Consider the following 57671-nt stretch of genomic DNA (forward strand, 5'->3'; position numbering starts at 1 on the left):
CCCCGCGATAGCTATCGCGGGGCAAGCCCGCTCCCACGCAATCCGTTTTCCACGCAGCCTTCTCCCACGCAATCGCTGGTTTCGCTTTATATTAAAAATGGAATAAACAAATGAAAAAATATGATTTATAGATATATGTGATGTGCTGTTAATGTCACTCCATCAGCGGGGCGTACAACTGCAAAGCCCCGGCAACGAATCCAAGGAAGCGCGTCAATGCTGGTTGTTTCGGTCGGTGGAAGCCCAAGTACCCGTTCACGCTCCGGCGTGCTGCTAGAGCGTTCACGCCAGTGGCTGCAGGATCGCGGGGTCGAGGTGGTGACCTTCCAGGTACGTGAGTTCCCCGCCGAAGACCTGCTGCATGCCCGCTTCGACAGCCCGCAGGTGCGCCACTTCCAGGACCTGGTCGCCCAGGCCGATGGCCTGGTGGTTTCCACCCCGGTGTACAAGGCATCGTTTGCTGGCGCCCTGAAGACCTTGCTCGACCTGCTGCCGGAGCGCGCGCTGGAACACAAGGTGGTCCTGCCGATTGCAACCGGCGGCAGCATCGCCCACATGCTGGCGGTGGATTACGCACTCAAACCCGTGCTGTCGGCACTCAAGGCGCAGGAGACCCTGCAAGGGATCTTCGCCGACGACAGCCAGATCGCCTACGGCGAAGGCAACAACCCGGCGCAGTTGGCCGACGCGCTGCAAGCGCGACTGCTCGATTCGCTGGAAACGTTTCACAGCGCCTTGGCCCGCCGGCCGAAACCGGTGGCTCCTGGCGAGCTCAACGAACGCCTGATCAGTGCTCGCTGGAGTATCTGAACTCGCCCAACCGCTTCACTGTTTTTCCACCTTACTCGCCCGTCAACGAGGCAAGCAGGTGCAACCCGAACCTCATTCGCACAGGAGAGCGCCATGCGCACAGTCTTCTTGCGTCGCGGTCTGGTCGCCCTGTTTGCGGCGGCTGTGTCCTTCGGCGCCATCACCCAAGCCCAGGCCCAGAGCCTGCGCATCGGTTACCAGAAATACGGCACCCTGGTGCTGCTCAAGGCCAAGGGTACGCTTGAGAAGCGCCTGGCCGAACAGGGCATCCAGGTGCAATGGACCGAGTTTCCTGGTGGCCCGCAGCTGCTCGAAGGCTTGAACGTCGGCTCGATCGACTTCGGCGTCACCGGCGAAACCCCGCCAGTGTTCGCTCAGGCCGCTGGCGCCGATCTGCTGTATGTGGCCTACGAGCCGCCAGCCCCGCACAGCGAAGCGATCCTGGTGCCCAAGGGCTCGACGATCCAGTCGGTAAAAGAGCTCAAGGGCAAGAAGGTTGCGCTGAACAAAGGCTCCAACGTGCATTACCTGCTGGTCCGCGCGCTGCAAGACGCTGGCCTGAAATACGCCGACATCCAACCGGTGTACCTGCCGCCAGCCGATGCCCGCGCCGCGTTCGAGCGTGGCAGCGTCGATGCCTGGGTAATCTGGGACCCGTACCAGGCCGCCGCCGAACAGCAACTGCAAGCGCGCACCTTGCGTGATGGCAAGGATCTGGTCGACAACCACCAGTTCTACCTGGCAACCCGCAATTACGCCACCCAACATCCGGCGGTGATCAACACCCTGATCGAAGAAGTCCGCGCCGTTGGCGAGTGGTCGCAGGCCAACCCGCAGCAAGTCACCGACCAGGTTGCACCCCTGCTCGGCCTGCCCGCCGACATCACCCTGACCTCGGTCAAGCGCCAAGGCTACGGTGCCGCGCCGCTGACCCCTGAAGTGGTGGCCGCCCAGCAGAAGATCGCCGACACCTTCCAGGCGCTCAAGCTGATTCCCAAGCCGCTGAGCATCAAGGACGTGATCTGGACACCCCCGGCCAAGGTCGCTAGCGCGCCTTGATTGATTCGCCTGTGCCGGGGCGTCGCTCCGGCTGAGCCCCACTTGAGGAGACAACTCCAATGAGCCTTAATATTTTCTGGTTCCTTCCCACCCACGGTGACGGCAAGTACCTGGGCACCTCCGACGGCGCCCGCGCGGTCGACCACGGTTACCTGCAACAGATCGCCCAGGCCGCCGACCGCCTTGGCTTTGGCGGGGTGCTGATCCCGACCGGACGTTCTTGCGAGGACTCCTGGCTGGTCGCTGCGTCGCTGATCCCGGTGACGCAGAACCTGAAATTCCTGGTCGCCCTGCGCCCAGGCATCATCTCGCCGACCGTGGCCGCTCGCCAGGCTGCGACCCTCGATCGCCTGTCCAATGGCCGCGCGCTGTTCAACCTGGTGACCGGCGGTGACCCGGACGAGTTGGCGGGCGACGGCCTGCACTTGAACCATCAGGAGCGCTACGAAGCGTCGGTCGAATTCACCCGCATCTGGCGCAAGGTGCTCGAAGGCGAAAACGTCGACTATGACGGCAAGCACATCCAGGTGAAGGGCGCCAAGCTGCTCTATCCGCCGATCCAGCAACCGCGCCCGCCGCTGTACTTCGGTGGGTCGTCAGAAGCGGCCCAGGACCTGGCCGCCGAGCAGGTCGAGCTGTACCTGACCTGGGGCGAGCCGCCATCGGCCGTGGCCGAAAAGATCGCCCAGGTGCGTGAGAAAGCCGCCGCCCAAGGCCGCGAAGTACGCTTCGGTATTCGTCTGCACGTGATCGTGCGGGAAACCAACGAAGAGGCCTGGGCCGCTGCCGATCGCCTGATCTCGCACCTGGACGATGACACCATCGCCCGTGCCCAGGCTTCGCTGGCGCGCTTCGACTCGGTTGGCCAGCAACGCATGGCTGCCCTGCACGGCGGCAAGCGCGACAACCTCGAAGTCAGCCCCAACCTGTGGGCCGGTGTTGGCCTGGTGCGCGGTGGCGCCGGCACTGCGCTGGTGGGCGATGGCCCGACCGTTGCGGCGCGGGTCAAGGAATACGCAGACCTGGGTATCGATACCTTCATCTTCTCTGGTTATCCACACCTGGAAGAGTCCTACCGGGTGGCTGAACTGCTGTTCCCGCACCTGGACGTGCAGCGCCCAGAGCAGCCGAAGTCCGGCGGCTACGTGAGCCCGTTCGGCGAGATGGTGGCCAACGACATCCTGCCCAAGTCCGTGTCGCAGAGCTGAGGACGTAGGCCATGAGTCGTGCAACCTCCTCCAACCTGTCGCAACGCCTGGCGCCGTGGGCCTTGCCCGTGCTGCTGTTGGCGGTGTGGCAACTGGCAGTCAGCGCAGGCTGGCTGTCGACCCGCATCCTGCCGGCGCCGAGTGCGGTGATCAGTGCAGGCGTCGAGCTGGTGCGCAGCGGCGAGATCTGGAGCCACCTGGCGATCAGTGGCTGGCGCGCAGGCGTCGGCTTCCTGATCGGCGGCAGCATCGGTCTGTTGCTGGGCTTCATCACTGGCCTGTCGAACTGGGGCGAACGTCTGCTCGACAGCTCGGTGCAGATGATCCGCAACGTACCGCACCTGGCGCTGATCCCGCTGGTGATCCTGTGGTTCGGCATCGATGAGTCGGCCAAGATCTTCCTGGTCGCGCTGGGCACGCTGTTCCCGATCTACCTGAACACCTACCACGGCATTCGTAATGTGGACCCGGCGTTGGTGGAAATGGCGCGCAGCTACGGCCTGTCAGGCTTTGGCCTGTTCCGCCAGGTGATCCTGCCCGGTGCGCTGCCGTCGATCCTGGTCGGTGTGCGTTTCGCCCTGGGCTTCATGTGGCTGACCTTGATCGTCGCCGAGACCATTTCGGCCAACGCCGGTATCGGTTACCTGGCAATGAATGCGCGTGAGTTCCTGCAGACCGACGTGGTGGTGCTGGCCATCGTCATGTATGCCGTGCTCGGCAAGCTCGCCGACCTCGCCGCCCGTGGCCTGGAGCGTGTCTGGCTGCGCTGGCACCCGGCCTACCAACCGGCGAAGAAGGAGGGCGCATGACCGTGCTCAAGGAACAACCGCCGCGCTTGTTGCGTGGCATCCCCCTGGCATCCCAAGGCCTGCGCAAGACGTTCGGTCAGCGCGAAGTGCTGCGCGGGATCGACCTGCACATCCCGGCCGGTCAGTTCGTCGCCATCGTAGGGCGCAGCGGCTGCGGCAAGAGCACCTTGCTGCGCTTGCTGGCCGGGCTCGACAAGCCCAGTGCCGGAGAACTGCTGGCCGGTGCTGCGCCGTTGGCCGAGGCTCGTGAGGAAACCCGCTTGATGTTCCAGGACGCGCGATTGCTGCCCTGGAAAAAAGTGATCGACAACGTCGGCCTGGGGTTGTCCGGCGACTGGCGGCCAAAGGCGCTGCAAGCCTTGGAAGCGGTCGGCCTGGCCGATCGCGCCAATGAGTGGCCGGCGGCCTTGTCCGGTGGCCAGAAGCAACGTGTGGCCTTGGCCCGTGCGCTGATTCACCAGCCGCGCCTGCTGCTGTTGGATGAACCGCTCGGTGCTCTGGATGCGCTGACCCGGATCGAGATGCAGCAACTGATCGAACGCCTGTGGCGTCAGCATGGTTTCACCGTGCTGTTGGTCACCCATGACGTCAGCGAGGCAGTTGCGGTGGCCGACCGGGTGATCCTGATCGAGGACGGCGAAGTCGGCCTGGACCTGAACGTCGACCTGGCCAGGCCCCGTGCGCGTGGTTCGCACCGCCTGGCGGCGCTGGAAAGCGAAGTGCTCAACCGTGTTCTTTCCGTCCCGGGCACACCGCCCGAGCCGGACCCTGTAGCCCCTTTGCCCACGCAACTGCGTTGGGCCCACTGAACCCCAGAAGCCAGAAAGAAGGAATCAAGCCATGACTATCAAAGCCATCAACGTCCGTAACCAGTTCAAAGGCACCGTGAAAGAAATCCTCGAAGGTCCGGTACTGTCGGAAATCGACGTGCAGACCGCTTCCGGCGTCGTCACCTCGGTGATTACCACCCGCTCCGTGCGTGAGCTGGAGCTGCAGGTCGGCAGCGAAGTGATTGCCTTCGTCAAATCGACCGAGGTGTCCATCGCCAAGCTGTGATGACCTGAGCATGCCCAGCCATGCCATGTGGTGAGCGTGATACGTGGGAGCGGGCTTGCCCCGCGATAGTGTCAGGCCGGACGACGAGGGTGTCGCGACGGTCGCTATCGCGGGGCAAGCCCGCTCCCACGTTGCGCGTTCTTCAAATGCGTTTTGGCAGGAACGGCGGCAGGTATAACCCCAGGTACGCCTCGAACACCCGCTTGCCTTCCTCGGCCATGCGCGGGGTGATCTGCTCATGCAACTGCACCGAGCGGGCATACACCCGGTCGCTCAGTTCCATGGCCAGGGCGAACACATCGACGTCGCTCGGCACCGCCGGCAACTGGAAGTGTTGGTCGAACAGCTTGTGCATCAGCTCGCCCAATTCCATGTCGTGCTGCCGGTCGGCTTGCACCACTTCGCTCAGACCATGTTGCGCCAGGATCAACTGACGCGCCGCGGCATCGCCGTTGTAGATGTCGAGCATGCGTTGCTCGATCAGTCGCGACAGGTCATGCCAGGTCACCAGCGTGGCGGGGTCAATCGGCGCCCGCAATGCTTCGCGAAACGCCCGGTGCACATCGGCGGTGAGCGCTTCAAGCAGCGCCGGAACGCTGGCGAAGAAGTGATACACCGAAGACGGCGGAATCTGCGCCCGCTCGGCAACGCTGTACACCGACAGCCCAGCCACACCTTGCTCAGCCAATAGTTCGCGCGCCGCCGCCAGGATCGCTTCGATCCTGGCCTGGCTGCTCGCGCGTGGCTTGCGTGGCGTGGCTGTGCGGGTCATCAGTTGCTGATCGCCAGGATGCTCGCCTGGTAGGCGCCGACGAACACATCGAAATCGCCGACTTCTTCCTGCTCAAGCTTGGCTTGCTCGGCAAGCGAGTTGCGCGCCAGGGTCTCGAAGGCCTGTTGGCGCTCCGGGCTCAGCGGCTGCTCGCGGAACGTTGCGGCGTGCAGCTGGCTCTGGCGCAGGGAGAACTGCACGAAGGTTTCGTCGTGTTCGGTCATGCGTGCCAGGACCTGGGCCGATGGCGTCAGCTCAGGATCATCGATCTTGGCCTGCTGCGCGCGTAGCGCCCGAACGTGCTCCTCACCGCCGTTGGCCTGGTCGAGCAGCTCGGCCAGTGGCGTGATGCGTTCGATCAACTCAGAGGCCCAGGTCTTGAGCGCGATCGGCTGACCGCCCCGCTGCAGCTCCAGCCCTGGGCGGCGGCCTTCCTTGACCACGGTCAGGAAGTTGTTGGTGCATTGGCCACATTCGCCGTTGTCCAGCTGCGGGCTGTCGTCGAGCGCGCAGAGCAGCAGGAAGGCATCGAGGAAGCGCGCCTGCGCCAGGTCGATACCCACCGGCAGGAACGGGTTGATGTCCAGGCAGCGCACTTCGACGTACTGCACGCCACGGGCCATCAGCGCCTGGATCGGCCGCTCGCCGGTGTAGGTGACGCGCTTGGGGCGAATGTTCGAGTAATACTCGTTTTCGATCTGCAGGATGTTGGTGTTCAGCTGCACCCACTCGCCATCCTTGTGCGTGCCGACCTCGACGTAGGGCGGGTAGGGCGTGCCCACCGCCTTGCGCAGGCTGTCGGTGTAGCTGGCGAGGTTGTTGTAGCACGGCGTCAGGCCGGCCTGGGCGCTGCTCTGGTAACCCAGGTCGCTCATGCGCAGGCTAGTGGCGTAGGGCAGGTACAGGGTTTCGGCGTCGAGGTGCTCGAGCTGATGCGCACGGCCGCGCAGGAAGCCGGCGTCCAGCGCCGGCGAGGCGCCGAACAGGTACATCAGCAGCCAGCTGTAACGGCGGAAGTTACGGATCAGGGCGATGTACGCCGACGACTGGTAGTCGCGGTCGCTCTCGGTGCCGCCTTCGGTTTGGCGCAGCAGCGGCCAAAGCGCTTCAGGCAGCGAGAAGTTGTAATGAATACCGGCAATGCACTGCATGGTGCGGCCATAGCGCAGGGCCAGGCCCTTGCGGTAGACGTACTTGAGCTGGCCGATATTGGAGGTGCCGTAGTAGGCGATCGGAATCTCTTCTTCGGCCGGCAATGCGCAGGGCATCGACGGGCTCCACAGGTATTCGTTGCCAAGCTTGGACTGAACGAAGCGGTGGACCTCCTCGAGGTTCTCCAGCACTTGCGCAGGATCGGCCAGGGCTGGGGTGATGAACTCCAGCAGCGACTCGGAATAATCGGTGGTGATCTGCTCGTTGGTCAGCGCCGATCCCAGGGCTTGCGGGTGCGGGGTCTGGGCCAGGCGACCTTCGTCGGTCACGCGCAAGCATTCGCGCTCAATACCGTGCAGGCACTGCTTGAGCAAGGGGAGATTGGCACTGAGCAGGCTCAGGCGGCTTTTGAGGAGGTCGCTCAAGATGTATTCCTTCACGCGTCAGTCGCCCCAATATGGGGGTAGATATGACGGTCTACAAGGGTAGGGACAAAGGAACTGGCGTTGTCGCCTGGTTTAGCTGGGTTTTCGGTAATGCCAACGCCGATTCAGGGCCGCTACATAGCCCATCGCAGGCTGCGCCAGCTCCCCCAGATACGGCATGAAACCTGTGGGAGCTGATGCAGCTTGCGATGGGGCACGTAGCGGCCCCACCGTTCAGTACTGCCGAAAATACCGCAGATACCTGTTTGGGAGCTAGAGAACCGCGAAGGTTCCTTGCGCTTTCGCCACCAGTTTGTCGCCTTGGACTACGTCGGCGTCGACAACCAGGGTGCGCCGCCCAGCGTGCAGCACGCGGGCGGTGCACAGCACTTCACCGTCGCTGACGGCGCGCATGTAGTTGATCTTGCACTCGATGGTCACGCTCTGCTGGTCAAAGCCATGGCTGGCCGAGCAGGCCAGGCCCATGGCGATGTCGACCAGGCTGAAGATCGCCCCGCCATGCAGCTTCTGGCCACGGTTGCGCAGGTGCGGTTCGAGCGCCAGGGCGACCGTGGCAACACCTTGTTCAAGGTGTTGCAGTCGGCAGCCCAGCAGCTGGCTGAAGGCGCTCTCGACGTACTCCTTGGGCACGTCCATCACTTTTTCTTCAACTGCTTGGCGTTAGCGAACAGCGCCGCCATGGCGTTATTGGCTGGGGCGGCAGGCGTGGTTTCGCGTTGGCGTGGCGCTTGCTGCGCACGGTTGCCGCCATTGCCACGGCCACCGCCACGGTTGCCTTCGACCTTCTCGCCAGGGGTATCGCCCATGCGCATGGACAGGCCGATGCGCTTGCGCGGGATATCCACTTCCATGACCTTGACCTTGACCACGTCGCCGGCCTTGACCGCCTCACGCGGATCCTTGATGAACTTCTCCGACAGCGAGGAGATGTGCACCAGGCCGTCCTGGTGCACGCCGATGTCGACGAAGGCACCGAAGTTGGTGACGTTGGTCACCACGCCTTCGAGGATCATCCCCGGCTCAAGGTCCTTGAGGTCTTCAACGCCGTCCTGGAACGAGGCGGTCTTGAACTCGGGGCGCGGGTCGCGGCCAGGCTTGTCCAGCTCCTGGAGGATGTCGGTGACGGTCGGCAGGCCGAAGGTCTCGTCGGTGAACTTCTTCGGGTCCAGGCGCTTGAGAAAACCGCTGTCGCCGATCAGCGAGCGGATGTCACGGTCGGTGTCGGCGGCGATGCGCTGCACCAGCGGGTAGGCTTCCGGGTGCACCGCCGAGGCGTCCAGCGGGTTGTCCCCGTTCATTACCCGCAGGAAGCCTGCGGCCTGCTCGAAAGTCTTCTCGCCGAGGCGGCTGACCTTTTTCAGCGCGGCACGGGTGGCGAACGGGCCGTTGGCGTCGCGGTGGGCAACGATGTTCTGCGCCAGGGTCGCGTTGAGGCCGGAGATGCGCGTCAGCAGCGCCACCGAGGCGGTGTTGACGTCGACGCCGACGGCGTTCACGCAGTCCTCGACTACGGCGTCCAGGCCACGCGCCAGTTTCAGCTGCGAGACGTCGTGCTGGTACTGGCCGACGCCGATCGATTTCGGATCGATCTTCACCAGCTCGGCCAGCGGATCCTGCAGGCGGCGGGCGATGGAGACGGCGCCACGGATCGACACGTCCAGGTCAGGGAATTCGCGTGCGGCCAGTTCCGAGGCGGAGTACACCGACGCGCCGGCTTCTGAGACCATGATCTTGGTGATCTTCAGGGCGGGGTACTTTTTCACCAGCTCAGCTATCAGCTTGTCGCTCTCGCGGCTGGCGGTACCGTTGCCGATGGCGATCAGCTCCACCGAGTGCTTGGCGCACAGCGCGGCGAGCACGGCAATGGTGCGGTCCCAGTCGTTTTTCGGCGCGTGCGGGTAAACCGTGGTGTAGTCGAGCAGCTTGCCGGTGGCGTCGACCACCGCGACCTTGCAGCCGGTACGCAGGCCCGGGTCGAAGCCCAGGGTCGCCCGCGGGCCAGCCGGGGCAGCCAGCAGCAGGTCGTGCAGGTTGTGGGCGAAGACGTTGATCGCCTCGCCTTCGGCATTGTCGCGCAGCTCGCCGAACAGATCGGTTTCCAGGTGGGTGTAGAGCTTGACCTTCCAGGTCCAGCGCACCACCTCGCCCAGCCACTTGTCAGCCGGGCGGTCACGGTTTTCGATGCCGACATGGCTGGCGATCATCAGCTCGCACGGATGCAGGGTGCCCGGCAGCTCTTCGCCAACCTTCAGCGAGGCGCTGAGAATGCCTTCGTTACGGCCGCGGAAGATCGCCAGGGCGCGGTGCGAAGGCGCGGTGCGCAGCAGTTCGTCATGGGCGAAGTAGTCGCGGAATTTGGCGCCTTCCTCTTCCTTGCCGGCCACCAGGCGGGCACTGAGCACGGCCTCCTGCTTAAGGAAGTTACGCAGTTTTTCCAGCAAGCCTGCGTCTTCGGCGAAACGCTCCATGAGGATGTACTTGGCGCCTTCGAGCGCAGCCTTGACGTCGGCCACGCCTTTATCGGCATCGACAAAGCGTGCAGCCTCGGTTTCCGGGCTCAGTTGCGGGTCGTCGTACAGACCGTCGGCCAGCTCGCCAAGGCCGGCCTCCAGGGCAATCTGGCCCTTGGTGCGGCGCTTTTGCTTGTACGGCAGGTAAAGGTCTTCGAGGCGGGTCTTGGTGTCGGCCAGCTTGATGTCGCGGGCCAGTTCCGGGGTCAGTTTGCCCTGCTCCTCGATACTGGCCAGGATGCTTGCACGACGGTCGTCCAACTCGCGCAGGTAGCGCAGGCGCTCATCCAGGTGGCGCAGTTGGGTGTCGTCCAGGCTGCCGGTCACTTCCTTACGGTAGCGGGCGATGAAGGGCACCGTCGAGCCTTCGTCCAACAGGGCCACGGCCGCCTCGACCTGTTGCGGGCGAACGCCCAGTTCCTGGGCGATACGGCTGTTGATGCTGTCCATGAGAACCACCTGACAATATGTGAATACTGGAGGCCGCAGGTGGGCATTCGAGCCCGGCGGCGCTGGGTGAAAGCCGCGCATTATACTCATCACGCCAGGCTTGCGGTGATGGCGCTGAGCCAGCCGGGATCTGCACGGAAGTGGCGCCCCGGGAAAAATCTGCTAACAATGCACACGGCACGCGCCGCAATGGCTACGCCATAATACGCGGCGATATCAGAGGAGTTATTGATGACCAGCACCGCAAATACCGCTGAAGGCGACAAGATTCTCATCGTCGACGACGATCCAGGGCTCAGCAGCCTGCTGGAACGTTTCTTCACCAGCAAGGGCTTTCGCGCCCGTGCGGTGCCCAACGTCGAACAGATGGACCGGCTGCTGGCGCGTGAAGTGTTCAACCTGGTGGTGCTCGACCTGATGCTGCCTGGCGAGGACGGCCTGTCCGCCTGCCGCCGGCTGCGTGCGGCGAACAACCAGATCCCGATCATCATGCTCACCGCCAAAGGCGACGAGCTGAGCCGTATCAAGGGCCTCGAACTGGGCGCCGACGATTACCTGGCCAAGCCATTCAACCCCGACGAGCTGGTAGCCCGAGTCAAGGCAGTACTGCGTCGGCAGGCGCCAAGCGTACCGGGTGCTCCGGGTAGCGAAGACGAGACCGTCACCTTTGGCGACTACGAGCTGTCGCTGGCTACCCGCGAGCTCAAGCGTGGCGAAGAAGTGCACATGCTCACCACCGGTGAGTTCGCCGTGCTCAAGGCGCTGGTCATGCACGCCCGTGAGCCGCTGACCCGCGACAAGCTGATGAACCTGGCCCGTGGCCGTGAGTGGGACGCCCTGGAGCGCTCCATCGACGTGCAGATTTCGCGCTTGCGGCGCATGATTGAGCCGGATCCGTCCAAGCCGCGCTACATCCAGACCGTCTGGGGCGTGGGCTACGTGTTCGTGCCGGATGGAAACGCCGGCAAATGAGCCTGCAGGCTTGCCATGACGCGGCAGGGCGACCCGAACGGGCCGCCCTGTTTTCGTCTGTGGCCGGCCGGCAACCCTGGCGAGCCCTGCTCGCGGCTGTCTTGCAATAGTTGTCTTCGATGAAAACGCCCCTGTGGTTCCCGCAAAGCTTCTTCGCCCGCACGCTGTGGCTGGTGCTGATCGTCGTCCTGTTCTCCAAGGCGCTGACCTTGGTGTACCTGTTGATGAACGAGGACGTACTGGTCGACCGCCAGTACAGCCATGGTGTGGCACTGACCTTGCGCGCCTACTGGGCGGCCGACGAGGAGAATCGCGACAAGATCGCCGAGGCTGCTGGCTTGATCCGAGTCACCGGCTCCGGTGTGCCGGAAGGCGAGCAGCACTGGCCGTACAGCGAGATCTACCAGCGCCAGATGCAGGCCGAGCTGGGCGAAGACACTGAAGTGCGCCTGCGCGTGCACGCCCCGCCGGCGCTGTGGGTCAATGCCCCGAGCCTGGGGCCGGGCTGGCTCAAGGTGCCGCTGTATCCGCACCCGCTGCGTGGCCAGAAAATCTGGAACGTGCTGGGCTGGTTCCTGGCGATCGGCCTGTTGTCCACAGCCTCTGCCTGGATCTTCGTCCGCCAGCTCAACCAACCGCTCAAGCGCCTGGTGTTTGCCGCGCGCCAGCTGGGGCAGGGGCGTAGCGTACGCTTGCCGATCAGCGACACGCCGAGCGAGATGGCCGAGGTGTACCGCTCGTTCAACCAGATGGCCGAAGACGTCGAACAGGCCGCGCGTGAGCGTGAGTTGATGCTGGCCGGGGTGTCGCATGACCTGCGCACGCCGCTGACACGCCTGCGCTTGTCGCTGTCGCTGATGGCCAACGACAACGACCTGACCGATGACATGGTGCGGGATATCGAGGATATGGACGCCATCCTTGACCAGTTCCTGGCCTTCATTCGCGATGGCCGTGATGAGCCGGTGGAGGAGGTCGACCTGGGTGATCTGGTGCGTGAAGTGGTGGCGCCGTACAACCAGCCACAGGAGCGTGTGCGCCTGTGCCTGGAGCCGATCCCGCCATTCCCGCTGCGCCGGGTTTCACTCAAGCGCATGCTGGGTAACTTGATTGGCAACGCGCTGCATCACGCCGGCAAAGGCGTCGAGGTGGCGGCCTATGTGTCGGGCGACGAGAGTGCGCCGTATGTGGTGCTCAGCGTGCTCGACCGCGGGGCGGGGATCGATGAGTCGGAGCTGGAGACGATCTTCAACCCGTTCATTCGCGGAGACCGGGCGCGTGGCGGCAAGGGCACCGGGCTGGGGCTGGCGATCGTCAAGCGGATCGCGGCCCAGCATGGCGGCAATGTTGAATTGCGCAATCGATCTGGCGGTGGGATCGAGGCGCGGGTGCGTTTGCCGTTGGGGCTGTTGTTGCCGCGTAATGCTGTCTGATCGTTAGCGTCTGTACCGGCCTTATCGCGGGGCAAGCCCGCTCCCACGCCGAAATTTCGTCATGCTGGAAGTTGGCATGGGAGCGGGCTTGCCCCGCGATGAGGCCAGGATCAACAGCATCAGCCTTTGCCTTTGGTCCGGGTTTGATTCGGCCCGCCATTCTTTTCCAGATGCTCGATGATCATCCCAGCCACATCCTTGCTGGTGGTCACCTCGATGCCTTCCAGCCCAGGCGATGAATTCACCTCCATCACCAACGGCCCGTGATTGGAGCGCAGGATATCCACCCCGGCCACGCTCAAGCCCATGACCTTGGCCGCACGGATAGCGGTGATCCGCTCTTCCGGGGTGATCTTGATCAGGCTGGCGACCCCGCCGCGATGCAGGTTGGAGCGAAACTCGCCTGGCTTGGCCTGGCGCTTCATCGAGGCGATCACCTTGTCACCCACCACGAAGCAGCGGATGTCGGCGCCGCCAGCCTCCTTGATGTACTCCTGGACCATGATGTTCTGCTTCAGGCCCATGAACGCCTCGATCACCGATTCTGCCGCCTGGGTCGTCTCGCACAGCACCACGCCGATGCCTTGCGTGCCTTCCAGTACTTTGATCACCAAGGGTGCGCCATTGACCATCTGGATCAGGTCTGGGATGTCGTCCGGAGAATGGGCAAAGCCGGTGATCGGCAGGCCGATACCCCGGCGCGACAGCAGCTGCAGCGAGCGCAGCTTGTCGCGCGAGCGGGCGATGGCCACCGACTCGTTGAGAGGATACACGCCCATCATCTCGAACTGGCGCAGCACCGCGCAGCCATAGAAGGTCACCGATGCGCCGATGCGAGGGATCACTGCATCGAAACCTTCCAGCGGCTTGCCGCGATAGTGGATCTGCGGCTTGTGGCTGGCGATGTTCATGTAGGCGCGCAGGGTATCGATCACAACCATCTCATGGCCGCGCTGGGTACCGGCTTCGACCAGGCGGCGGGTGGAATACAGACGCGGATTGCGCGACAGCACAGCGATCTTCATGCAGCACCTGTGACAGGGGAAAGGGTGGCCAGGAAGGCCGGTTTGTCTTGCACGTATTTCAAACCTGGGTTGACCACCAGTTGGCCGTGGATCAACGCCTTGGAACCGAGCAGCAAGCGGTAGCGCATGGCCTTGCGACAGGCCAGGGTGAATTCGACCTCCCAGACCCGGTCGCCCAGGGCCAGCGCGGTGCGGATCACATAGCGTACCTGGGCCTGGCCATTGGAGCTCTTGATGGTCTTCATGGTCACCAGCGGCGCTTCGCAGCGACGATGGCGCAACTGCACCACGGTACCCAGGTGCGCAGTGAAGCGCACCCATGGCTCACCGTCACGCTCGAATGTTTCCACATCGGTGGCGTGCAGGCTGGAGGTGCTGGCACCGGTGTCGATCTTGGCGCGCAGCCCCGCGACACCGAGGTCGGGCAGGGCGACCCACTCACGCAGGCCGATCACACTCAGATGGTCAAATGTCTTCACTAATCACACCCTGCGGATAAGGTGGTGAACTGTAAGCATCGCGCAGTTTTTTTGCATCCGTCAGTCACGGTAGTACAGTTCCGTGAAAGACAGAATTCGAGGAAATGAGATGGCACAAAAGCCTGAAGACGACGACAAGGTGCGCCTGGACAAATGGCTGTGGGCGGCGCGTTTCTACAAGACCCGTGCCTTGGCCAAGGCCGCCATCGAAAGTGGCAAGGTGCATTGCCGGGGCGAGCGCTGCAAGCCGGGCAAGGAGCCGCGCGTGGGCGATGAGTTCGTTTTGCGCACCGGGTTTGACGAGCGCACTGTGGTGGTCAAGGCACTGTCAGTGGTACGCCGCGGTGCGCCGGAGGCGCAGCTGTTGTATGCCGAGACCGAAGAGAGCATTCGTCGTCGTGAGCAAGCGGCGCAGCAGCGCAAGGATGGGGCGCTGGGCATGACCACCGATGGGCGGCCGAACAAGAAGCAGCGGCGGCAGATTCATCAGCTGCATGGCAGTTTTGATTGAGAAGTGGCTGCTGGGGCTGCTTTGCAGCCCTTCGCGGGCAAGCCCGCTCCCACAGGGACCGCGCCGCTATTGGGCTCAGCGCTGTCATTGTGGGAGCGGGCTTGCCCGCGAAGGGCCGCAAAGCGGCCCCACAATCGATCAGGCGCCGCGCACCACAGCCAACCTGCCGACCCACGGCAATCGCTCAACCACACCGAACAATGGCGCAGTCCAGCGCAGCAGCGCCGCGCTGCCTTTAGCCGCCAACGGCGTATAACAGCTCCAGCCCAACGCCAGCACCGCCATCAGCAATCCGCCGATGTAGTCGTCCTGCCCCCAATGCGCACCGGCCACCAGGCGCGGCAGCATGAACACGCCCGCCAGCCCCCAGATCACCAGTCGTTGCAGCAAACGGCGACTGAACAGGTTCATGAACAGCGCCCAGACCAGCAACACCGAGGCATGGTCACCGGGGAAACTCTTGCTGGAACGGTCTTTAAGCTCCCAATGAGCTTCAAGGTGTGGGTAGAAATCGCTCAGGCGTATGGCATCGCCAAACACCATCGATGGACTATCGTGTTGCCATCCCGATGCATCCACCCACTTGGAAAACAGCGCGCGAATCACCACTAAGAGGATAAGCGTGATCAAAAAGCCAAAAAATGCCTCGCGCACTTGGCTGGCCTTGAACACCCATTCGCCACGGATCAGCAGCGTCAGTAGGATCAGGCCGACGACGATGTCGAACGGTCGCAGGCTGCCGAGGGTCCAGATGTAACGCCAGGCGCTATTGTCAGCCAGCGGCCCATTGAGGCTGTGGAACAGCCACTCGTCGAAAGTCAGGCACAGGATCTGGCCAAATGGCCATAACCAGAAACACAGTAGAGCGATGGGCAGCAGCGTGCAGGCTGCCAAGGGTCCCCAGGACCACTTCGCTTGGAACAGTGGTCGATTGTCCATAAGATACCTCTATTACCAACAGGATATGGAGCGCCTCGTGAGCGCCCTGCATCGGGCCTTTTGTAAGGCCTGTAAACATTTTGACATCATTTTCAGATAGCCAGAACCTATGAGCGATTTTCCAGATACCGATTTCACCCAACGTTTCATCTTCGACGACCGCGACGTGCGCGGCGAAATGGTCGGGCTGGAGCGCAGCTATGCCGAGGTGCTGGCCAAGCATCCCTACCCACGGCCGGTCGCGCAGTTGCTTGGCGAGCTGATGGCCGCCGCTGCCCTGCTGGTCGGCACGCTCAAGTTCGATGGCTTGCTGATTCTTCAGGCGCGCTCCGAAGGGCCGGTGCCGCTGCTGATGATCGAATGCTCCAGCGAGCACGAGATCCGTGGCCTGGCGCGCTATGAGGCGAGCCAAATCGCAGATGATGCGACCCTGGCAGACTTGATGCCCGAAGGCGTGCTCGCCCTGACCATCGACCCGATCAACGGCCAGCGTTACCAGGGCATGGTCGACCTGCATGGCAAGGACCTGTCGGAGTGCTTCACCAATTACTTCGTCATGTCCCAGCAGATCAACACCTGCATTTCCCTTACCGCCGACGGCACTCGCGCCCGTGGCTTGCTGGTGCAGCAACTGCCGGCTGATCGCCACAAAGACAGCGACGAGCGTGACGAGAGCTGGAACCACGTCAAGGCCTTGGCCAACACCGTAAAAGCTGATGAGCTGCTGGGCCTGGACAACGAAACCGTGCTGCACCGTCTGTATCACGAAGACGCTGTGCGCCTGTTCGATATCCAGCGGCTACAGTTCCGTTGCAGCTGCTCTCGGGAACGTTCCGGCAATGCTCTGGTCAGTCTTGGCCAGGACGACGCCCAGCAGCTGGTGGCCGAACATGGCGGGCAGATCGAGGTGGATTGCCAGTTCTGCAATCAGCGTTATCTGTTCGACGCCGCCGATGTGGCGCAATTGTTTGCCGGTGGCGGCACAGGCGGGGCAGCAGAAACACGTCACTAAAACGTTTAATCGTAGTGAATTCTCCTGTCTAAATGCGATAAACCGCAGTTCTGACAGGAGGGGCCTACTTTTTTTGGGCGTTTCTGGCATAATCCGGCCACTTTTTTCGCTGTAGTAGTTTGAAACAGACAACTACAAAACGTTTGGAGCACTCGGCCTCGGGCCGGATGGGGTATCTCATGACGCAAGCCAACAACACCGTGTACACCGACCTGAGCGTCGATGAGCTGGTAAAAGAAGCGCTGTCCCGCGGTGAAGGCGTGCTGGCCGATACTGGCGCACTGGTCGTGGAAACCGGTCACCGTACCGGCCGTTCGCCAGCTGACCGTTTCATCGTCGACGAACCCAGCACCACTGCGGCAATTGCGTGGGGCCCGATCAACCGCAAGTTCCCGGCCGACAAGTTCGATGCCCTGTGGGCTCGCGTCGAGGCGTTCAACAACGCTCAGGAACACTTCGTTTCCCACGTTCACGTAGGGGCTGCCGAAGATCACTACCTGCCGGTCAAGATGACCACCCAGACTGCCTGGCAGAACTTGTTCGGCCGTTGCCTGTTCATCAACCCTGGCCAATACAACCCAGCGGGTCGTGATGAGTGGCAGGTGCTGAACGTGGCCAACTTCGAGTGCGTGCCTGAGCGTGACGGCACCAACTCCGACGGCTGCGTGATCATCAACTTCGCCCAGAAGAAGGTGCTGATCGCTGGCATGCGTTACGCCGGTGAAATGAAGAAAGCCATGTTCTCGGTGCAGAACTTCTTGCTGCCGGCCGCCGACGTGCTGCCGATGCACTGCGCTGCCAACATCGGCGAAGCAGGCGATGTCACCCTGTTCTTCGGTCTGTCCGGTACTGGCAAGACCACCCTGTCGGCCGACGAAAGCCGTTACCTGATCGGTGACGACGAGCACGGTTGGGGCGAAGGCGTTGTCTTCAACATCGAAGGCGGCTGCTACGCCAAGTGCATCGACCTGTCCGAGAAGAACGAGCCGGTCATCTGGAAAGCCATCAAGCACGGCGCCGTGCTGGAAAACGTCGTTATCGACGATGCCAAGCACGCCGACTACACCGATGTCAGCCTGACCCAGAACAGCCGCGCCGCCTACCCGCTGGAGCACGTTGCCAAGCGCTCCGAGCACAACCTGGGCGGCGAGCCGAATGCGGTCATCTTCCTGACCTGCGACCTGACCGGCGTACTGCCGCCAGTGTCGATCCTGAACAACGAGCAGGCGGCCTACCACTTCCTGTCCGGTTACACCGCGCTGGTCGGTTCGACCGAAATGGGTTCGGGCGGCGGCATCAAGTCGACCTTCTCCACCTGCTTCGGCGCACCGTTCTTCCCGCGTCCGGCTGGCGAATACGCTGAGCTGCTGATCAAGCGCATCAAGGGCTTCAACTCCAAGGTCTACCTGGTCAACACCGGCTGGACCGGCGGTGGCTACGGCGTTGGCAAGCGTTTCAGCATCCCGACCACCCGTGCAGTGATCGCAGCGATCCAGAGCGGCGCGTTGGTAGGTACCGAGACCGAGCACCTGGACATCATCAACCTGGACGTGCCTAAGGCTGTTCCAGGCGTCGAGACCAACCTGCTCAACCCACGCACCAACTGGGAAGACAAGGCGGCCTACGACGAAGCAGCTAAAGGCCTGGCCAAGCTGTTCATCGAGAACTTCAAGAAGTTCGAGGTTTCCGACGCCATCAAGGCGGCTGGCCCACAGCTGTAAGCTGTAGCTAGCTTGGAATGAAAAAGCCGCCCTTTGGGGCGGTTTTTTCGTTCATGGGACATGGTTTATGGCCACAGCCGTCGCGCATGAATGATGCGTAAGATCTCTACGCTGTCCTGCAAGATGCGGTAGACCATCACGTAGTTTGGCCGAATCACGATTTCCCGGGTGCCTGGATACCGACCTTGTTTATAAATGCGGGGGTTCTGGGCTGCTCTTCTTGCCTTGTCTCTGAAGTCTTCGTCTAACGCAATGGCGGCGTCAGGGTTATCGTCAGCGATGGCATCCATGATTCGCAAGCGGTCTTTCTGAGCGTTGGTGTGCCAAAGCAAATGCATCAACGGGTTTTACCCTTCAACGCGAGGCGGCGCGCGGCGAATTCTTTTTCTATTTGTTCATCATCCATCGCAGGGGTTGGGTCGTTCAGGCTTGCCTCGACTTGTTCGATAAACCAGGCGTCATATGCGGCGGCCTGATGTGCACGCTTCAGGGCCGATGCACGATCAGGTCGTTGATAGGTGCTCATTTGAAGTGGGTCGTAGGTCGAGCTATCCACCTGGAAGTGGTCGATGCCTAGTTCGTGCAGGTAGCTGACCAAGGTTTCAAGCTTCTTGAACAGCCGGGTGTTGCCGCTTCGTTGCGCCGTCAGGACATGTTCGTCATGGTTGATATTGACCTGTATGGCCCAGCCGCCAGGCTGCCCCACAATGTGGGTTCCATTGATACGTCCGGTTTCAGCCATGCGCCTAAGGTCGGCGTGATCGAGTTGATGGGTCGGCACGGGTGTATGTCTCGGTTTCATCGGGATGCACCATGCTATGCAATCTACAGTTGATTGCGACTATATGACTTCCTAACTCTTTGTGGGAAGCTTCTCTCTCATGTAACCAACATTTGTGGTATTCCATGACCGAATCTCCCCAGCGCACCGACTTCAGCCATTTCCACCCCATCCTCACCCGCCCGCAAGACAACGACCTCAACGGTCATATCGCCGGTGCCACGGTGCACGGCTTCTTCGAAACCGCGATCCAGGCATTTCTCGTCGAACAGGCCGAGCTTGACCTGCGCGAAGGTGCGCTGGCCGGCTTTGTGATCAGCTCGGCGGCAGAATTCTACGCATTGCCTGCCTTCCCCGACGTACTCGAAGTGGGCCTGGGCGTCACCCGCCTGGGTGGCAGCACAGTGGAGTACCGATTGGCGCTGTTCCGTCCCGGAGAGCCGGATGCCTGTGCGGCAGGTACGCTGGTGCAGGTATTCGTCGAACGCGCCTCTGGCGAGCCGGTGGCACTGCCAGAAACGCTTCAGATCATCCTCGCCGGCCTGCAGCTCAATCGTTGAGGCGGATGATGCCCTCGCGCACGGCAAACAGCACCAGGCCGGCGACGTCATGAATCTGTAGGCGATGCATGATCTGGGAGCGATGAGCTTCTACGGTCTTCACGCTCAGGCCCAGGCCTTCGGCTATCGAGCGGGTGGTTTCGCCACGGGCGATTAGTCGCAGGATTTCCAGCTGGCGGGTGGTTAGCGGTGCAGACAGGGTGGCAGTGCTCCGCTTGCGGCTATGTCTGAGGGCCTGGCCGATGACCATCGGCAAGACGCTCGAAGACAGGTACTGGCCGCCTTGGCGCAGGGTCAGCAGCGCCTGCTCCAACTCGGCCACCGTGGCGTTCTTGAGCAAAAAGCCGTGGGCGCCCAGCTGTAGGCAGCTCAACACATGCTCCAGTTCCGAGCGCGGCGAGAGCATCAGCACGCGGCTGGTGGGGGCGCGAATGAACAGTTCTTGCAGCGCCTGCTGGCCGTCCAACTCGCCACTCATGTCCAGTACGACCACGTGCGGCTTGAGCTTTTCGGCCAGGGCCACGGCGTTCATCGCATCGCCGGTATCGGCAACCACGGCATATTGTTTTTTCTGTTCGAGCAGGGCGCGCAGGCCTGCGCGGAACAGCGGCGAGTCATCGGCAAGCAGTATTCGACAAGGCATGGATCAGGGCCTGTTTCGCAAGAGAAGAGGGGCGGCATGCCTGCTCGATCCACAAGCGCCCAGCCGCACGGGGCGCGTTCAGTCCCTGTCTGCCGATCACTGCGGCAGTGCTGCTCATCATAGGCGCGCGAACACCGAGGGCAGTAGTGGCCGCAAGGGTAGGTCGAGGTCGTGGATGCTTTCGCTGTGGCCGATCATCAACAGACCGCCTGGGGTCAGATGCTCGACCACACGCTGCAGCACGTCGAGCTTGTACCGGGGGGCAAAGCTTGAGAGCAGGTTGCGCAGCAAGATCACATCGAAGCGGCCCAGGTGCGTGGGAAACGGCTCGATCAAGTTGATCGTCTCGAACATCACCTGCGCGCGTAAAGCTGGGGCGATGCGCAGGCGTCCGGCCATTTCGCCGACACCGCACAGGCAATGCCGGCTCAGCCAGCCTTCGGGAAAATAGCGCGCCTGGCTGACGTCATAGATGCCCGCGCGCGCCTGCTCCAGCAAGGCTGCGTCGCGATCACTGGCAAGCACCTGCCAGCCAGCGCCAGGGTGCTGCTCGGCGGCCACCATGGCCAGGCTCCAGGCTTCTTCGCCGCTCGCGCAGGCGGCGCTCCACAGCCGGGGCGGGTGAGCGAGCTCGGCCAGCCAATGGTTGAGGAACTCGAAGTGTCGGTGCTCACGGAAGAAATAACTGTCGCAGGGCACCAGCAGGCTCAGCAAGTGCCTGTATTCGCTATCGTCCTGAGCGTTGCCTAGCAGCGCCAGGTAGGCGTCGAAGTCGGACAGTTGATGCAGCTTCAGGCGCTTGTGCAGGCGCGCCGCGACCACCGCGCGACGGTCATCGGCCAAGTGCACGCCGCTGGCCTGTTCGACCAGTAGACGGATCTGTTGGTAGTTGGCTTGATCAAGCAGTGGCGGGCGGGAGCGGCTGGGCATGGCTCAGCTGGCCCAGGTCGTGATCTGACCTATGGTATCGACGATGATCGTGCGCATTCCCCGCGTCCTGTGCGTAATTATTCAATAAGGGATGATAGCTAGTGGCACCTTGCCTCCATATCGGGGCCACCCTTAATCCTGTTGTGCGCGGGACAAATGAAAAGGCCCCGCCGATAGGGGCGGGGCCTTAGGTGCCTGGCTTAGGGTTGCACGCCTGAGCCGTCAGGCATCAGTGACGCCAGTGGCGTTTGTGCTTGTTCTTGCGATGGCCGTAGTGGTGGCCGCGGTCGTAGTGACGACGGTCGTCGTCGTAGCCACGGCGGTAGCGGCGTTCATGGCGCTCGTCTTCATCGGCCTTGTTGCCCATGTAGTTACCCAGGGCGCCACCTGCACCGCCGCCAGCGGCTGCACCGATGTAGCTACCGTTGGTGCCGCCGACGCTGCGGCCGAGTACGTTACCGCCAGCCGCGCCCAGGGCGCCGCCGATTGCTGCTTCGCCGCGCTGGCGTTTGTCGGCACCGACCGCACTACCGGCCGCACCGCCCAGGCCTGCGCCGATGGCGCCACCGGTGCTGCCACCGATTTGCTGGCCGACCACTGAGCCGAGTACCCCACCCAGTGCGCCGCCAATACCGGCTTCGGTGGTGCCGCCCGCCATGGCAACGCCGCTGAGCAGGCCAAGAGACAACAACAGAATCGAGGAGTACTTCTTCATCAAGAGAGCCTCATAGGGATGACGAGGGCGAATTTGAGGCTCGGCAGGGCGTCTGGCAATCGAAATCCGACGAGTAACACGAGTTGTACACAATTCTCTAAGTTACTGTTTTTTCGGTGAAACTTTCTCGATTTTCGGCGGTCATAGTTTACTTGAGACAAAGCCCTGGCCATTGCGGACAGGGCTTTTTTTTGGCTTTTTCGCAGGTTTGAGGGCAGGTCCGCTTCGGGTGGATGTTCTGACCCTATCGCGGTCTTAGATGATGCGCCCGCTATCGCCAGCACGCTCAAGCTTGATGGCGACGAATTTCGAGGTCGGTGTATGGCTACCGTCGCCGATGCTCTCCAGCGGCACCAGCGGGTTCACTTCTGGATAGTAAGCCGCTGCCTGGCCTGCCGGGATGTCATAGGCCAACAGCGTGAAGCCCTGCACCCGACGTTCAAGCCCATCGTCCCACAGCGAGACGATATCCACCTTCTGCCCCGGCGCAAAGCCAAGGCGAATGATGTCGGCCTCATTGACGAACAGCACATCGCGCTGCGCTTTAACGCCGCGATAGCGATCGTCCAAGCCATAGATGGTGGTGTTGTACTGATCATGCGAGCGCATCGATTGCATGATCAGGTCTGGTAGCTGGCCGCTGGCGCGCACGCGTGGGTCGAGCAAGCTGTCGGGCAACAGGTTGGCCTTGAAGTTGGCTCGCTTGGTCGCGGTTTGCCATTGGCGGCTGCCAGCGCTGTTGCCCAGGTAGAAACCACCAGGATGGCGCAGGCGTTGGTTGAAATCGGCAAAGCCTGGAATGGTGTCGGCGATCAGCTCGCGAATGCGGTCGTAGTCGGCTACCAACCAGTTCCAGTCGACCGGCTGCTTGCCCAGCGTGGCGGCAGCGATACCGGCGACCACCGAAGGCTCCGAGCGCATCTGTTTTGACAGTGGGTGCAGCTGGCCATTGGAGGCATGCACCATGCTGAACGAATCTTCCACCGTCACCGCTTGCGGGCCTTCGGCTTGCAGGTCGATATCGGTACGCCCCAGGCATGGCAGGATCAGTGCCTGCTTGCCATGGACCAAATGGCTGCGGTTGAGCTTGGTGCTGATGTGCACGGTCAGCTCGCAATTGCGCAGGGCGCGAGCCGTACGCTCGCTGTCCGGGGTGGCTTGGGCGAAGTTACCGCCCAGGCCGATGAAGACCTTGGCTCGACCTTCGAGCATGGCGTGGATCGCCTCGACCGTGTTGTGGCCGTTGTGGCGCGGCACGGCGAAGTCGAAGCGCTTTTGCAGGGCATCGAGCAGCAATGCCGGTGGCCGCTCGTTGATGCCCATGGTGCGGTCGCCCTGCACGTTGCTGTGGCCACGCACCGGGCACAAACCTGCACCTGGCAGGCCAATGTTGCCGCGCAGCAGCATCAGGTTGACGATTTCCTGGATGGTCGGCACCGAGTGACGGTGCTGGGTGATGCCCATCGCCCAGCACATGATCACCCGCTTGCCTTTGCAGTACATGCGCGCCGCTTGTTCGATCTCGGCCAAGGTCAGGCCAGATTGGGCCTGCAATTGCTCCCAGGGGGTGGCATCGACCACGGCCAGGTATTCATTGATGCCGTGGCCATGTTCAGCGATGAACACATGATCGAAAATCGCTGGTTCACCCTTGGCCTGGGCCTCGCGCTCCCACTGCAAGAGGAACTTGGCCATGCCGCGCAGCAGCGCCATGTCGCCACCCAGGGCTGGGCGGAAATAGGCGGTGTTGGTCGGCCGGTCGCTGTTGGTGAGCATCTCCAGCGGGTTCTGCGGGTGCTGGAAGCGCTCCAGGCCACGTTCCTTGAGCGGGTTGACGCAAACCACCTGGGCACCGCGCTTTACCGCATCGCGCAGCGGATCGAGCATCCGCGGGTGGTTGGTACCCGGGTTCTGGCCCCAGACGAAGATCGCGTCGGCGTGCTCGAAATCATCGAACGTCACCGTGCCTTTGCCGACCCCGACGCTCTGGCCCAAGGCGACCCCACTGGCCTCGTGACACATGTTCGAGCAGTCAGGGAAGTTGTTGGTGCCATAGGCGCGGACGAACAGCTGATAGAGGAACGCCGCCTCATTGCTGGCCCGGCCGGAGGTGTAGAACTCGGCTTGGTCGGGGGTGGCCAGGTTGTTCAGATGGCGGGCGATCAAGGCGAACGCGCTGTCCCAGTCGATCGGCTGGTAGCGGTCGCTGGCTGGGTCATAGACCATCGGCTCGGTGAGCCTGCCCTGGTACTCCAGCCAGTAGTCGCTCTGCTCGAGCAACGAAGTGACGCTATGCCGGGCGAAGAACGCCGCATCGACGCGGCGCTTTGTGGCTTCCCAGTTGACTGCCTTGGCGCCGTTCTCGCAGAACTTGACCATGCCGCTTTCCGGCGAGTCGCCCCAGGCGCAGCCCGGGCAGTCGAAGCCGCCGTTCTGGTTGGTCTTGAGCAGCGCGCGGATGTTCTTCAGCGCGTTGTCGCTGGCGACCCAGGCCTTGGCCACGCTGCGCAAGGCGCCCCAGCCTCCGGCGGCGCCGTGGTAGGGCTTGTAGCGGGGAGTGATTTGTTCTTGTGGGAGTTGCTGATGCGAGGTCACGTCTACGACTACTCCGCCACAGGGCTGAACACCCGTGGTGCACTGTGTTTAGGCAGGTGAATAAGATTGAGGTTGTGCTTGCGCGCCCATTGCAGGGCAAGACCGGTGGGCGCCGACAGGCTGACCAGGGTTTGAATGCCCGCGCGCAGGACCTTCTGGATCAACTCCAGGCTGCAGCGGCTGGTAACGATGGCCAGGCCGCCGCGGGTATCGATCTGCTGGCGCAGCAGGGCGCCGATCAGCTTGTCCAGGGCGTTGTGCCGGCCGATATCCTCACGGCCCATCAACAGCTCGCCGTTGCTGTCCATGTACAGCGCGGCGTGCACCGCGCCGCAGTGTTGGCCCAGCGGCTGGAATTGGTCGATGCGTTGCCGCAGGTCCTTCAGCCAATGGGCGGGTGGCAGCGGTGCCCCAGGCAGTTTGTCGAGCTCTGGCAGCGCCTGCTCCAAGGCTTCGACACCGCACAGGCCGCAGCCGCTGGTGCCGGCCAACTGGCGGCGCTGGTTCTTCAGGTTCCAGAAGGCGCGGCTGGAGATCTCCAGGTCGGCATACAACGCCGAGCCTGAGCCTGAGAACTTCATGTCATAGATTTCCGCCGTGCCCTCGACGATCCCGCTGCCGACGCTAAAGCCGACCGCGAAGTCTTCCATATCGGTAGGGCTGACCAGCATCACGGCCTGATTGAGGCCGTTATAGGCGATGGCCAAGGCGACTTCCTCGGCGAGCGGCGTGCTGGCGCGCGCGTCATCGCTAAGCTGGAGATAGTCGTAGGTATTGCTGGCGGCAGGCTGGGACAAAGGCGTGGACGCCGAGCAGACCGGAGGTTTGCTGTTCATCAGGGCGGATCACTGGCAGCTTTTTACCAGCACAAGCCTAGGCCCGTGGGCTGGCGCCGTCTAATCGCTAGGGTCTATGCCTTGATAGAGCGCGTCGATGGGCCGCAGCAGGGCGAGGTTGGCAAACCTGGCCTAGACTCGTGCTTCCGAGGATTCATCAACAAGGAGCGCGTCATGAGCCTGTTCAGTTTCGTCAAGGAAGCCGGCGAGAAGTTGATCGACCTGCTGACCCCTGGCAATGCAAATGCCGAAGAGCAACTCAAAGAGCATGTAAGCAAGGTCGGCCTGGGTAATCCGAACATCACCGCCACTGTAGAGGGCGACAAGATCATTCTCAAGGGCGAGGTGGCCAGCCAGGAGGAGAAAGAAAAGATCATTCTCGCAGCGGGCAACATCAGTGGTGTGGCCAGCGTCGATGACCAGATCACCGTAACCGGGCCGATTGCCCAGGCGGCGAAGTTCGTCACGGTCGAGAAGGGCGACACCCTGAGCGCTATTTCCAAACGGGTGTATGGCGACCCGAACAAGTACCAGAAGATCTTCGAAGCCAACAAGCCGTTGCTGTCGCATCCGGACAAGATTTATCCGGGGCAGGTGCTGCGGATTCCGGATTGAAGGCTATTCATCAATTGATTTAACCCCTTCGCGGGGCCCAGCAGTTCTGTAGGAGCGGGTTTACCCGCGAAGAGGCCAGTGCGATCAAGCGCTATGTACGGGCAAGGGCTGCGCCCTTGTTCGCGGGCAAGCCCGCTCCCACAGGATCCTGTTCAATCCATGAAAGTCTGTTTCGCTTACTCGATCCCCACCAGCAACTCCCGATAATCCTCAACCGCCGCGAACTCCTGGGTATCACGCGGCGCTGCCTTGCTGTCCGGCTGGCGCACCGCTAGCAGGTGCCTCACGCCAAAGCGCTGCGCGCTACGCAGGATCGCCAGGGTGTCGTCGATAAAGAGGCTGCGCGCAGGCTCAAAGCCGATATCCGCCTGCAATGCGTCCCAGAACTGTGGGCTCTCCTTGGGATAGCCATAATCATGCGAGCTGATCAGCCGCTCGAAATACGGCGCCAGCTCGACGCGCTCCAGCTTCAGCGACAGCGAATCGCGATGGGCATTGGTGATCATCACCACCCGCTTGCCCGCCTTGCGCAGGCCGGCCAGGAAGGTGTCGGCGTCCGGTCGCAGGGCGATCAGTTCAGCGATTTCCTGCTTCAATTGGCGAATCGGTAACTTCAGCTCGCGGCTCCAGAAGTCCAGGCAGTACCAGTTGAGCGTACCGGCATTACGCTCGAACAGCGGCTGTAGCTCCATTTCCGCCATTGCCCGGCTCACGCCATGCAGCTCGGCGTAGCGCTGGGGCAGGTGCTGCAGCCAGAATTGATTGTCGTAATGCAGGTCGAGCAGGGTGCCATCCATGTCCAGCAGGACGGTATCGATATCGGACCATTGAATTTGCGGCATGGGAAACTCTCGATCAGTCGGCAAGCCACGGTATAGTAACCCGTTCACGCCAAGGAGCCGCCCCATGCGCCAGAAACCCACCGTCCTCAGCCGAGAAATCGTCGCCAGTAGCCGCCTGTTCCGGGTCGAAGCGGTACAGCTGCGCTTCTCCAACGGCACCGAGCGGACCTACGAACGGCTGGTCGGGCGGGGGAATGGCTACGGCGCGGTGATGATCGTGGCGATGCTCGATGCCGAGCATGCGGTGCTGGTCGAAGAATACTGCGGCGGCACCGACGAGTATGAGCTGTCGCTGCCCAAAGGCCTGATCGAACCGGGCGAGGATGTGCTGGCCGCAGCCAACCGTGAGCTCAAGGAAGAAGCCGGTTTCGGCGCACGCCAGCTGGAACATCTGACCGAGTTGTCGCTCTCGCCCGGCTACATGAGCCAAAAGATCCAGGTGGTGTTGGCCACCGACCTCTATGAAGAACGCCTGGAAGGCGATGAGCCTGAGCCGATGCGGGTCGACAAGGTCAACTTGCGCGAGCTGTCGGCCTTGGCCATGCATCCGCAATTCACTGAAGGTCGAGCCTTGGCAGCGCTGTACCTGGTGCGTGACATGCTGACTCAACGCGGGCTGCTCAGCGCATGAACGACCAACAGCTGATGCACGAAGTGGTGAAGCTCGCCCTGGTTGCCGGCGAGGCGATCTTGCCGTACTGGCGCGCAGACGTGGCGGTCACCGCCAAAGCCGACGATTCACCGGTCACCGCAGCTGACTTGGCCGCTCACCGGGTCATCGCCGACGGTCTGCAAGCGTTGGCGCCTGAGATCCCGGTGCTGTCCGAGGAAGATTGTGAGATCTCCCTGGCCGAGCGGCAAAGCTGGAGCCGCTGGTGGCTGGTCGATCCGTTGGATGGCACCAAGGAATTCATCGCCGGCAGTGAAGAGTTCACCGTCAACATCGCCCTGATCGACAACGGTGAAGTGGTGTTCGGTGTGGTGGCGATGCCGACCAATGGCCGCTGCTACTTCGGCGGTCGTGAGCTGGGCGCCTGGCGCGTTGATCGAGGCGCTCACGCCGAACGGATCCGGGTGCGCAACACGCCGCCAGCCGATGGCCAGTTCACCGTGGTCGCCAGCCGCCGCCATTCCAGCCCTCAGCAGGAAGCCTTGCTTGCCGGCCTGAGTGGTGCCTTGGGCGAGTTGGCACTGGCCAATATCGGCAGCTCGCTGAAGTTCTGCCTGCTGGCCGAAGGCGCCGCCGATTGCTATCCGCGCCTGGCACCGACCTCGCAGTGGGACACCGCGGCCGCCCAGGGCGTGCTGGAAGGAGCAGGCGGCGAGGTGATCGGCCTGGACGCCCAGCCGTTTCGCTATCCACCGCGTGAATCGTTGCTCAATCCGTTCTTCCTCGCCCTGCCCAGCGCCGCGCAGTGGCGCCAGGCGTTGATCCAGCTCGCCTCAGCGATGTAGCACGTACTGCCCGCTGAAGTTGACCGCGGGCTCGTCGCTGCCACTGTTGCTCACCACCGTTGCCAGCGTCAGGCGGGCGCGGCCACGGCGCTGGTACATCGTCACGAAACGCTGCCAGGTGCTGTCGTCCGGCGCCTGGCAGCGGGCGACCGCCGCGCCGGTGACCGGCAGTGGATAACTGATCTGCCCCTCCTGAATGACGATATGCCCATCGTCGATGCCGGCCTCGCGCAAGCGCAGGTGTAGCCAGCCCCAGCCCACCAGCACCGCCGCGCAGTACAGGCTGCCGCCAAACATGGTGCTCTTGTGGTTGACGTTGGCTTCCAGCGGCAGTTGCAGCTGCAAGCAGTGGTCTTGCCAGCTGAGCACTTGCAGGCCCATTTCGCGGGTCAGCGGGATGTCGCTGTGCAACACCCCTTGCAGGTATTGGCTGTCGCTGCTCATGGGCGGTTGTCCTCGTGGTCGTCAGGCCCGCTGCCATTGCTGTCGGCAAAGCTCAGGCCGTGCTTGCGCAGTTTGTCGTGCAGGGTTTTACGGGGGATGCCCAGCGCTTCGGCGAGGCTGCGCATGGAGCTGTGTGGCTGGGTCAGCTCAGCGGCGATCAGCGAGCGCTCGAACTGCTCGACCTGTTCGCTGAGGTTGCCGCTGAGCACGGGCGCAGCCACCTGCGGGGCAGCCGCCACCTGACCATCGAGCGCCAGCTCCAGGCCCAAGGCGAAACGTTCGGCGGCGTTTTGCAGCTCACGCACGTTGCCTGGCCAGTCGTGACGCAGCAGCACCGCGCGTTGCGCCGGTTGCAGGGTGTGCGGCGGCAGGCCGTGGCGCTGGCTGGCGGCATCGGCGAAATGCTGGAACAGCACCAGAATGTCGTCGCCGCGCTCGCGCAGGGCCGGGATGCGCAGCGGGGCGACATTCAGGCGGTAGTACAAGTCGGCGCGAAAACGCCCTTGATCGGCAGCCTGGCGCAGGTCTTCCTTGGTCGCGGCGATGATGCGGATATCCAGCGGGATCAGCTGATTGCCACCCAGGCGCTCGACCACCCGCTCCTGCAACAGGCGCAGCAGCTTGACCTGCACGTCCAGGCTCATGCTCTCGATCTCGTCGAGGAACAAGGTGCCGCCGTTGGCGAATTCGAACTTGCCGATGCGGCGCTTCTGCGCGCCAGTGAAGGCGCCGGGCTCATGGCCGAACAGCTCGCTCTCGACCACCGATTCGGCCAGGGCGCCGGCGTTGATCGCCACGAACGGGCCGTCACGGCGGCTGGACAGGTCGTGCAGGGCACGGGCCACCACCTCTTTGCCGGCGCCGGTTTCGCCGAGGATCAGCACGTCGGCGCGGGTCGCGGCCAGGGCACCGATCTGCTCGCGCAGACGCTGCATGGCCGGCGACTGGCCGACCAGGCGGGTGGACAGCTCGTGGCGGTCGCTCAAGGCCAGGCGCAGGCTGCGGTTGTCCAGCACCAGCCGGCGCAGGGCCAGGGCGCGGCGCACGCTGTCGAGCAGGGCGTCGCTGGCGAAGGGTTTTTCCAGGAAGTCATAGGCCCCCGCGCGCATCGCCTGCACCGCCAGCGGCACGTCGCCGTGACCGGTGATCAGCAACACCGGCAACTCGTGGTCACGCCCGCGCAGGTGTTCCAGCAGTTGCAGGCCATCGATGCCGGGCATGCGGATATCGCTGACCACCACGCCGGGCCAGTCCGCCTCGATGCGTTCGGCCAGGCCTTGGGCGTCGGCCAGGGTCACCACCTTGAGCCCAGCCAGGTCCAGCGTCTGGCCCAGCGCCTGGCGCAGGTGCGGGTCGTCGTCGACCAGGATCACCTGGGTACGGCTGTCGATCAATGTCTCGGACATCATGCCGAGGGGTCCTCCGAAGTGGGCAAGGTCGCGCCGGGCTTGGCGACGCGCATCTGCAATGTGAGCAGGGCGCCACCTTCCGGGTGGTTGCCGAGCAGCAGTTCGCCGCCCAGGGTGCGCATCAGGCTTTCGCAGATGGCCAGCCCCAGGCCCAAGCCCTGGGTACGGGTCTTGGTGGTGAAGAACGGCTCTTTGGCGTGCTCCAGGGCTTGGCGGGTAAAGCCAGGGCCATTGTCGCGAATGTACAGGTAGACGTACTCATCGCGCCGCTCGGCACTCAGCCACAGCCGGCGCGGGTTGGCTTTTTCGGTGAGCGCGTCGAGGGCGTTGGCCAGCAGGTTGCCGAGCACCTGGCGCAGGCGGGTTTCGCCGGCCTGGACCCACAACGGCGCATCGGGCAAGTCGCGGATCAGTTCCACCGCCATCGCTCTGCGACGCTTGGCCAGCAGGGCCAGGGCGTCATCCAGGGCTGGCTGCAAGGCCACGCTCTCGGGGGCATGGCGATCGCGGCGGGCGAAGGCGCGTAGGTGGGCGATGATCGAGGCCATGCGTCCGGTCAGCTCGCCGATCAGCTTGAGGTTGCCGCGAGCATCCTCGGTGCGCTCGTGGTCAAGCAGGATCTCCGCGTTTTCGGCATAGCTGCGGATCGCCGCCAGCGGCTGGTTGAGCTCGTGACTGATGCTTGCCGACATGGTGCCGAGCACCGACAGCTTGCCCGCCTGGACCAGTTCGTCCTGGGCGCGCACCAGCTCCTGCTGGGCATTTTCGCGTTCCAGCACGGCGCTCTTGAGCCGGGTATTGAGCCCTTCAAGGTCGGCCGTACGCTCGGCCACGCGCTTTTCCAATTGCTGGCGGCCCCGGGCTTCGAAGTCGATGCGGTCGATGTAGTGGCGCCGCCGCTGCATCACCAGGCCCGTCAGCAGAATCAGTACCAACAACGCGCCGCCACCGATGGCCATGACCGTCTGCACCGAGCGATCGATGAGGATGTGAGGCGCGAGGATGCTCACCTGCCAACCGGTTTCCTTGATGTCGCGGGTCTGGATCAGCCAGGCATCCGGGTTGAGGTTCAGCGGCTGTGGGGCCTGGGTCGGATAAGGCTGGATGGCGAGCATGGCGGCCCGTTCGGCTTCGGTCAGGGTGCGGGTGGCACGGAAGCGCCAGTCGGGGCGCGAGGTCAGTACCACCACGCCGTTCTGGTCGGTCAGCAACAGTTGTTCGGGGGTGCGCCCCCACAGCGTTTCGGTGTGGTCCAGGTCGACTTTCACCACCAGCACGCCGATCACCTTGTCGCGATCATGCACGGCGGCTGCGAAGAAGTAGCCACGCTTGGCCGAGGTCGTGCCCTGGCCGAAGAAGCGCCCCAGGCGGCCCTCCATCGCTTCGATGAAGTACGGACGGAAGGCGAAATTACGCCCCAGGAAGCTGTCGTGCTTGTCCCAGTTGGAGGCGGCCAGGGTGTTGCCGCTGACGTCCATCAGGTACATCACCTCGGCGCCGGTCTGCTGGGTGATGCCCTTGAGCAGGCGGTTGGCGTTGGTCACCGCCTCCAGCTTGAACGGATCGGCCAGCACCTGGCGCAGCGCCGGCAGGTCGCCGAGGATCTGCGGCAAGGTCTCGTAGCGGTGCAGGGTGCCTAGCAGGTTGGCCACGTAGAGGTCGAGGGTCTGACGATTCTGCGAGGCCAGTTCGTCCTGGTAGTAGCGCTCGGCCAGGTGATGCAGCGGCCAGAGCAGCGGTGCCAGGCACACGGCAAGTATCGCCAGGCTGCGCCAGCGGGGGCGTCGAGGTGGGGTGGAAATCTGCATCATCGCCAGTCATGCCAGAAGAGTCTGCGGCAATTATGCGCTACTTGGGGCCTTCCTTGGGCGCTCGCGGATTGTGCGGGTTCAGGTGCTCCGTCGTCTTTACGCACACGCCTCTTGAATATCGCCCGCAGCAGTGGCGATATAAGCGACAAAAAAACCGAGGTCACTTGCACATGCCCCTCAGCACCCTGATTCAACGTTCCAGCCAGCCCAGTCCTTCGCTGAGCGAAGCCCAGGCGCATGCCTTGCTGAGGGCGCACTACGACCTTGAGGGCAGCCTGCAATCATTGGGTAGCCAGCAGGACCTGAATTTCCGTGTCGACAGCGGTCACGCGCGCTACGTGCTCAAGGTGTGCCATGGCAGCTATGCCGAGGTCGAGTTGCAGGCCCAGCATGCCGCCCTGGCCTACCTGGGTGAGCAGGGCTTGCCGGTGCCGGTGGTGCGTCCCGCGCGCAATGGTTCAGCCTTGCTGGCGCTGGACAGCGAAGGCCAACCGCTGCGCGTGCGCCTGCTCGACTACATCGAAGGCCAGCCGTTGACCCGCCTCAAGCACCTGCCAGCCAGGCTGATGGCCGAGCTCGGCGCACTCTGTGCCCGGGTCGACCAGGCCCTGGCCCACTTCGACCATCCGGGGCTTGAGCGCACCTTGCAGTGGGACCCGCGCCATGCCCAGGCACTGATCGCGCATCTGCTGCCAGTATTGCGTGATGAAACCCGCCGCGAGCAGGTCGCACGGGTGGCGAGTGAAGCCGGGCAAACCTTGGCAACCCTGGTCGATCAACTGCCGACCCAGGCCGTGCATCTGGATATCACCGACGACAACGTGGTCTGGAGCCGCGACGTTCAGCGCCAATGGCAGCTGCAAGGGGTGATCGATTTCGGCGACCTGCTGCGTACCTGGCGCATTGCCGATCTATCGGTGACCTGTGCAGCGTTGCTACACCATGCCGAGGGCGATCCGCTGCGCATCCTGCCAGCGGTCAGCGCTTATCAGGCGGTCAATCCGCTCAGTGATGCAGAGTTGCGTGCCCTCTGGCCTCTGGTACGGATGCGCGCCGCGGTGTTGGTGCTGAGCAGTGAACAGCAGTTGGCGGTCGATCCGGACAACCAGTACACCCGCGACAACATCGCCCATGAATGGCAAATCTTCGACACCGCCAATGCTGTGCCCGCGGCGCTGATGGAAGCGGCGATTGTGCAAGCCGCTGGTCGCCAGTTGCCGCCCGTGCAGCTATCTGGCTGCGCGCCTTTGCTGCCGGAGTTGGCAGGTCAGGCGGTGACCAAGGTCGATCTTGGCGTGCTCAGCCCGCATTGCGAGGCGGGTAACTGGGAGCAGGCCGGCTTTGACCAGGCCGTACTGGCCGCGCAGCTCGGCGCTGCATGCAGCCTGCATGGCCAGTATCGCTTGTCGCAGACCCATATCGATCGGCCGGACGAGCCCGCCACCTGCGCACTCGGCGTGGAGTTGAAAGTGCCAGCTGGCAGTGTGGTGCAAGCCCCGCAGGACGGCATCTGGCAGCGCACTGGCGAGGGTCGTGGACGCTTGCGCACGGCCGATTGGAGTCTGTGGCTCAAGGGCCTGGAAGACACCCCGGCCGATGGTCAGGCTGTGACCCAGGGGCAGACGCTGGGTACGGCTTGTGGCTTTTTGAGTGTGCAGCTGTGTCGCGACCATGCGCTGCAGCCGCCGTTCTTCGCCAAGCCGTCCGCAGCCGCCGCCTGGTTGGCCCTGTGCCCGTCGCCGCAGCCTTTGCTCGGCTTTGCCTGCGATGCCGAGCCATTGCCCGACGCCCAAGCGCTGCTGGCCCGTCGCGACGCCAGCTTTGCTCGCTCGCAGAAGCACTACTATGCCCAGCCGCCGCATATCGAGCGGGGCTGGCGCAACTACCTGATCGACATGCATGGCCGCTCGTACCTGGACATGCTCAATAACGTGGCGGTGCTCGGCCATGGTCACCCACGCATGGCCGCAGAGTCGGCGCGCCAGTGGTCGCTGCTCAATACCAACTCGCGCTTTCACTACGCGGCCATCGCCGAGTTCTCCGAGCGCCTGCTGGCCATGGCGCCACCTGGCTTTGACCGGGTGTTTCTGGTCAACAGCGGCACCGAGGCCAACGACCTGGCAATTCGCCTGGCCTGGGCCTACAGCGGCGGGCGCGACCTGCTCAGCGTGCTGGAGGCCTATCACGGCTGGTCGGTGGCCACCGATGCTATTTCCACCTCCATCGCCGATAACCCGCAAGCGCTGGAAACCCGGCCGGATTGGGTCCACCCGGTCGAGGCGCCGAACACCTTCCGTGGCCGTTATCGCGGGCCGGACAGCGCTGGCGACTACCTGCGTGACGTCGACGCCAAACTTGCCGACCTCGACGCGCGCGGGCGCCAGCTGGCCGGCATGATCTGCGAGCCGGTGTACGGCAACGCCGGGGGTATTTCGCTGCCGGCAGGCTATCTGCGCGATGCCTACGCCAAGGTGCGCGCCCGGGGCGGGGTGTGCATCGCCGATGAGGTACAGGTCGGCTACGGCCGCTTGGGCGAGTACTTCTGGGGTTTCGAGGAGCAGGGCGTGGTCCCGGACATCATCACCATGGCCAAGGGCATGGGCAACGGCCAGCCGCTGGGCGCGGTGATCACTCGCCGTGAAATCGCCGAGGCGCTGGAAGCCGAGGGCTACTTCTTCTCCTCCGCAGGCGGCAGCCCCGTCAGTTGCCGGATCGGCCTGGCAGTGCTGGACGTGATGCACGACGAGGGCCTGTGGCAGAACACCCGTGAGGTCGGCGCCTACTTCAAGGCGCGTCTGCAGGCTTTGGTCGATAAACATCCGCTGGCCGGCGCCGCCCATGGTTCGGGTTTCTACCTGGGGTTGGAACTGGTACGCGATAGCGACACCCTGGAACCGGCCAGTGAAGAGACCATGACCCTGTGCAATCGCCTGCGCGATCTGGGCATCTTCATGCAGCCAACCGGCGATTACTTGAACATCCTCAAGATCAAGCCGCCGATGTGCACCACGCGGGCCAGTGTGGATTACTTCGTCGATTGCGTGGATAGGATCTTGGCTGAAGGTCTCTAACAGCGGGCGAATGGCTCGATCAAATCGATTCATATCGATTTGATCGAGCTTTTTATATCTAAACGGTCTCTTTGATCGCTTTTAAAGCCGATATTTATCGGATATAAATGCGGGTCATTGACCCTCGGGCCGCAGCGCGACCCAGACCCTCCGACAGTTTTTCCAGAGGTTACTGATGAAAACCCTCAATTCGACCCCGCGTGCCGACGGCTTCCACATGCCAGCCGAATGGGCGCCGCAGACCCAGGTCTGGATGGTCTGGCCGGAGCGCCCTGACAACTGGCGCCTGGGCGGCAAGCCAGCACAGGCTGCGCATGTCACCCTGGCCAAGGCCATTGCCCGCTTCGAGCCGGTGACCGTCGGCGTTTCCGCCGGCCAATACGAGAACGCTCGGCGCCAGCTCGACGTGCCGAACATACGTGTGGTGGAAATCAGCAACGACGATGCCTGGGTGCGCGACACCGGCCCAACCTTCGTCATCAATGACCACGGCGAAGTGCGCGGTGTGGATTGGGGCTTCAACGCCTGGGGCGGCTTCGACGGCGGCCTCTACGCGCCGTGGAACCGCGATGAAGAGCTGGCCGCCAAGGTGCTGGAAATGGAGCGCTGCCAGCGCTATCAGACCGAAGGTTTCGTGCTCGAAGGCGGCTCGATCCACGTCGACGGTGAAGGCACCCTGATCACCACCGAGGAATGCCTGCTCAATCGCAACCGCAATCCACACCTGGACCGCGAGCAGATCGAGCAGATCCTGCGCGAGCAGTTGGCGGTCGATACCATCGTCTGGCTGCCAGATGGCTTGTACAACGATGAGACTGACGGCCACGTCGACAACTTCTGCTGTTACGTCGCCCCAGGTGAAGTGTTACTGGCCTGGACCGATGATTCCAACGACCCCAACTACGCCCGCTGCCACGCGGCCTTCGAGGTGCTGAAAAACACCCGTGATGCCAAAGGGCGCGAGTTCGTGGTGCACAAGATGCCCATTCCTGGACCACTGTTCGCGACGCAAGAAGAGTGCGCCGGGGTCGATCAGGTCGCCGGCAGCCAGGAGCGTGATCCATCGGTGCGCCTGGCTGGCTCCTATGTGAACTTCCTGATCGTCAATGGCGGGATCATCGCGCCGAGCTTCGACGATCCGGCAGATGCTGAAGCTAGAGCGATTCTGGCCAAGGTCTTCCCTAATCATGAAGTGGTGATGATCCCGGGTCGTGAGTTGCTCCTGGGCGGTGGCAATATCCACTGCCTGACCCAGCAGCAACCGGCGCCGATCAAGCGCTAACCTCCTGGCAAATGAAAAGGCCCGTCTCGATGACGGGCCTTTTTGTTGGTGCGACGGCTGGCGCCGGGAATGGCATACGTTTTGTATTGTTTTCCATGGTGTTTCAAACAGATAGGACTACTCCGATCTGTAACAAAACCCACGTAAGTTAGCCGCTCACGGGCCCAGGGAGTTTGTGTAGAGATGAATGCAGCAAGTGAGTCGGCTTTGCCCCCATCGGCAGTGAATCACGAATCGCTCAAAATATTGACGCAGTGGTTGAGACACCATGGAAGCAAACGGGTCAGGACGACCGACCCGCGACGTCTGCTGGATGGGCGCTATCCGCAAGGCTTGATCAGTGAAGCAGAGCTTGAGGCTCTGATGGCTGTCTGGCATTGACCGGGTAGTACTTACGGATGAATGAAAAACGCCACCGCGATCATGCGGTGGCGTTTTTGTTTGTGGGTGTCAGTGCCGGCCGAGGGCGGTACGCACCCTGCAAATCTAGAAATTGTACGTACCGGTCACCACCAGGCTGCGCGGATCGCCCACCTGAATCTGCGCCGCACTGGTCGCCGAGGCGTAGTAGGTCTTGTCGGCAATATTGTTCAACGCCGCGCGCACATCCCAGTCGCGTGTACGGAACCCTGCCAGTGCATCCCAGCGGCCATAGCCCGGCAACACCGTGGTGTTCTGGTTATCGGCATAACGCTCGCCCACCAGGGTCAGGCCGGTTTCTGCGTACCAGCCCAACTCTGGCTTCCAGGTGATGAACAGGCTGCCGTTACGCTTGGCCACGTCATTGATCCGATTGCCCTCCTGGCCGTTGTTGTCCTCGACGATGATCGCGTCCTGGATACCGATCCCGCCGCGCACGTACCAGTTGCCAACGATATTGCCGGTGGCGGTCAGCTCGATACCACGCGACCGTTGCAGGCCGCTCAGTTGAATCAGCTCTGGGTTGTTCGCGTCGCGGGTGCGGCGGTTGTACAGCTCCAGTTCATAGACGGCGAGGGTGGTGGTCAGGCGGTCATCCAGCCAGTCGCTCTTGACGCCGATTTCCTTCTGCCGGCTGAGCTCTGGCCCGGTGTCGTTGGCATTTCCAGGCGCACCTGGGGTGATGCCGATCAGCCCGCCGCCAACCGGCGAGAAGGTCTTGCTCCAGGACGCATAGAACGAATGGTCTTGCCATGGCGAATACACCACGCCCAGACGGGGGCTGGTGGTGTTGCTGTCCTGTTTTTCGCTCAGGTTGCGAATCTGGTTGGTCGTCTCCACCTCGAACTGATCGAAGCGCACGCCAGCGAGGATCTGCCACTGATCGTTCAGGCGGATCTGGTCCTGCAAGTACAGGCCGCGGCTGTCGACCACGCTGTGGTTGTTGCTCGACACCACCATGCGGCCGTTGTGTTGCAGGTTACGGTCGGGGTTGTTCAGGTCCAGGCTCGGAACCAGGGTGCCGCCGTCCTTAGGCTTTGCGGCGGTGTACAGCAAAGGATCGCGGCGCTGATGACCGAACTCAAGGCCCACCAGCAGCTTGTGCTCCAGGCTCCAGGTGGCGAAGTTGCCTTCGGCTTCGAGGTTGTTGAACAGGTTGCGGGTCTTCAGGTCCTGCTGCCAACGCTGGCGAGTGACGGTGTTGTTGCTGGCGTTGTAGGCGGTCACGTAGGTGTTGTCGAAATCACTGTCGAGCTGGAACAGGCTCAGGGTATGGCGCAGCTGCCAGGCGTCGCTGAGCTGGTAGTTCAGGCGCGAGCGCAGCGACTGGCTCTTGTCGTCGATGAAATCGCGCTGGGTGTCGCCATAGGTGGTGTCGCGGCCAACGTCGGCCGGGCGTCCATTGACACCCGGGATGCCGCGGTCAGGTGTGCGGTTGAAGCGGCTGTACTCGTACTGCACCAGCCAGTTGAGATCTTCGCTCAGCTGCCAGCTCATGGAGGGGGCGAACAGCTGGCGGCTGCCGTCGATACCGTCGCGGAAACTGTTGTTGTCCTGGTTGCCCAGGTTCAGGCGCAGGCTGATGTTATCGCTAGGGTCGGCGCTGAGGTCGGCGTACAGGCTGCGCAGGTCCTCGCTGCCGCCTTGGACCTCAATGCTCGAGCGGCGGCCATGTTCTGGCACCTTGCTCACCCGGTTGACGATACCGCCCTGGCTGCCCCGGCCATACAGCACTGCCGCTGGACCCTTGAGCACATCGACCCGCTCGATGTTGTGCAGGTCGCGAATGTACTGGCTGTCGTCGCGCACGCCATCGAGATAGAAGTCGTTGCTGCTATCGAAGCCGCGGATTCGCACGCTGTCGAAGCGCGTGTCGGCGCTGCTGCTGACGTTGGGGATGCCTTCGAGTGCCTTGCCCAGCGAACTGCTGCCGTAGTCCAGCACATTTTGCGTCTTGAGGGTGTCGATCGCCTGCGGCACGTAACGCACCGGGGTCGAGGTGCGGGTCGCGGTGCTCACCTCTTTGACTCGGGGGTTATCACGCTCGCGTTCACTGTCGGCGGTGACCGACAACTCGGGCAGGGTAGTGGTAGCAGCATGGGCAACGCCTGCGCTGCACAGCAGCGACAGGCCGAGGGTTACAGGAGAAAGGCGGCAGGCAGCACGCATGGGAACATCCGCAAAGGCAGTAATTGGAAAAAGGGTGCGGATGATAATGCGTGCTATTTACTCGTGCTTGGGTATTTGTAAAGACTCGTCTTTACATATGTATCAGTTTGTAAGTGCCAGACCACAGTCAGGATGTCAGCACAAGAGACAGATTGCCCCAGGCAATGACAGATATGCATTGAAATGCACCAGACCTAAGCGTGATTTTGGTTATATCGACCTGCATTTCACGATTTTTTGACATCCTCAAGCGCAGGCGGATAGGATTCGGCCAACGCCTGCCGGCCATGACTTGGCCATGCAACTGCACAAGGCCCGCCAAGCAAGTATCGGTGGGGCCTTCCAGTTGGATCCGCATAGCGTCGAACCTACGAAGGGGCGTTGGTTCCTGGCGTCAAAATGCAGAGCGTTTTTGATTAAGAAATAAGGAAAATAACATGTTGAAAACCAGGATCAGCCTGGTCGCGTTGGCGATGATCGCCGCGACCCAGGCTCAGGCCAACGAGCAGGCCGAAAGCAAGGGCTTCATTGAAGACAGCCACGCAAACGTTCTCCTGCGTAACGCTTTCATCAATCGTGACAAGAAACACGGCACCAACGATCAGTCCCAATGGGGCCAAGCGTTCATCGCCAACTTCTCCTCCGGCTTCACCCAAGGCACCGTCGGTGTAGGCGTTGACGCCTTCGGCCTGTACGCCGTGCGTCTGGACGGTGGTAAAGGTCGCAACCAGGGTGGCGGCGTCGACTTCTTCAAGCGCTCCGACCCCACCTTCGATGGCGAGAAAACCAACGCGCCGCACAACCTGGCCCGCGCTGGCGCGGCCGTGAAGTTCCGCATCTCCAACACTGTGCTCAAGTACGGTGACCAGATGCCAGCCCTGCCGGTTCTGCAATACGACGATGCCCGTCTGCTGCCAGAAAGCTTCACCGGTACCCTGATCACCTCCAAGGAGATCGAAGGCCTGGAGCTGAACGCCGGTCGCTTCACCCAGGAAGCGCGCAAGAGCGCCGAGCGCCGTGACGGCGGCGGCCTCAAGTCGATCAACGTGCTCGGTGGTAGCTACAAAGTTACCGACAACTTCACCGCTTCGCTGTACACCGCAGACAACGAAGACGTGATGAAGAAGCACTACCTGGGCTTGAACTACGTCTTCCCGATTGCCGCTGACCAGTCGCTGACCCTGGACTTCAACGGCTACAAGTCGGACATCGACAACAAGTACGTGCGCGCCGCCAAGCTCAATGGCGACTCCAACACCATCTGGAGCCTGGCTGCTACCTACGCCTACGGTCCGCACTCGTTCACCCTGGCGCACCAGCGCAGCACCGGCAGCACCGGCTACAACTACGGCTGGTACCAGAACGATGGCGGCGTGGGTGACGGTGGTTCGACCATCTACCTGGCCAACTCCTACTGGTCTGACTTCAACGCTGAAGACGAGCGTTCCTGGCAGCTGGGCTATGGCCTGGACTTCGGCGCCTTCGGCGTACCGGGCCTGACCTACAAGGTTGCCTACGTTGTTGGTGACAACATCAACACCCGTAAAGTCGGTGCCCCACAAGGCTACGGCGAGGGTAAAGAGCGCGAGATCTTCAACCAGCTCCGTTACGTCGTTCAAGACGGCCCGGCCAAGGACCTGTCGATCAAGCTGCGTAGCTCGTTCGTGCGTACCAACAACGCCGTTCAGCAAAACGGCTACAACGACGACGGCAACGAAGTCCGCGTATTCGTCGAGTACCCGATCAGCATCTTCTGATCCTGACTTGGCGTCTCAAACAGCCCCGGCCTATGCCGGGGCTGTTTGTTTGCGGCGTACCGTAGCCACGGCTGGCGCTTTTTCACTCTCTCCCGTCTCTGGCGCAAAGCTGTCACTGCGCGCCATCCGCCACATCCGCGCATAGAACTCACTTTCGATCGAGCCACTGAGCAATTCGCCTGGCTTGAGGAAGGTATGCAGCTGCGAGAACAGGCCAATTTCACTGGGGCTGATACGCCGCGCCAGGTGCTTGGGCTTGAGCTCAGAGGGATGCTCCAACCCTGCGGCGGCGAGCATCTCGGCCAGGGCATGCAAGGTGTTGCGATGGAAGCTGGCCACGCGCTCGGCCTTCTCCGGCACCACTAGCGCACGCTGGCGCAGAGGATCCTGGGTCGCCACGCCAGTCGGGCATTTGTTGGTATGGCAACTTTGCGACTGAATGCAGCCAATGGCGAACATGAAGCCGCGCGCCGAGTTGACCCAGTCGGCGCCAATGGCCAATACGCTGGCGATATCGAATGCGCTGACCAGCTTGCCCGCCGCGCCGATGCGTACCCGATCACGCAGGTTCAAGCCGACCAGGGTGTTGTGCACGAACATCAAGCCCTCCCGCAGCGGTACGCCGATATTGTCGGAAAACTCCCGCGGCGCCGCACCCGTGCCGCCTTCCTTGCCGTCGACGACAATGAAGTCCGGGGTAATGCCGGTGGCCAGCATGGCCTTGGCGATGGCCATGAACTCCCACGGATGCCCCAGGCAAAACTTGAAGCCCACCGGCTTGCCGCCAGACAGCTCACGCAGCAACGCGACGAAGCGCAGCAGCTCGACCGGGGTACGGAAGGCGCTGTGGGCGGCCGGCGAGATGCAGTCCTCACCTTCGCGCACGCCACGGGTGGCGGCGATTTCCGGGCTGACCTTATGCCCCGGCAAGATCCCGCCGTGGCCAGGCTTGGCACCTTGGCTGAGCTTGATCTCGATCATCTTCACTTGCCCATCGCGCGCCTGTTCGGCAAAGCGCTGCGGATCGAACCGGCCCTCGTCGGTGCGACAGCCAAAGTAGCCACTGCCGATCTCCCAGATCAGGTCGCCGCCGTGCTCGCGATGGTAGGGGCTGATACTGCCTTCGCCGGTGTCATGGGCGAAGCGGCCCAGCCGTGCGCCCTTGTTCAGGGCGGCGATGGCGTTGGCGCTAAGGGCGCCGAAGCTCATCGCCGAGATATTGAAGATCGATGCCGCATAGGGTTGCAGGCACTGCGGCCCGCCGATACGGATGCGAAACGACGCCGGATCCGGCGTTTGCACCGGCAGCATCGAATGGCTGATGAACTCGAAACCGGTATTGTAGACGTCATTGAGCGTGCCAAAGGCTTTCTCGGCGCTCTCGTTCTTGGCGCGGGCATACACCAGTGAACGTTGCGCGCGGGAGAACGGCAGCTTGTCGTCATCACCTTCGATCAGGTACTGGCGGATTTCCGGGCGAATGGTTTCGATCAGGTAACGGATGTTGCCCAGGATCGGGTAGTTGCGCCGCACCGCGTGATGGCTCTGGCGCAGGTCGTTGAGGCCGACCAGGCTGAGCAGGGCAGTGATCACGCAAAACGGCCACAGCCAGCTGTGCTGGGCGAGCAAGGGGATACTGGCAAAGGTGAAGATCAGGCAGGCGGCCAGGCAGGCGTAGCGGCTGGGGAGCGACTCTTTCATGGGTCCATCGCAGGCAGGATGACCCGACCTAGGATAGGCAAAGCAGGCGCGCGGAAAACCAGGGATTTCGGTAAAAGACTCTTGCGCGCGCGCAGCTTGTGTTCAACGGATTGCTTACGCTAAGACCACCTGCAATGCGATCAATCCAGTTCGAAATACCATTCGAGGAAGGCGTTGAAATCTGGCCACTGAGGTTTCACCTTGCCTGCCAGGAAATCGACCAGCAACGGGCCGGCCTCCAGCTCAAGCACTTCGCCTGTATCGCGGTTGTAGAAGAAACCGTGTTCGGAGTGGAACCCGTCCAGTGGCAGGTATGCTTCTGGCAGCCCCATCTCATGGGCAGCCTTGATACTACCCAGATAGCTGGAGTTCACCAGGAACCAGCCCACCTGAAACATCTCCACATGACGACTGAGAAAGGTCGGACCGTCTTCGGCATGCAGGAAGAAGCGCACGAAATCAGAGTCCATGGGGAGGCCAAGGCCAAGCAACGCTTGGCGGTAGTCTTCAGAGGCATCATCGAACCACCAGCCTTTGGTCTTGCAGTGGTTGATCAGTTTTTCGGAAAGCATGTCAGGCTCCACATCGGTTTGGTTTGCCACCGCCCTTAATGGAGGCAGTGGCACGTTGTTTCCAGTATGCCTCACGGTCAATGTCAAACGCGCTACGGTTGACCGGGTTGTGTGGGTGAGCATTGGGCAAGTGCGGATGCAGCGCCTTGCTCTTTTGGAACCGATTATGGGTATCGGCCGACAGTTCGAACAAGGATCCGATGCCATTCTGCTTGGAGTGGTGCAGGTGGACCACCTCGTACTTGCCGTTCTTGACGATCATCGGGCTGCGCTGCTCTTCCAGCACCAGCTGACGGTTGGTTTTCACGCCATTACGTGTATTGACCTTCAAGTCCCAGTCGATCTCCTGCTGATAGACCGTATGCACATTGCCAGAAGGCGCCTCGAACACCGTTCTGGTGAAGATGCCATCCAGGCCGAGCGGGTCGATCCAGGTGAACGGGTTGGGCCCATAGGCATACAGGTTCAGGCCACCGTACAGGCCAATCGGGTCCGGTTGGGTGAAGCGCCCGATATCGGGGTCGTAGTAACGGTGCAGGTTGTAGTGCAGGCCAGTTTCGCGATCAAGATATTGGCCCTGAAAGCGCAGATTCTGCTCGTCGATGAAGCGCGCCTCGCGCTCCTCGCGCAAGGTATTGCCCCACACCTGATAGCTTGCTTGCCAGAGCAACTGGCCCTGGTCGTCGGTCAGCTTGTTCGGCAGGCCATTGACGTCGTTGTGGAAGTGGCAGACCTGCTGCGTCTGGCCCTGGCCGTCGATGCGCGCAAGTGGCTCGAAGCCGTCGTTGGCATAGACGTAGACGCTGGCGCGGCCATTGCGTCGCTCGCTCAGCAAGCGCTGGCCCTCCCAGGTGAAGCAGGTCTGGTTCAACAGCTGACCCTGGCCGTCGTACTCGGTTTTTTCCAGCCTGCGCCCCAGCGGGTCATAGCGCATGCGCAGCACGCGTTCGCGCCCTGCCTGATGGCTGTCGACCCGTATCAGGCGGTGCTCGGCGTCATAGTGAAAATGCTGCGTGCCCCAGCGACGGCTGCGTTTTTCCAGCAAGCGGCCGAAGGCGTCATAGCGGTAGCGTTTGTCCTGGTAGTGGCTCAGGCGATTATGGCGAACCGGCTTGGCCGGCGCCTGCGCGGGGTCTATCAGGTTGGCGGCAGCATCGTAGGTGAAGGCTTCATGGGTGCCATCGTGAGCATCCTGACGAGCGATTATCCGGCCGGCGGCATCGTGGCGTAGCCACTGCTGATGCTGTTGGCCGGGCTGCTGGCTGAAATGCCCCGCCAGATCATCGGCCAAGCTCCACTGGTAGCTCTCCTGGAACGGCGCCAGCAGCTGGGCGGCTTGGTCGAGCTGGCGAGATTGGCGTCTGTGCAGCCGCCCGCTGCGGTCGTACTCGCTTTGCGTCGCCAGGCGACCTTGCACGCGCAAGGTTTCGCGATGCAGGCGGTCGCGTTCGAAGTCGCAGAGCAACAGGCCGTCGAGGTTGATGTGGTGCAGATGGCCATTGCCGTAGAAATGCCGATTGAGCCAGCGGCCGTCAGGCAACTGGGTTTGCAGGGGATTGCCCAGTTCATCGTAGACCCGCCTCAGTACCCCGCCTGCAGTGTGCTCCTCGGTGTTTTGCCCCAAGGCGTCATAGGCGAACGCTACCCGTTGCGTGTTGCCGTCGCGGTCAGTGCCGAGCACTTCCAGTAGTTGGTCCAACGCGTCGTAGCGATACTCGGTGAAACCATCGTCGGTAGTCTTGCCGACCATTCGCCCACCGGCATCGCGGGTGTACTGATGGACGATTGCCGCTGGGGTCGCCTCGGCGAAGGCGGGCGAGGGGTAAAACTCCAGCGCGATCAGGTTGTCCGTGGCGTCATAGCGGTAGCGGCGTCCGCCGCCGTCCAGCTCCTGCTGGTCAATCAAGCGATCGAGCGGGTCCCAGCTGAACCGATAGTGCTCGCCGTTGGCATTGCTCAGGGCACTCAAGCGACCGTAGGGATCGTAGCGATACTCCACCTGGTGACCGAGTGGGTCGATGCTTTTCCAGGCTTTGCCTTGCCGATTGAAACTGTAGAGGCTGGTCTGCCCGCCCGTATCGCTGTAGCGCACCAGCCGGCCCAGGGCGTCGTGCTCGAAGTGCTCCCGACGACCGTCAGGCTGCACGATGGCAGTCAGGTAGCCACGGATATCCCGCTCATAGGTAGTGCATTCACCCAAGGCATTGGTCACTGCCTGCAAGTGGCCGCGGTGATCGTAGTCGAAGCGGGTTGTTGCAGCAGAACAGTCGGTATAGCGCTTGAGTTGGCCCAGTGGATTCCAGTGCAGTTGCTTGTGCTTGCCTGCCGCATCGATGATTTCCACGACCTGGCCGTGCGCGTCGTAGCGGTAGCGTGTGACCTGGCCCAGCGGGTCGGTCTCACGGGTGCGATTGCCACGCGGGTCATAGCGATACTGCCAACGATTGCCCGCCCTGTCGGTGCGCGCGCGCGGCAAGGCCCAGTGCTCCAGCCACTGAAACGACTCGCTGCGGCCAAGCGGGTCGATGCTTTCGGCCAGGTTGCCCGACTCGTCATAAAAGTACTGCCATTGGCCGCCATCGGGCGCCTGGGCGCCGAGCAGTTGGCGCTCATCGTTCCACTCGAAGTGCCAGGTGTCGCCCAGCGCATTGGTGAACGAGGTGACCTGGTACTGCGGGTTCCAACGACGGGTCGAGACCCGTTGCAGGCCATCGGTGATACGCGTAATGCCCGCGCCAAGGTCATACTCGAAGCCATACTCATCGCCTTCGTTGGTCCAGTGTCGGACCACCCGCCAGCCATCGTCGAAACTCGCCCACTCATAGCAGCACTGCAGGCCGTCGTAGGTCTGGTGCAGGGTCAGGCGAGCGCCGCCATCGTAGCCGAACTGTCGGGTGGGGCGGGCCAGGGCGTCTTCAACCTGGGCCAGGTTGCCGTTGGCGTCATAGCGGTAGCTGACCAGCGTTTCCCGGCTGGGCTGGGGCTGATTTGCCTGAGGATAGTGACGATCAACCGCGAGCAGCCGCTGGGGCCACTGGCTGCAATAACGCAAGTGGATCTCGATCTGCCCGCTACTGTCGCGCAAGCGTGCCAGACGGCCGAGGTCGTCGTATTCCAGGTAGAGGCGGTTGTCGTTGCGGTCGCCCAGCTGGCTCAGGCGCAGGCGACCAGGGTTGCCCGGCGTAGGCTCGAACAGCCGGTAAACCCCTTGCAGGCTTTCGATCAGCAGTTCGCCATTGAGGGCGTGACGCACGCTCAAGCCTTCACTGGCACTGAATACCGCATCGCCCTTGGGGATCTGCCCCATGTCGATGACTCTGGCTTGCTCATCGGTGAACAGCAGGCGTTCTGTGCCCGCGTCACGCTTGAACTCGACGAAGACTTCGTAAGCCACGCTCCAGCCGGGGCCAAACAGCCCGTCGCGGCGTTCATCCCGGCTGTTGTAGTAGCGCTGCCAGGGCAGCGGGATCGGGCCTGGCAGGTTGAAGTCCAGGTCCTCTTCGCCGTTGAGCAGCTTGGCGCCAGTGGGCGCGTGAACCGGATTCGGCGAGCCGACGATGGCAGAGGTGAGGGCGCTGGTGACCTGGCCGCTGACATAGCTGCTCACGCCACCGATCAGCATGCAGCCAAACCGGCTGTAGAACTTGCCACCGCGCCCGCGCAAAAGCATCAAGGCAGTGATCGCCAGGCCGATCCCAGGCGTCTTGCCGCTGCGTATCTCGCGGACCACGATAGGCTCGCCGCCGATGCGCACATTGTTCGACACCAGCCCACCGTCGACGATCACCGCTTCACAGGTGCTGCGGTCGCCACTGCGCGCAGCCGGATGGCCGTTGATCAAGACCTTGCTCGAACCTTCGGCAAGGTACTGTGGCGGCATCGGCGGGTGCTTGCTGCACACGACCTTGTCGTCGTTGGCTTCCTGGGTGTTGGCGGCGGGGCTGGCGACGGTGGGGCGCCACATCTGCGAGAAGAACCCCTTGGCCATGTCCAGGAAGGTTTCCTCAGGCTCATCGGCACCCTCTGCGCCGCCTTCCAGTGGCGCGGGGGGCGCGATAACTACACCTGCTGCGCGGGCTGCCGGTTTACCGTTGGTCTTGGTGTCGGGGGAGCCTGAAGCGATGGTCGCCTGCACCGAGGGCGGAAACAAAAAATTGCCGATACCCTCACATAATCGACTGAGCCCAGTGTCGGCGCCAGTCGCCGCCATGGCCACGCCCACCACCAGGCCCACCACTGCGCCGAGCACGAAGCAGCCCAGCCCGCCAGTGGCTACGGTGATGCCCAGGGCCGCAGCGACGGCTGCCGTCGCCAGGGCGCCAATGGCCACAGTGGCAGCAACTTCCAGCACACCGCCGACGATGTCGGCCATCATCGAGGTGTGCAACAGGGCATCGCCTTCGCGTGCCGCCCACAGAGCGTCAGACATGGAAGGGGATCAGCCGAGGTTGTCGAAGTCGAGCGATTGTTTGATCGCCAGCCAATGCGCTGCCTCTGCTTCGCCCAGCGGCTGCGGCTTGACGTAGCTGAGCGCGAACATCCGGCGAGTGCCGGGCAGCACAAAAGCCAGCTGGTACTGGTAGACCTTCTCCTGGCCCTTGCTGAACTGGCTGCTCAGCTCGATCGCGTCAATGCCTGTGGCACCTACGCGCACCGCCTGGGCGGGCTGGAAGTTGAGGTCCTTGACCTGCTGTTGCAGGCGCTGCAATTGACCATCGAAGTTGCTGTGCAGGGTCTCGCCCTCGGCCAACAGGCTACGGCTGACGATCAAGGAGGTGCCCAAGGCCTCGAAGCGCAGGATATTGATCGTGGAGTCCTGCACAGTGGCGTCAGGCAGGGCGAAGCGGAATTCGTTGAGGCGGTAGCTCATTGGGCGTCTCGTTACTTGCTGGAGTCGGGGAACATGGCCTTGACCGAGTCCTGGATGGTTTTCTGCACACCTTGCTCATTCGCTGCGGTTTGCGCACCGCTGCCAACGTTCAGGTCGAGGGTGCCGTCCGTGTTGATCTCGGCATCTTTGCTGGCGTGGAAGCTGAACTGCACGCAGCTGAGGTTGATCTGCCCACTGGCATTGAGCTCGATCACGCTCTTGCCGCAGACCAGCCGCAGGTTGTCACCCACTTCCAGCAGGTAGCTGTTGCCGATGCTGTCGCGCTTACTCGCGCCGACCAGCAGCACGTCGTCGCGGCGCACTGCGCGCAAGCGGTCCTGGCCGATGGTGATGGTCTCCAGCATACCGACGCTCTGGGTGCGGTTGATGCCTACCGAAAGGGTCTCGCTCTGCTCGACCACGGTGTCCATGTTGCGCTCGGCATGCACGTACAGCTGCTCGGCACCCTTTTTGTCTTCCATGCGGATTTCATTGAAGTTGGCCGGGCTGCCGCCCTTGCTTGAACGGCTCTTCATGCCGCTCTGGGTGGCATTGCCGGGCAGGTCGTAAGGCACCGTTTGTTCAGCGTTGTAGACCCGCCCGGTAATGATCGGTCGGTCAGGGTCGCCTTCGAGGAAACTGACGATCACCTCCTGGCCAATCCGTGGGATCTGCATCGAACCCCAGTTCTTGCCGGCCCAGGCCTGGGACACACGAATCCAGCAGGAGCTGTTTTCGTTGGATTGGTCATGCCGGTCCCAGTGGAAATGCACCTTGACCCGGCCGTACTGGTCGGTCCAGATCTCCTCACCGGCAGGGCCTACTACCACGGCGGTCTGCGGCCCTTTGACGATCGGCCGCAAGGTGCTCGAAACCGGCCGATAGCTCTGCTGCGCAGCGATGCAGCTGAGGTTGCTTTCGAACTGCGCCGAGCCGCTGCCACCGCCAGTCTCCAGGCGCTCCTGGACCACGTAGTAACGGGCAGAGACGATCAGGTACTCGCGGTTCTGGTCCTGGCGGGTAAAGCCGCTGAGGCTGAACAGATGGCCGCTACCCAGGCCGCGGGCGTTGCCGCGCAGCTCGACCCGCTCGTGCAGGCTTTGCAGCGACTCCAGGCGGGTACGCGCATAGTGCTCGCCGTCCTGCGACTGTTCGTAGGCGCCGGGGTAGTCGAACAGCGGATAGTCGCCGGCCTGGTGCGGGCGTGGCATCGCCGAGCGCACGTCGATGCGCGCGCTGGGGCGCTGGAAGTCGTAGTCGTTGAGCTCAAGCGAGCCTGGCTGCACTTCCTGGGCAAGGTGCCAGTCATTGATATGGTCGCGTTCGCGGTGCTGTCCATCCGGGGGATAGAAGGGCACCGACTCGTAGCCCGGCGCCTTGTGGTGGGCGCCGTAGGCGTCGGCCAGCACCAGCACGTGGCGCTCCTGTTCGTGGCGGAAGAAGTAGTAGATGCCTTCTTCCTCCATCAGCCGGCTGACGAACTCGAAGCTGGTCTCGCGGTACTGCACGCAGTATTCGCGCTCGCGATAACTGCGGCTCAGGGCGTCCTCGAAGTCGGAGAAACCCAGGTCGCGGAACACCTGCTTGATGATCTGCGGCGCGCTCAGGTGCTGGAAGATCCGGCAGTCGCTGGTGCGCGTCAGCAGCCACAGCCACGGGCGCAGGGTCACCCGATAGCTGGCGAACTGGCCACGGTCGACCGACTGGCTGCAGCGCGCGACGATGCCATGGAAATAGCGCGAGCCACCCAGGCTCAGCTGCAACGACAGGCTCATCGGCTTGCCGAGCAGTTGGTTGAGGTCGATCGCCGGATCGTCGCTGGTCAGTTGCAGCTCATAGTCGAACAGGCGGCCGAGTTCTTCGCTGCCGCCCATCTCGCTGAGCAGCAGCACGTCCGGGCCCAGGGGGCTGTTGATCTGCGCCAGGCGCGTGAGTTGCTTGAACAGCATGAAAGGTCCTGTCAGCTGGCGGCGCTGAAGTCGTAGTGCAGGTCATTGTCGCGGCGGCTGATGCTGACGCTGGCCAGCGGCTTGCCTTCGAGCAGGCGCGTGAGGAACTCGCGGCTCATGTCCGGCAGCAGGCCATTGGTCAGGATCGCGTCGATCATGCGTCCGCCGCTTTCGCTCTCGGTGCAGCGCGAGACGATCAGCTCGACCACGCCTTCGTCGTAGGCGAAGCCGACTTTGTGGGTGTTCTCCACGCGCTTGCGGATGCGCTCCAGTTGCAGGCGAGTGATGGCCTTGAGCATGGCGTCGCTGAGCGGGTAGTAAGGGATGGTCACCAACCGGCCGAGCAGCGCCGGCGGGAAGATTTCCAGCAACGGCTTGCGCAACGAGCTGGCGACCGACTCGGGATCGGGCAGCGCTTGCGGGTCGTTGCAGGTGCTGGCGATCAGCTCGGTGCCGGCGTTGGTGGTGAGCAGGATCAGGGTATTGCGAAAATCGATCTGGCGACCTTCGCCATCCTCCATGACGCCCTTGTCGAACACCTGGAAGAAGATCTCGTGCACATCCGGGTGGGCCTTTTCCACCTCATCGAGCAGCACCACGCTGTACGGCCGACGACGCACCGCCTCGGTCAGTACCCCGCCTTCGCCGTAGCCGACATAGCCGGGTGGCGCACCCTTGAGGGTCGACACGGTGTGGGCTTCCTGGAACTCGCTCATGTTGATGGTGATCAGGTTCTGCTCCCCGCCATACAGCGCTTCGGCCAGGGCCAGGGCGGTCTCGGTCTTGCCTACCCCAGAGGTGCCGGCGAGCATGAATACGCCAATCGGCTTGTTCGGGTTGTCCAAGCCTGCGCGCGAGGTCTGGATACGCTTGGCGATCATTTGCAGGGCGTGGTCCTGGCCGATGATGCGCTTGGCCAGGTGGCTGTCGAGGTTGAGCACCGTCTCGATTTCGTTGCGCGCCATGCGTCCGACCGGAATGCCGGTCCAGTCCGCGACCACCGAAGCCACCGCTTGGTAGTCCACGGTTGGCAGAATCAGCGGTGACTCGCCTTGCAGCGCGCTCAGGCGCTGTTGCAGGTCGATCAATTGCTCGCGCAGGGCATGGCTGCCCTGAACGTCGATCTCCTGATCGACCACGCCGACGTGTTCGCGCAATTGCGCGCGAGTGGCCAGCAGCTCATCGACCAGGGCTTTTTCTTCGGCCCAACGGCTTTCCAGCTCGGTGAGGCGCTGGCGCTCTTCGCTCAGGCTGGCCTCGACCTTGGTCTGGCGCTGGGCAGTGTCGACGCCGATGGCGCTTTCGCGGGCGATGATCTGCAGCTCTACCTGCAGGGCCTCGATGCGTCGGCGGCTGTCGTCGACCTCGGCCGGGACCGCATGCAAGCTGATCGCCACGCGTGCGCAGGCAGTGTCGAGCAGGCTGACCGACTTGTCGGGCAACTGACGCGCCGGGATGTAGCGGTGCGACAGCTTGACCGCGGCCTCCAGGGCTTCGTCGAGGATTTGCACCTGATGATGTTTTTCCATGGTCGAGGCAACGCCGCGCATCATCAGCAGCGCCTTGTCTTCACTCGGCTCGGCCACTTGCACTACCTGGAAGCGGCGGGTCAGGGCCGGGTCTTTCTCGATGTGCTTCTTGTACTCGGCCCAGGTGGTCGCGGCCACGGTGCGCAGGCTGCCGCGCGCCAGTGCCGGTTTGAGCAGGTTGGCCGCATCCCCGGTACCGGCTGCGCCGCCTGCGCCGACCAAGGTGTGCGCTTCATCGATGAACAGGATGATCGGCTTGGGCGAGGCCTGGACATCCTCGATCACCTGGCGCAGGCGCTGTTCGAACTCGCCTTTCATGCTCGCGCCGGCCTGCAGCAGGCCAACATCCAGGCTGCGCAGCTCGACGTCCTTGAGCGCTGGCGGTACGTCGCCAGCCACGATGCGCAGGGCGAAACCTTCGACCACCGCCGTTTTGCCAACCCCAGCCTCACCGGTGAGGATCGGGTTGTTCTGCCGGCGGCGCATGAGGATGTCGACCAGTTGGCGAATCTCTTCGTCGCGGCCGACGATGGGGTCGAGCTTGCCGCTGCGGGCCTGCTCGGTGAGGTCGACGGTAAAGCGCTTGAGCGCTTCCTGCTTGCCCATTGCCGCGGGCGCCACAGCGCCGCTGGCCTCGCCGGGAGCGGCGGCAGTGAAGCCGTCGCTGGCGCCCAGGTTGTTCTCGGGCGAGTCGCCGACATACTCATCGAAACGCTCGCTCAAGGCCTCGACCTTGATTTTGGCGAACTCGCTGGACAGCCCCAGCAGGGCGTTGCGCAGGCTTGGTGTCTTGAGGATACCCAGCAACAGGTAGCCGGTTCGCACCTGGCTTTGGCCGAACATCAGGCTGCCGTAGACCCAGCCGCGCTCGACTGCTTCCTCGACTTGCGATGACAGGTCGGTGATCGAGGTCGAGCCGCGTGGCAGGCGGTCCAGCGCGTCGGTCAAATCCCGCGCCAGGCGCGCAGGTTCGATGTTGCACTGGCGCACGATGCGGTGCAGGTCCGAGTCCTGGAGTTGCAGCAACTGGTGCAGCCAGTGCGCCAGTTCCACGTACGGATTACCCCGCAGCTTGCAGAACACGGTGGCGGCTTCGATCGCCTTGTAGGCGACGCTGTTGAGTTTGCCGAACAGCGCGGCGCGGCTGATTTCACCCATGTTGCTGACTCCTTGTACCCGGTGGTGTGAGTGGCTGCTCGGCGTAATACCGGGCTAGCTTGAGATCGTTGGCATCGCGTGCTGGCTGGCCGAGCCAGGTATCGAAGCCCAGGCGTTGGCCTGCATTGAGTTGCAGGGCGGGAACCTGCTCGCGTTGCAGAATCAGGTTCAAATCCCAGTCCAGCTCGTGGCCCTGGTACTCAGCGACCCAGGCGGCCAGTTCGATGAATGCGCTGCCGCCGGGCAGCAGGGCGTGGTACTGGTCGAGGGTCAGCGGACCCAGGCACAGGCGGAACTTGTGCTGGCGGTCCCAGACGTAGCGGCCCAGGCACAGATCCACCCCCAGGCGATTGGCGCGCACGCCGAGCTGGCTGCGCTCGGGCAGCTCAAGCCATTGGCCGACGTACTCTTCAAGTTTCACCGGCACGCCGAAGTAACTGGCCAGGATGCTGCACAGGCCATCGGGGTAGCGGGTTTGCGCGGCCAGGTGGCCGGAGAAATGCAGCTTGGCGGTATCGGCCAACGGCCCCTGGCCTTGCAGGGCCGGCAGGCCACGGCCGCTCAGGGCGGCCAGGCGCGCGGCCCAGTAGTCATCCCCCGGGCGGTCGTGGCTGACCGTTGGCCGCGCCTCGGCCCAGGCCCGGTAGAACAGGCTCAGCAGGCGGTGGTGGAAGATATCCAGGAAGCGCTTGCTGGTATGGTCGGCGTGATTGCGCTGGCGTTCACGCATGTGCTCGGTGAGGTGCAGCGGCAGCGGCCCGTTGGGGCCGCCGAGGCCGAAGAAGAACTGCTCGAGGCGCGCAGGCCGCTGTTCTTCAGCCGGGCTTACCGAGGCCAGGGTTGCCGGGGCGAACGCGCAGTCCAGGCGCTGGCCAAGGCGCACCGGCTCATCGGCCAGGCGCAGCGAATGACCGAAGCGCGGCAGGTCGGGGTGTTCTGCTTCGAGCCGGCGCAGGGCCTGGAAGAAATCGTACTCCCAGGGCTCGGCCTGCATGGCATCGAGCGTGTTCACAGGGTCGGTCGGCGTCCGGGCTTGGCTTTCCATCGCATGATCTCGCCGCGCTCAGTGGTGCGCAGCACGGTTTCGGTGAAGCTGTTGATGGACACGTAACGGGTGAGGAAACGTTCGAACACCGCGCCGAGCAGAAACACCCCGGTGCCGCGGAAGGCGTTCTCGTCGAACGCCAGGGTAATCTCCAGGCCACGACCGAAAACGATCGGCCCGGGCATCGGCAGGCGCCGGGTGCAGGCTTTGCTGCTGACCTCGCGCAGGCCGTCGATCTGCAATTGCAGCGCGCTGTCCTGGCTGTCGCCATACAGCCGGAGCAACTCGCGCAGGGCCGCTGCGCCCTGACCTTGCTCGGTCAGCGACAGGTAGTTCAGCGACAGCTGGCTGATCAGCCGCCAGGCGCGGTTGTCGTGGGCGTGGCTGGCGCGCGGGCGGCTCGGCCCGGCCAGGCAGCGCACGGCCGACACCGGGGCGCTGTCGGCCAGGCTGAAGTCGCTACGACCGTCGCCGATGTTCATGAACAGCGGCAGGTCGCGGTTACTGCACAGCGCGCTGATGCCCAGCTGGCGCAGGTCGTGGCGATAGGGCGCCTGTTGGCCGTCGACCAGGCTGACGAAGGTCTCGCTGCCCATGTAGCTCGAACGGGTGCCATTGCGCCGCTGTTCGCTGGACAGCACGCGCGGCTCACGGCGCACGATGTAGTAGGACTGCTCGCGGCCATAGCGCGACGGATCGCGTACGGCGTAGAACGGCAGGAATTCTTGATCAGCGCCGGTGCCATGGCCGGTAACCCGTTGCAGCGAGTGGATCTCGAAATCGGTTGGCCGGGTGCGGTCGGCAATCACATGGTGTTCGTTGACCTTGTCGCTCAGGTGAATACGGTCGACTCGACGCGGGAACAGGTTGATCGCCGGGGTACAGAAGGGCACGAACTGGTTGGCCGTGACGCTGCTTTCCAGGCTCTGGTCAAAGCGCTCGAACAAGATCAGCAGCTCCAGCTCTTGGCCGCTGCAGCGTTTGACCGCGCGCTCCAGGCCGGCGAAATCGACGAACAGAAAGCGCTGTGGCAGGGCGAAGTATTCTTGCAACAAGCGGTAGCCCTGAAACGCCTGGGGCACCACCGGCAGCGCCGCCTCCTGGTCATCGAAGCCGCAGGGTAGCAAGGCTTGCTCGACGGGGATGCGCTCGACCCAGTCAGCCCCTGGCTGGCGAACGAACACCGCGCAGGCATTGCCCAGCAGTTGCTCGTAAAGACGAAACGGCGTTTCGTCGGCGCCGTTGAGGTACAGCGGCAGGTGCTTCAATGGCAGGCTGGCGAACGGCACTTCAGCGCCGCTGCGCAGGGTCAGGCGCAGCCCGGCGCGGGCCTTGGGCTCGCTGCTGGCAAGCCTGCCGAGCACCGCGCCGGGGTTGCCGAAGTACTCGGCGCGGGCCACTTGCAGGGGCCACAGGGTGACGTCCTGGGTGCTGCGAAACTCACAGGGCGTCTGCGTATCGCGGCCAAGGTTGGCGCGCAGCACGCTGCCCCGCGGCAGCTGGAAACCGGCGCTGAGCGAGCCTTCGTCGGGGTCGGTCTGCATCTGCACCACAGTCATCGACGGCGTCGGCGCCAGGTAGTGCGGGTAGGCGATTTCCAGCAGGTTGTGGGTAAAGGTCGGGTATTCGGCGTCGAGCTTCAACTGCACCCGCGCAGTCAGGTAGGCAAAACCCTCCAGCAGCCGCTCGACATACGGGTCGGCGCAGTCGATGCCGGACAGGGTCAGGCGCCCGGCGATCTTTGGGTATTCCTGGGCGAACTCTGCCGCGCTTTCGCGGATGTGCTGCAGCTCCTGGTTGTACAGCTCGAGCAGGCGCGGGTTCATGCACGTCTCCGGCGGTCGGCGGGGGCCACGCGCACATGGCCCGACTCCAGGTCCAGGTCAGTCTGCAGCAGCAAGGGCAGGGCGGCCGGTTGCGCCCACAGGTCGCCTTCGATCTCGAAGCTCAGGGCGTTGGCGTTCATCTCGCCAGGTGCCGCCTGGGCCCGCACTTTCAAGGTGTGGGCAAGAATGCGTGGTTCGTAGGTGGCGATGGCCTGGTGGATGATGCGCTCCAGGGCGGACAGGTCGATATTCGAGGCACTGTTGCCGGCCAAGGCGGGCAGGCCGTAGTTGATCACCGAGGCGCCGGCTGGTGTGTGCAGGGTCGCCTGGGTGTCGAGCAGCGAAGTGGTGTTGAGCAGCCAGGTCAGGTCGCGCAGCACCGATGCCTTGAGCTGTTGCAAGGACAGCACGCGTTTGTCGGCGGCTTCCTGCAGGTTGCCGGGCTCGTCGTCGGTCAGACGATCCAGTAACGAGGGTTGCAGAAGGTCGCGGGCGGCGATGTTGGCTACCACGGAAAAACTCCGCTGGAACAATTCGGGACCGCGTCGCCTGCTTCGCGAGCAAGCCCGCTCCCACAGGGGCAACCGATGGCCATTGTGGGAGCGGGCTTGCCCGCGAAAAGGCCGACGCCCAGATCAGATCTTGACGTTGGAGCGCACGTTCCAGCCGTACTTGATCGGCCCGCCTTCCTTGGAACCATCGGCCTTCTGCGGTTGGTAGTCGACGGTGACCTTGGCGAAGTTCAGGGTGACGTTTTCGGTCAGGCGATCATCGCTGCCCGAGCCGCCGGTGCTCAGCGAGCTGATCAGCACTTCTTCAAGGTTGATGATCAGGTACTCGACCTGGCTTTCGCCGCCGGCTTTACGCACGGTCAGCTTGACCTTGTCGATGTGCTTGCCGCTGGAGCAGTGGGCCATCAGGTTCGGGCTGGATTTGTCGACGTACTTGGTGATCGACAGGTCCTGGATATTGACCTTGCCGGCACCGCCGCCACCGCCCATGTGCATGTTGCCGGACTGGGACATGCCCCAGCTCCAGTTGAGCACGTCGATCTCGTCCTTGTGGGCCTTGTCCATGGACTCGCCCTTGATGTCGCCGATCTTGATGAAAATATCTACAGCCATGATGTCTCCGGAATGTCGCGTCGTTTGGCAGTGCTAGAGGGCGGCGGTGCCGCCCATAGCGAGGTTTAGGCGCTCTTGGCCGATGGCAGCTTGGAAACCAGGCGCAGCGACACGGTCAGCCCTTCGAGCTGGTAGTGCGGGCGCAGGTAGAAGCGCGAGTTGTAGTAACCCGGGTTGCCCTCGACCTCCTCGACCACCACTTCGGCAGCCGCCAATGGGTGCTGGGCCTTGGTGGTCTCGGTGGAGTGCGCCGGATCGCCGTCGACGTAGTTGAGGATCCAGTCCTGCAGCCAGCGCTGCATCTCGTCCTTTTCCTTGAACGAGCCAATCTTGTCGCGAACGATGCACTTGAGGTAATGGGCGAAACGGCAGGTGGCGAACAGGTACGGCAGGCGCGCAGCCAGGTTGGCGTTGGCGGTGGCGTCCGGATCGTCGTATTCGGCCGGCTTTTGCAGCGACTGGGCGCCGATGAACGCGGCGAAGTCAGTGTTCTTTTTGTGCAGCAGCGGCATGAAGCCGTTTTTCGCCAGCTCTGCCTCGCGGCGGTCGGAAATGGCGATTTCGGTCGGGCACTTCATGTCCACGCCACCGTCATCGGTGGGGAAGGTGTGCGCCGGCAGGCCCTGTACCTCGCCGCCCGATTCAACGCCACGGATGCGCGAGCACCAACCGTAGTACTTGAACGAACGGTTGATGTTGACCGCCATCGCGTAGGCCGCGTTGGCCCAGGTGTACTTGCTGCTGTCGGCGCCGTCGGTGTCTTCTTCGAAGGCGAAGGCTTCCACCGGATCGGTCTTGGCCCCGTATGGCAGGCGTGCGAGGAAGCGCGGCATGGTCAGGCCGATGTAGCGCGAGTCTTCCGATTCACGCAGCGAGCGCCAGCCGGCGTATTCCGGGGTGGTGAAGATCTTGGTCAGGTCACGTGGGTTGGACAGCTCTTGCCACGAACCCATGCCCATCACCGTCGGCGAGGCGGCGGAAATGAACGGCGCGTGCATCGAGGCGCACACCTTGGACATCTCGCCGAGCAGCTCGACATCCGGTGGCGACTGGTCGAAGTAGTAGTCGCCGACCAGGCAGCCATAAGGCTCGCCGCCGAACTGACCGTACTCTTCTTCGTAGAGCTTCTTGAACACCGGGCTCTGGTCCCAGGCGGTGCCCTTGAATTTCTTCAGGGTCTTGTGCAGGTCGTTCTTGG

Annotated in this window: 48 protein-coding genes (1 of these 48 running past the window's edge); 18 read left to right on the top strand and 30 right to left on the bottom strand. The window is 63.0% G+C overall.

Annotation, left to right across the window (positions count from 1 at the left end; all coding sequences use genetic code 11):
- Nucleotides 1–216 precede the first annotated feature (216 nt).
- The 6 genes from ssuE (at nt 217) to AAZU54_RS05950 (ending at nt 4942) form a co-directional block, all read left to right on the top strand.
- A complete protein-coding gene (ssuE, locus tag AAZU54_RS05925; RefSeq protein WP_186552876.1) occupies nt 217–810 on the top strand; it encodes an NADPH-dependent FMN reductase in 594 nt (197 codons plus the stop codon).
- 93 nt (nt 811–903) lie between these two features.
- Nucleotides 904–1869, top strand: coding sequence for a sulfonate ABC transporter substrate-binding protein (locus tag AAZU54_RS05930; protein WP_312154770.1), 966 nt, complete (start codon nt 904–906; stop codon nt 1867–1869).
- Nucleotides 1870–1928: 59 nt separating this feature from the next.
- Nucleotides 1929–3077, top strand: a complete 1149-nt coding sequence (gene ssuD, locus AAZU54_RS05935; protein ID WP_264235201.1) for an FMNH2-dependent alkanesulfonate monooxygenase — start codon at nt 1929–1931, stop codon at nt 3075–3077.
- An 11-nt stretch (nt 3078–3088) separates the two neighbouring features.
- Complete coding sequence (ssuC, locus tag AAZU54_RS05940; protein WP_186552873.1) at nt 3089–3886, top strand: aliphatic sulfonate ABC transporter permease SsuC; 798 nt, start codon at nt 3089–3091, stop codon at nt 3884–3886.
- Entirely contained in the window at nt 3883–4695 is an 813-nt protein-coding gene (gene ssuB / locus AAZU54_RS05945; RefSeq protein ID WP_186552872.1) for an aliphatic sulfonates ABC transporter ATP-binding protein, read from the top strand. The genes ssuC and ssuB overlap by 4 nt, the downstream gene beginning before the upstream one ends.
- A 31-nt stretch (nt 4696–4726) precedes the next feature.
- Nucleotides 4727–4942, top strand: a complete 216-nt coding sequence (locus tag AAZU54_RS05950) for a TOBE domain-containing protein (RefSeq protein WP_027595183.1) — start codon at nt 4727–4729, stop codon at nt 4940–4942.
- 142 nt (nt 4943–5084) lie between these two features.
- On the opposite strand, the gene AAZU54_RS05955 is transcribed toward AAZU54_RS05950, so the two are convergent.
- The 4 genes from AAZU54_RS05955 to AAZU54_RS05970 form a co-directional block, all read right to left on the bottom strand.
- Nucleotides 5085–5714, bottom strand: a complete 630-nt coding sequence (locus tag AAZU54_RS05955; RefSeq protein ID WP_186552871.1) for a TetR/AcrR family transcriptional regulator — start codon at nt 5712–5714, stop codon at nt 5085–5087.
- Complete coding sequence (gshA, locus tag AAZU54_RS05960; RefSeq protein ID WP_434726817.1) at nt 5714–7291, bottom strand: glutamate--cysteine ligase; 1578 nt, start codon at nt 7289–7291, stop codon at nt 5714–5716. The genes AAZU54_RS05955 and gshA overlap by 1 nt, the downstream gene beginning before the upstream one ends.
- A gap of 273 nt (nt 7292–7564) precedes the next feature.
- Nucleotides 7565–7948, bottom strand: coding sequence for a PaaI family thioesterase (locus AAZU54_RS05965; RefSeq protein ID WP_186552869.1), 384 nt, complete (start codon nt 7946–7948; stop codon nt 7565–7567).
- Nucleotides 7948–10272 (bottom strand): Tex family protein, encoded by a 2325-nt coding sequence (locus AAZU54_RS05970; protein ID WP_434726818.1) that lies wholly within the window; start codon nt 10270–10272, stop codon nt 7948–7950. Before AAZU54_RS05970 ends, AAZU54_RS05965 begins: the two co-directional genes overlap by 1 nt.
- Before the next feature lie 231 nt (nt 10273–10503).
- Between AAZU54_RS05970 and ompR the strand changes: the two genes are divergently transcribed.
- Nucleotides 10504–11244 carry an osmolarity response regulator transcription factor OmpR gene (ompR, locus tag AAZU54_RS05975; RefSeq protein ID WP_186552867.1) on the top strand — a complete coding sequence of 247 codons (741 nt, stop codon included), beginning with the start codon at nt 10504–10506 and terminating at the stop codon, nt 11242–11244.
- A gap of 119 nt (nt 11245–11363) precedes the next feature.
- Complete coding sequence (locus AAZU54_RS05980) at nt 11364–12677, top strand: ATP-binding protein (protein WP_186552866.1); 1314 nt, start codon at nt 11364–11366, stop codon at nt 12675–12677.
- Nucleotides 12678–12796: 119 nt separating this feature from the next.
- On the opposite strand, the gene rimK is transcribed toward AAZU54_RS05980, so the two are convergent.
- On the bottom strand, nt 12797–13702 hold the full coding sequence (gene rimK, locus AAZU54_RS05985) for a 30S ribosomal protein S6--L-glutamate ligase (RefSeq protein ID WP_119137413.1): 906 nt from the start codon (nt 13700–13702) through the stop codon (nt 12797–12799).
- On the bottom strand, nt 13699–14148 hold the full coding sequence (locus AAZU54_RS05990) for an ATP-dependent zinc protease family protein (RefSeq protein WP_264235378.1): 450 nt from the start codon (nt 14146–14148) through the stop codon (nt 13699–13701). Before AAZU54_RS05990 ends, rimK begins: the two co-directional genes overlap by 4 nt.
- Nucleotides 14149–14290: 142 nt before the next feature.
- On the opposite strand from AAZU54_RS05990, the gene AAZU54_RS05995 reads away from it, so the two are divergent.
- Nucleotides 14291–14692, top strand: coding sequence for an RNA-binding S4 domain-containing protein (locus AAZU54_RS05995; RefSeq protein ID WP_186552865.1), 402 nt, complete (start codon nt 14291–14293; stop codon nt 14690–14692).
- A gap of 138 nt (nt 14693–14830) precedes the next feature.
- Here AAZU54_RS05995 and AAZU54_RS06000 read toward each other — a convergent pair whose 3' ends face one another.
- Nucleotides 14831–15631, bottom strand: a complete 801-nt coding sequence (locus tag AAZU54_RS06000) for a phosphatase PAP2 family protein (RefSeq protein ID WP_186552864.1) — start codon at nt 15629–15631, stop codon at nt 14831–14833.
- Between the two features lie 109 nt (nt 15632–15740).
- Between AAZU54_RS06000 and hslO the strand changes: the two genes are divergently transcribed.
- Both hslO and AAZU54_RS06010 read left to right on the top strand, forming a co-directional pair.
- Entirely contained in the window at nt 15741–16643 is a 903-nt protein-coding gene (gene hslO / locus AAZU54_RS06005; RefSeq protein ID WP_434726819.1) for an Hsp33 family molecular chaperone HslO, read from the top strand.
- A gap of 179 nt (nt 16644–16822) precedes the next feature.
- Nucleotides 16823–18364: a phosphoenolpyruvate carboxykinase gene (locus AAZU54_RS06010; RefSeq protein ID WP_434726820.1), complete on the top strand. Its 1542-nt coding sequence runs from the start codon at nt 16823–16825 to the stop codon at nt 18362–18364.
- A gap of 65 nt (nt 18365–18429) precedes the next feature.
- Here AAZU54_RS06010 and AAZU54_RS06015 read toward each other — a convergent pair whose 3' ends face one another.
- Nucleotides 18430–18702, bottom strand: a complete 273-nt coding sequence (locus AAZU54_RS06015) for a type II toxin-antitoxin system RelE/ParE family toxin (protein ID WP_186553222.1) — start codon at nt 18700–18702, stop codon at nt 18430–18432.
- Nucleotides 18702–19166 carry a hypothetical protein gene (locus AAZU54_RS06020; protein ID WP_189661656.1) on the bottom strand — a complete coding sequence of 155 codons (465 nt, stop codon included), beginning with the start codon at nt 19164–19166 and terminating at the stop codon, nt 18702–18704. Before AAZU54_RS06020 ends, AAZU54_RS06015 begins: the two co-directional genes overlap by 1 nt.
- A 104-nt stretch (nt 19167–19270) precedes the next feature.
- Here AAZU54_RS06020 and AAZU54_RS06025 point away from each other — a divergent pair, with 104 nt between their 5' ends.
- On the top strand, nt 19271–19705 hold the full coding sequence (locus AAZU54_RS06025; protein ID WP_186552861.1) for an acyl-CoA thioesterase: 435 nt from the start codon (nt 19271–19273) through the stop codon (nt 19703–19705).
- Here the strand turns inward: AAZU54_RS06025 and AAZU54_RS06030 are convergent.
- The 5 genes from AAZU54_RS06030 to fdhD form a co-directional block, all read right to left on the bottom strand.
- Entirely contained in the window at nt 19695–20348 is a 654-nt protein-coding gene (locus tag AAZU54_RS06030; RefSeq protein WP_434726821.1) for a response regulator, read from the bottom strand. The genes AAZU54_RS06025 and AAZU54_RS06030 overlap by 11 nt on opposite strands.
- A 117-nt stretch (nt 20349–20465) precedes the next feature.
- Nucleotides 20466–21278 (bottom strand): CheR family methyltransferase, encoded by an 813-nt coding sequence (locus AAZU54_RS06035; protein ID WP_186552859.1) that lies wholly within the window; start codon nt 21276–21278, stop codon nt 20466–20468.
- A 229-nt stretch (nt 21279–21507) separates the two neighbouring features.
- Nucleotides 21508–21993 (bottom strand): glycine zipper domain-containing protein, encoded by a 486-nt coding sequence (locus AAZU54_RS06040; RefSeq protein ID WP_186552858.1) that lies wholly within the window; start codon nt 21991–21993, stop codon nt 21508–21510.
- 255 nt (nt 21994–22248) lie between these two features.
- On the bottom strand, nt 22249–24588 hold the full coding sequence (locus AAZU54_RS06045; protein ID WP_405129003.1) for an FdhF/YdeP family oxidoreductase: 2340 nt from the start codon (nt 24586–24588) through the stop codon (nt 22249–22251).
- Nucleotides 24589–24596: 8 nt separating this feature from the next.
- A complete protein-coding gene (fdhD, locus tag AAZU54_RS06050) occupies nt 24597–25424 on the bottom strand; it encodes a formate dehydrogenase accessory sulfurtransferase FdhD (RefSeq protein ID WP_434726822.1) in 828 nt (275 codons plus the stop codon).
- Between the two features lie 174 nt (nt 25425–25598).
- On the opposite strand from fdhD, the gene lysM reads away from it, so the two are divergent.
- Nucleotides 25599–26039 carry a peptidoglycan-binding protein LysM gene (gene lysM / locus AAZU54_RS06055; RefSeq protein ID WP_186552855.1) on the top strand — a complete coding sequence of 147 codons (441 nt, stop codon included), beginning with the start codon at nt 25599–25601 and terminating at the stop codon, nt 26037–26039.
- Nucleotides 26040–26215: 176 nt separating this feature from the next.
- On the opposite strand, the gene yrfG is transcribed toward lysM, so the two are convergent.
- Nucleotides 26216–26881, bottom strand: a complete 666-nt coding sequence (gene yrfG / locus AAZU54_RS06060; protein WP_186552854.1) for a GMP/IMP nucleotidase — start codon at nt 26879–26881, stop codon at nt 26216–26218.
- Between the two features lie 64 nt (nt 26882–26945).
- Here yrfG and nudE point away from each other — a divergent pair, with 64 nt between their 5' ends.
- Together nudE and cysQ are read left to right on the top strand one after the other, a co-directional pair.
- Nucleotides 26946–27512: an ADP compounds hydrolase NudE gene (nudE, locus tag AAZU54_RS06065; RefSeq protein ID WP_186552853.1), complete on the top strand. Its 567-nt coding sequence runs from the start codon at nt 26946–26948 to the stop codon at nt 27510–27512.
- Nucleotides 27509–28336, top strand: a complete 828-nt coding sequence (cysQ, locus tag AAZU54_RS06070) for a 3'(2'),5'-bisphosphate nucleotidase CysQ (protein ID WP_186552852.1) — start codon at nt 27509–27511, stop codon at nt 28334–28336. The genes nudE and cysQ overlap by 4 nt, the downstream gene beginning before the upstream one ends.
- On the opposite strand, the gene AAZU54_RS06075 is transcribed toward cysQ, so the two are convergent.
- Genes AAZU54_RS06075 through AAZU54_RS06085 form a run of 3 tightly spaced genes read right to left on the bottom strand, consistent with a single transcriptional unit; the run spans nt 28325 to nt 32000 of the window.
- Nucleotides 28325–28780 (bottom strand): YiiD C-terminal domain-containing protein, encoded by a 456-nt coding sequence (locus AAZU54_RS06075; RefSeq protein ID WP_186552851.1) that lies wholly within the window; start codon nt 28778–28780, stop codon nt 28325–28327. The two genes, cysQ and AAZU54_RS06075, sit on opposite strands and share 12 nt — an antisense overlap.
- Nucleotides 28777–30189: a sigma-54-dependent transcriptional regulator gene (locus AAZU54_RS06080; RefSeq protein WP_405129005.1), complete on the bottom strand. Its 1413-nt coding sequence runs from the start codon at nt 30187–30189 to the stop codon at nt 28777–28779. Before AAZU54_RS06080 ends, AAZU54_RS06075 begins: the two co-directional genes overlap by 4 nt.
- Nucleotides 30186–32000: a sensor histidine kinase gene (locus tag AAZU54_RS06085; protein ID WP_434726823.1), complete on the bottom strand. Its 1815-nt coding sequence runs from the start codon at nt 31998–32000 to the stop codon at nt 30186–30188. Before AAZU54_RS06085 ends, AAZU54_RS06080 begins: the two co-directional genes overlap by 4 nt.
- Before the next feature lie 170 nt (nt 32001–32170).
- Between AAZU54_RS06085 and AAZU54_RS06090 the strand changes: the two genes are divergently transcribed.
- Complete coding sequence (locus AAZU54_RS06090; RefSeq protein ID WP_434726824.1) at nt 32171–35071, top strand: aminotransferase; 2901 nt, start codon at nt 32171–32173, stop codon at nt 35069–35071.
- A gap of 175 nt (nt 35072–35246) precedes the next feature.
- The gene (gene aguA / locus AAZU54_RS06095; protein ID WP_186552847.1) at nt 35247–36353 is read left to right on the top strand and encodes an agmatine deiminase; all 1107 of its coding nucleotides are present in this window, start codon (nt 35247–35249) and stop codon (nt 36351–36353) included.
- Nucleotides 36354–36839: 486 nt separating this feature from the next.
- Here the strand turns inward: aguA and AAZU54_RS06100 are convergent, their stop codons facing one another.
- Complete coding sequence (locus AAZU54_RS06100) at nt 36840–38942, bottom strand: TonB-dependent receptor (RefSeq protein WP_405129007.1); 2103 nt, start codon at nt 38940–38942, stop codon at nt 36840–36842.
- Between the two features lie 437 nt (nt 38943–39379).
- Between AAZU54_RS06100 and AAZU54_RS06105 the strand changes: the two genes are divergently transcribed.
- Nucleotides 39380–40699, top strand: a complete 1320-nt coding sequence (locus AAZU54_RS06105; protein ID WP_186552845.1) for an OprD family porin — start codon at nt 39380–39382, stop codon at nt 40697–40699.
- A 30-nt stretch (nt 40700–40729) separates the two neighbouring features.
- Here AAZU54_RS06105 and AAZU54_RS06110 read toward each other — a convergent pair whose 3' ends face one another.
- The 11 genes from AAZU54_RS06110 to tssC all read right to left on the bottom strand — a co-directional run.
- Nucleotides 40730–42400, bottom strand: a complete 1671-nt coding sequence (locus AAZU54_RS06110) for an FMN-binding glutamate synthase family protein (protein ID WP_434726825.1) — start codon at nt 42398–42400, stop codon at nt 40730–40732.
- Nucleotides 42401–42540: 140 nt separating this feature from the next.
- The gene (locus AAZU54_RS06115; RefSeq protein WP_186552843.1) at nt 42541–42972 is read right to left on the bottom strand and encodes a hypothetical protein; all 432 of its coding nucleotides are present in this window, start codon (nt 42970–42972) and stop codon (nt 42541–42543) included.
- A 1-nt stretch (nt 42973) separates the two neighbouring features.
- Nucleotides 42974–47401: an RHS repeat-associated core domain-containing protein gene (locus AAZU54_RS06120; RefSeq protein ID WP_434726826.1), complete on the bottom strand. Its 4428-nt coding sequence runs from the start codon at nt 47399–47401 to the stop codon at nt 42974–42976.
- Nucleotides 47402–47410: 9 nt separating this feature from the next.
- Nucleotides 47411–47842, bottom strand: coding sequence for a DcrB-related protein (locus AAZU54_RS06125; protein ID WP_186552841.1), 432 nt, complete (start codon nt 47840–47842; stop codon nt 47411–47413).
- An 11-nt stretch (nt 47843–47853) separates the two neighbouring features.
- Nucleotides 47854–49791 carry a type VI secretion system tip protein VgrG gene (locus AAZU54_RS06130; RefSeq protein ID WP_434726827.1) on the bottom strand — a complete coding sequence of 646 codons (1938 nt, stop codon included), beginning with the start codon at nt 49789–49791 and terminating at the stop codon, nt 47854–47856.
- 11 nt (nt 49792–49802) lie between these two features.
- Nucleotides 49803–52478: a type VI secretion system ATPase TssH gene (tssH, locus tag AAZU54_RS06135; protein WP_186552839.1), complete on the bottom strand. Its 2676-nt coding sequence runs from the start codon at nt 52476–52478 to the stop codon at nt 49803–49805.
- Nucleotides 52471–53523, bottom strand: coding sequence for a type VI secretion system baseplate subunit TssG (tssG, locus tag AAZU54_RS06140; RefSeq protein WP_405129012.1), 1053 nt, complete (start codon nt 53521–53523; stop codon nt 52471–52473). The genes tssH and tssG overlap by 8 nt, the downstream gene beginning before the upstream one ends.
- Entirely contained in the window at nt 53487–55349 is a 1863-nt protein-coding gene (tssF, locus tag AAZU54_RS06145) for a type VI secretion system baseplate subunit TssF (RefSeq protein ID WP_186552837.1), read from the bottom strand. The genes tssG and tssF overlap by 37 nt, the downstream gene beginning before the upstream one ends.
- Nucleotides 55346–55861: a type VI secretion system baseplate subunit TssE gene (gene tssE, locus AAZU54_RS06150; RefSeq protein ID WP_312155290.1), complete on the bottom strand. Its 516-nt coding sequence runs from the start codon at nt 55859–55861 to the stop codon at nt 55346–55348. The genes tssF and tssE overlap by 4 nt, the downstream gene beginning before the upstream one ends.
- Before the next feature lie 123 nt (nt 55862–55984).
- Nucleotides 55985–56473, bottom strand: coding sequence for an Hcp family type VI secretion system effector (locus AAZU54_RS06155; RefSeq protein WP_186552835.1), 489 nt, complete (start codon nt 56471–56473; stop codon nt 55985–55987).
- Nucleotides 56474–56538: 65 nt separating this feature from the next.
- Nucleotides 56539–57671, bottom strand: the 3' portion of a protein-coding gene (tssC, locus tag AAZU54_RS06160) for a type VI secretion system contractile sheath large subunit (RefSeq protein ID WP_186552834.1). It continues 361 nt past the right edge of the window; the window shows 1133 of its 1494 coding nt (coding positions 362–1494); the start codon falls outside the window, past its right edge; it ends in the stop codon at nt 56539–56541.

The organism is Pseudomonas sp. Je.1.5.c (genome assembly GCF_051129895.1).
GTDB classification, from domain to species: Bacteria; Pseudomonadota; Gammaproteobacteria; order Pseudomonadales; family Pseudomonadaceae; genus Aquipseudomonas; species Aquipseudomonas urmiensis.

Coding starts and splice junctions, on each gene's coding strand:
- ssuE (WP_186552876.1), top strand. CDS start 217: ATGCTGGTTGTTTCGGTCGGTGGAAGCCCAAGTACCCGTTCACGCTCC.
- AAZU54_RS05930 (WP_312154770.1), top strand. CDS start 904: ATGCGCACAGTCTTCTTGCGTCGCGGTCTGGTCGCCCTGTTTGCGGCG.
- ssuD (WP_264235201.1), top strand. CDS start 1,929: ATGAGCCTTAATATTTTCTGGTTCCTTCCCACCCACGGTGACGGCAAG.
- ssuC (WP_186552873.1), top strand. CDS start 3,089: ATGAGTCGTGCAACCTCCTCCAACCTGTCGCAACGCCTGGCGCCGTGG.
- ssuB (WP_186552872.1), top strand. CDS start 3,883: ATGACCGTGCTCAAGGAACAACCGCCGCGCTTGTTGCGTGGCATCCCC.
- AAZU54_RS05950 (WP_027595183.1), top strand. CDS start 4,727: ATGACTATCAAAGCCATCAACGTCCGTAACCAGTTCAAAGGCACCGTG.
- AAZU54_RS05955 (WP_186552871.1), bottom strand. CDS start 5,714: ATGACCCGCACAGCCACGCCACGCAAGCCACGCGCGAGCAGCCAGGCC.
- AAZU54_RS05965 (WP_186552869.1), bottom strand. CDS start 7,948: ATGGACGTGCCCAAGGAGTACGTCGAGAGCGCCTTCAGCCAGCTGCTG.
- AAZU54_RS05970 (WP_434726818.1), bottom strand. CDS start 10,272: ATGGACAGCATCAACAGCCGTATCGCCCAGGAACTGGGCGTTCGCCCG.
- ompR (WP_186552867.1), top strand. CDS start 10,504: ATGACCAGCACCGCAAATACCGCTGAAGGCGACAAGATTCTCATCGTC.
- AAZU54_RS05980 (WP_186552866.1), top strand. CDS start 11,364: ATGAAAACGCCCCTGTGGTTCCCGCAAAGCTTCTTCGCCCGCACGCTG.
- rimK (WP_119137413.1), bottom strand. CDS start 13,702: ATGAAGATCGCTGTGCTGTCGCGCAATCCGCGTCTGTATTCCACCCGC.
- AAZU54_RS05995 (WP_186552865.1), top strand. CDS start 14,291: ATGGCACAAAAGCCTGAAGACGACGACAAGGTGCGCCTGGACAAATGG.
- AAZU54_RS06000 (WP_186552864.1), bottom strand. CDS start 15,631: ATGGACAATCGACCACTGTTCCAAGCGAAGTGGTCCTGGGGACCCTTG.
- hslO (WP_434726819.1), top strand. CDS start 15,741: ATGAGCGATTTTCCAGATACCGATTTCACCCAACGTTTCATCTTCGAC.
- AAZU54_RS06010 (WP_434726820.1), top strand. CDS start 16,823: ATGACGCAAGCCAACAACACCGTGTACACCGACCTGAGCGTCGATGAG.
- AAZU54_RS06015 (WP_186553222.1), bottom strand. CDS start 18,702: ATGCATTTGCTTTGGCACACCAACGCTCAGAAAGACCGCTTGCGAATC.
- AAZU54_RS06020 (WP_189661656.1), bottom strand. CDS start 19,166: ATGAAACCGAGACATACACCCGTGCCGACCCATCAACTCGATCACGCC.
- AAZU54_RS06025 (WP_186552861.1), top strand. CDS start 19,271: ATGACCGAATCTCCCCAGCGCACCGACTTCAGCCATTTCCACCCCATC.
- AAZU54_RS06030 (WP_434726821.1), bottom strand. CDS start 20,348: ATGCCTTGTCGAATACTGCTTGCCGATGACTCGCCGCTGTTCCGCGCA.
- AAZU54_RS06035 (WP_186552859.1), bottom strand. CDS start 21,278: ATGCCCAGCCGCTCCCGCCCGCCACTGCTTGATCAAGCCAACTACCAA.
- AAZU54_RS06040 (WP_186552858.1), bottom strand. CDS start 21,993: ATGAAGAAGTACTCCTCGATTCTGTTGTTGTCTCTTGGCCTGCTCAGC.
- fdhD (WP_434726822.1), bottom strand. CDS start 25,424: ATGAACAGCAAACCTCCGGTCTGCTCGGCGTCCACGCCTTTGTCCCAG.
- lysM (WP_186552855.1), top strand. CDS start 25,599: ATGAGCCTGTTCAGTTTCGTCAAGGAAGCCGGCGAGAAGTTGATCGAC.
- yrfG (WP_186552854.1), bottom strand. CDS start 26,881: ATGCCGCAAATTCAATGGTCCGATATCGATACCGTCCTGCTGGACATG.
- nudE (WP_186552853.1), top strand. CDS start 26,946: ATGCGCCAGAAACCCACCGTCCTCAGCCGAGAAATCGTCGCCAGTAGC.
- cysQ (WP_186552852.1), top strand. CDS start 27,509: ATGAACGACCAACAGCTGATGCACGAAGTGGTGAAGCTCGCCCTGGTT.
- AAZU54_RS06075 (WP_186552851.1), bottom strand. CDS start 28,780: ATGAGCAGCGACAGCCAATACCTGCAAGGGGTGTTGCACAGCGACATC.
- AAZU54_RS06080 (WP_405129005.1), bottom strand. CDS start 30,189: ATGATGTCCGAGACATTGATCGACAGCCGTACCCAGGTGATCCTGGTC.
- AAZU54_RS06085 (WP_434726823.1), bottom strand. CDS start 32,000: ATGATGCAGATTTCCACCCCACCTCGACGCCCCCGCTGGCGCAGCCTG.
- AAZU54_RS06090 (WP_434726824.1), top strand. CDS start 32,171: ATGCCCCTCAGCACCCTGATTCAACGTTCCAGCCAGCCCAGTCCTTCG.
- aguA (WP_186552847.1), top strand. CDS start 35,247: ATGAAAACCCTCAATTCGACCCCGCGTGCCGACGGCTTCCACATGCCA.
- AAZU54_RS06100 (WP_405129007.1), bottom strand. CDS start 38,942: ATGCGTGCTGCCTGCCGCCTTTCTCCTGTAACCCTCGGCCTGTCGCTG.
- AAZU54_RS06105 (WP_186552845.1), top strand. CDS start 39,380: ATGTTGAAAACCAGGATCAGCCTGGTCGCGTTGGCGATGATCGCCGCG.
- AAZU54_RS06110 (WP_434726825.1), bottom strand. CDS start 42,400: ATGAAAGAGTCGCTCCCCAGCCGCTACGCCTGCCTGGCCGCCTGCCTG.
- AAZU54_RS06115 (WP_186552843.1), bottom strand. CDS start 42,972: ATGCTTTCCGAAAAACTGATCAACCACTGCAAGACCAAAGGCTGGTGG.
- AAZU54_RS06120 (WP_434726826.1), bottom strand. CDS start 47,401: ATGTCTGACGCTCTGTGGGCGGCACGCGAAGGCGATGCCCTGTTGCAC.
- AAZU54_RS06125 (WP_186552841.1), bottom strand. CDS start 47,842: ATGAGCTACCGCCTCAACGAATTCCGCTTCGCCCTGCCTGACGCCACT.
- AAZU54_RS06130 (WP_434726827.1), bottom strand. CDS start 49,791: ATGCTGTTCAAGCAACTCACGCGCCTGGCGCAGATCAACAGCCCCCTG.
- tssH (WP_186552839.1), bottom strand. CDS start 52,478: ATGGGTGAAATCAGCCGCGCCGCGCTGTTCGGCAAACTCAACAGCGTC.
- tssG (WP_405129012.1), bottom strand. CDS start 53,523: ATGGAAAGCCAAGCCCGGACGCCGACCGACCCTGTGAACACGCTCGAT.
- tssF (WP_186552837.1), bottom strand. CDS start 55,349: ATGAACCCGCGCCTGCTCGAGCTGTACAACCAGGAGCTGCAGCACATC.
- AAZU54_RS06155 (WP_186552835.1), bottom strand. CDS start 56,473: ATGGCTGTAGATATTTTCATCAAGATCGGCGACATCAAGGGCGAGTCC.